Here is a 55,489-nt window from a genome sequence, read left to right on the forward strand (position 1 = left end):
GAAAGACAGGTTCGCAAGTGTTGAAGCAGTATTTGCAGCCGCAATAGACCGAGGTGAGATTGCCGCGGATGTTCCGGTTGACCAACTCATAGAACTAGCAGTCGCCGCACCTTATTTCCGCAAACTCATACGTCACGAGGCGCTGAACGAAGAATGGTTGGACAAACATGTCGATCTACTTTGCAGTATCGCGAAAACCAATTCGGGACAGTGACCATCGCCTGACTTTGAAATCAAAGCGACCTGCAACTGGCGCGAGCTTTGGACTGAACAGCAAGTTATGATCAATAGCCTGTCCAGCCAGTTCCTCATAGCTGCCGCTCCAAAAGGTCTCGGCAAACGTTCACTATGATCGTACGTTGAGGTTTGCAAAGTCTGCTTTCTGCGCATTCCTGTCGTTGGGGCATCGTGCAGCATCGGTCAATTTCGGCTCGAAGCTGCCATTCGCTGCGCGGTGGATCAATGACCGCTCTGCGGACTTTCCCGTCATTCATACGGCTTTGACTGGCGCTTCCGACCCAGAGCTGCCCTTGGATAAGGCCACGGCGATCGGCAGGAGTAATCCCAAAACTACAGAACCTAAACCTTTTTAGCGTTATGTTTGCAAAGTAGTGTGGCACTCATAATCATTCTTGAGCGGCCAGCCACAGATCGTAGACGAGTTTTGCTGCGGCAACATCCATAATTGCAATTCCAACGGAATCGTAGATTACCGTAGAGCCTTCGGGAACGCTCTTCAGGCCCGAATAGATCTCGCCTGCTTCAGCGAAAATTGCACAGTTGGCTCCCCTGATGTTTCCAGCCTGATCACGAGCTGCCTCTGACGACTCAACGATGACCGTATGATCCATGGCAGAGTCATCAAGTTCGCGCCCTTCGCTCGTGTTCCACCCGACTGCTGTCACGAACGCGCCAGGTTTCAGCCAGGCACCCTGCAGGATTGGTTGCTTTGCGGCTGTTGTACAGGCCACAATATCCGCGCCTTGAACTGCGGCTTCCGCATCCGGAAAAAAAGTAGCTCCAACACGGTCCGCAACTTTACGCCCTTTGGTTTCATCACGCGCCCACAACCGCAATTCTTTCCATTCGATCACCTCTGCCAAGGCGTCGACATGCGCTTCAGCCTGAACGCCATTACCCATAATCGTAACGACATCTACCGATTTAGGAGCCAGTTTTCGAACGGCAGCAGCCGAACCTGCAGCTGTGCGCATTTCAGTAATCAACCGACCATCAAGCAGAGCGAGCGGAGAACCGGTTTCCTTGTCCAGGACAAGGATAACGCCTTGGTGAGTGGGAATGTCCGTCCCGGCATTTGAATGGTAGAGGGTAACGATTTTGACCGCCATTGCGGTTCCTATGGCAGGCATTGCCGCGATGATAGCGTCGTGCCCCGGAACAGGAACAATCTGGCGAACAGGCTGTGCAACTTTGCCAGCCGAAAATTCATTCAGTGCTGTTTCCATTGCGTTAATCAACGGTTGCCATTCCAGCAGGCTTGCAACTTGTTTTTCGCCTATGATTGGGAGCGTTTCTAATTCTTGAGTTGCCATTCAGGAACCTTTCTGATTACGCCTTCGCCTAAGCGGTTTTCAGCAATCAACGCATAGGTACAGCACGGTAAGATTTCCGTCCACTATGCCGAACCAAGCGGCAAAAAAACCGACGACCGCATTGGGCTCAAGGCAGACGTTCCTCTAAACTCGTTGAACGTCTGCTGAGCGGACAAACCTGCCGTTCATTGAGTTAATTCTCCAAATTTAGAAAAATTCAGGTGATTGGGGCAAAGATCACTGTTTTCTTCAGTAAGAAGTGTAACCGATGGTCACTCGACCAAAAGAAAAGACCGGTTATGGATCTGTAATACCAATCTCGCTCAATGCTTCACCCGCAGCACTGCTAGGCTGGCTGATACCTAAAAAAGTGCTCAGAGTGACGGCCACGTCCACCGTGGAAACAGGACGGCTGACGCGAGTTGGCTTGATACCTGGACCAGCGAAAATGATTGGAACATGCGTGTCATAGCGCCAAGGTGATCCGTGCATTACGGCAATTGGACCTTCCTCGAAGAGAAATGAATAAGGTGTCTGGACAACATAAATGTCGCCAGAACGTGTTGGGTGATAGTTTCGCCGAATCTGCTCCTCAAGGGTATGACCTCGTTGTTCAGCAAACGGTTCAGTTGGCATAGCAAGCTCAATACCCGGTGCAGCCATCAGGTTTTCGACGATGTGTCGCTCGATAACACGCCGGTCGGCGCCGGAGGCTTCAATCGCGGCGTTGTCGAGATAAACGTAAGGACGAAAAAAGAACTGTATTGCGGACTCCACTCCAAATTCATCTGAGATGACCGAATTCACATCTATCATCAATGCTTCGGTGGAGTTTCGGAATGTCGAAAGCCCGGCTTCGGCCATCTCTTCTGGCGCTTCCGGCATGCCATGATCGGCAGAAAGCACATAAAGCACATTCGCACGTCCAACCTCTCGATCCATGAACTCAAAGAAATCAGCCAGTGTCTCATCCAAACAGCGCACCATTTCTTCATTTTCTAGGCTGGATGGTCCGAAGAAATGGTTGGTTGCGTCTACACCTGAAAAACTGATGCTTAGGTAGTCTGGCCATTTATCATCACCAAGCCCCTCCTCTTTGACTACAGTTTTTGCAAAGTCGGCCGTGATCCGATCCCCATGCGGCGACAACAGGACCTGCGTGTAATATAGCCCGTCGTCCGGGGTTCCATAGAAATGGGGGAAAGTGCGACCGAAAGTGCCAAGATTCGTTACGAAGGAGCGTTCCTTTCTTTCCATTAGGTACGGTGCGTCTGAACACTCTGGCCACCATTCACTTTCGATCTTCGCATCTGCGGGGCGCTTGGAATTCCAATCGAGAACCCAATCGGGATAAGCGTCATAGTAAAATTTACTTGTTTCAAATGCCCCCGTAGCCGCCGACAGCCATAAAGCTTTTCCAGAATGCCCTGCCATTGCAACCGCCGAACGGTCTTTACCAGATACGGAAAACACTTTTGATCGACCGGCATTGGCTTTCACCAGTTCGTCTCCGAACGTCGTCGCCAACAAGTTAACGGGAGAACGGCCCGATGTCACAGCAGCGGCTTGTGTCGGGTCGACTTGATCAACGTTTCCACCGAAGCCAGGAACCGGCAACATCGGGTAGTCCGGATCTTCAATATTGTATCCCAATCGCTCTTCAGCCCTGTTGAACCAGGCATTGCCAATCATTCCATGCTCAGAGGGATGGGCTCCTGTAGCGAGTGTCGCGTGGCCAACAATGGTTTCGGTGTTGGCGTGACGATGATGAGCGTCGGTGTACCAGACGCCGCTTTCCAAAAGCCTTTTGAAGCCGGCTTCGCCGAAGGCGGCCTCATAACGAGAAATCAAGTCTCCGCGCAGTCCATCAATTGTGATTTGCACAACGAGTCGGATGTCTTCCTTTGCACTAGCTGCCGTCGTGGAAATTGAAAAAAGGAGTGTTGAGATTAAGGCAAATGATCGCTGCATTTATGACCTCATAGAACTACCCAATCCTCTGAATACCAGCATCTGCGTCCACCGGCTACTGAGGGTCATTAAAAATGCTCTTTTGAATTTCCGCTTTGGGCTCGATGCAGAAGTTCGCCTAAGTTTTGCTAGCGACCGCAATACAGCACAAAGCGGACAACGATGAAGCTTCCATCTTCAAGAGTTCGTTTGGATCAACTGCACCGCCAAATATTACAAGTATTTTAGTGTCATGGCGTCAGTTTTGTTATAAAATAACACACCCCATGAGCCGCATAGCAGTAATCGTCATCAGCCATGAAATTTGCATCGCAAGAACACGAAAGCCTGTTTCACGAACGAGGCGAGCCCTACCGAATGGGTAGCCCCGGAGCGCGGACTTGCGGCGCGCGACTAAAAACAGGGGCCGCTTGCCCCAACCCCGCAATCAAGGAAAGCAAGCAGGGCCGGTGCCTTAGCCATTGCGGACCTCACGCCGCGAGGGCCTACCGTGTGCGCCAGAAACGCCGGTTTGAAACGGGCAGCGTGTCTGCCGAGGAATGGAACCGCGCCGAAGCCCGCCGCGCTGCCAATCGGCTAGGTGATCAGTGGAAGAAAAACCCGTGGTTGCCGGGTAGCACGATTGACCTGGGCGAACACGAATACGCATTTCGCGACGCGCTGGGCGATCTGGACGCAGCGACGTTGCCGCCAGCGGCGGTTGACTGGCTTCGGTGGCGGTACCGGCGGACACAAATTGACCGGCAGGACGGGGCGGCTTGGCACAAAGCGCTAGCGCAGGACATGCCCCGGCGAGTCGCAGACGCGGGGCCACGTCCGTCCGATGCTGGCGGACGTGACTCAAAACCGGATACGAAGCCCCGGACGTGGCATGTCGATGCCTCAGAGCGGGGCAGCGCGTCCAAGCGAACCCTGCCGGACAAACCCAAGGCCCCGAAGGCCCGGCGCGGGAAAGGCTTCGGACGTGCTGGCCGTCCCCGGACGCAACCCGCCAGTGAGGATGAACTTGCCGTGCTGGCTCAGGTCTATCGGGAAAACGCTGGTCTGTTGGAACCCATAATGGCGGGGATCACAGATCAAGCGAAACAATTGGCGGTGCTTCGGACGCTACGGGACTATCTGGCCCGACCTACGGACGCAGAGGTGTGCAAACGCTGGCTGGCGTTGGTTGCTGCGAGGGCGCAGATTTAGCAAGAGTGCCAGCGGCGCTGACTGCGCCGCTGTGCGTCGGCTGGGTGAAACTCAAATAGGCGAAGTCAACGCTGAGTTCCGCGGTCAGTGTGCAGCGTTCGGGGATCACCAGCTTTTTCAGTAGAACGCCGACCTGCGGATGGATTTCAGCTTCGCACCAAAGCAAGTCCAAGGCGCACTCGTTCACCCAGCGGGCGCTTATCATACCTTTTTTATCTGGCCAGCCGACAGCAGTGGGGTGGAAAGACGCGGGTTCGCCCTTGTCAAACTCCACAACTCCTACCGTAGCGCAGGTCAGGAAGCGGTCGGTTTCTTCTACATCTTGCACGGTCTCTCTCCAAAATAGCTGGTGCTTGTTACAGGGCATAGCATTCAGTGACCTGCTATCGCCGTCAATGACCAAATATAGCTAAGTGACTGTTTTGGTTTGACTAATTTGTCAGAAATTAACGAAACACCTTGTTTTTCAAGAGCAATTCGGACTCAAGAATATTGTGTTGCGCGGCAGTGTTGACCGCACCGCCTGACCGGCCTGTCAGGCAATGCTGGAACTATCGCCGGGTACTCGCCCTCGTCGCTTAGCGCGGCCCCTCCTGGCGTTTCTGATACCTCTGCGTATTGAAAAGCATAAGCATCCTCACACCAGGAAGAGTTTTTATCGTGATACATACTGCAGCACCCTTCTTTCTCGGCCCGAAAGCCGGTGAATGTTTGGGCAAACGCCCAGCCCGCCCTCATCGATAGCGATGAAAGGTCCGGACAAGAGGGTGCCGCTGTTGCACGGCCTTTATACTGCAACAGGAGAGATAAGTTCGGTGCACCTCTCCTTTCAAGGGCAGTAAGGAAAATTTATCCATTTTTATCAGCGTATTAGATATTGGCCACTTTTTTCAGAATCCGAAGAAAATTTTCACGTAACGTGGCGTCACTTATGGGACCCTGTTCCGGCGAAACCGACCTGAATTAAACGCCTTGAACCGCAGACCTCACAGAGTGACAGCAACGTGCAAGGCAATTTGGATGGGTTTTTGGCAGTGTCACTGTGCGGCTTATGGCAGGCACGCCACCGAACAGGACTGCCTCCCTTTCCCATGCCCTAAGCCCACACCATGAACTTTAACACTACCGCCAGAACGGCAGGGCGACCTGCCCTTTGAAGAGTACCGACTTGAAGATTTGGGAGTTGTTTTTCCTTGCTTGGAGCAATTCGAGCGAAGCCCCAAGCAAGGAAAAAACATCACCCAACGTTCCAGCTAACCGAGAGACTGCAGCCTCGCAGAACGACAACCCGCGCTAACCGAAAGAGAAAATTCGACGCCCTTGTAACCCGAGCAATAGTGCGAGGGTGCTGCATAGGAGAACAAGCATGTTCGACTTACACTATGATCCGATCAAGGATCTGAGAAATTCGTCCAGGATCATTCGGAAGCGCTGCAAAACGCAGCGGTGCTGCTCGGCGGCCAGCCTGCGCTTCGATGCGTTCATGCGCTATTAGAGGATCTGGCAGTTCAACCAAGCATGACGCGTCGCATGGAGAACAATTTCGCCAGACTGCAGGCAGTACTAACCCTGGAAAACGTTCACGACATAGATCGTATCGAAGCCACGCTTTTTGCTGTGATCGATCCAGCCTGACCTATCGTGGACGACATCTGCCTGTTGTCGGATCAACTCGACTATTTGCTGTGGCCAAGCCGGTCAGGCAAGCACAAAACATACCCAATAGTGCCCGTTTGAATATTCAAAGCCGGGGTGCCCCTGCCGATCCCGGCTTCTTAAGAGGCAACTTTGCCTCAACTTCCAATTATGCCAAAGCAGAGGAGAATACGCATGGCGCAAGATATCAACGAGCAGCTCGAGCAGACGGTACTGTTGTCTATCAAGCAGGGTCGATGGCTGGCAGAAGAGTGGGAAGATGCTGGCATTCATCCAGGCAAAAGGCTGCAGGTCTTTTTGCCGCAATTATTGCAGCGGCTGAAGAATGGCGAGGCGCTGGCCGTCAATGACGAAGACGCGCTGGATCTAATGGCCGAGGAAATCGTCGACGCAATGAACGAGCTCAAACCAGCGTACGGAGATCTGGCAAGGCGTCGATACGTCTGAGCACCTGATCTTCGATCAGCCACGGGAACAGCTAAGACAATTGGCTGAGCGCTGGAAATCATTCCAGGGGCTTCGCTGTCACATTCGGGATCTTCAGGCGGCCTTAAGGCAAATCAAGCTGGCCCATCGGCGTACCTAAGCCTTGCTCTAAGTTGCCCCGGGCAAACTTTGGGCCCAATATTTTTCTTGGGCCCAAAGTCAATTCTTCCCAGCCAATAGTGACGGCAGCTATTTTTACCCAAGAAAGGCTCGTTGATCAGCTGGTATACCACTCAGTCGAACTCGGCCGCCTGTTTTGGATCTTCGGACAACGATTGCACCTCGCCGAAATAACGCTTCGCACCCTCACCGATTGAATTCACCATTTCAATAACTTGTCGCTTGCCGTCCAATACAAAGGAGGGCAGCTTCCCACGAAAAACGAGGTATTGAAATAAGAGTTACTCTTCTTGCCGGCGTGGCTGCACTCTTTGCAGCTCACGCCGGAGCAGAAACAGTTTAGCAGGCGCTCATCAAAGAATATGATACGGCACGGCGCGCCGTTCGGTGCAATGTCTACGCACATGTCATAAGCATCCCCATGGCAAAGCTCAGGTTATAGAACGAGCGGCAGGCGCAACACTGGCGAGTGGGGCAGATTCTGGCTATTTGCCGCCAGTGCGATGAGATGGTGCCAAGGCAGTGAGAGCGGACGTTCAGAATGGCCTGAAACCGAGCATCCCACCGCACGAGCGCATAGCAGCTCCGAGCCCAACTCGGAAGTGCCATTTTTTGCGTACGCATGTAGCGCCGGTTTTGCTGCAATCGCGCGAAAGATCACGCCGCTCGGTAGAAGACAATCGAGCATTCAGTCCAAGCGCAGCAAAATTTGGATGCGCAATGGACGGGCTAAAGGCAAACTGGAATCTTACCGCTTCTTCTCTGATGGCAGTTCGTTGCCAGCTAGATCCGAGTAGGAGCGTTCTCCACGCGTGATTTGGCGGCTCAAGATGTTCTTTGCGGCTTTCACTTTGCCCTCACGCAAATGCGCAGTGATTGCATCATGTTCTTTCAAAGATTTGGCAGTGCGATCCGGGCGCTTTGATAAATACGTGCGTATTGTGCGGACGATGTCACTGACTTTCTGATATCCGTCCCGCAGGTAGCTGTTGCCACAATGTCTGAAAAATGCGTCGTGAAAAGCTGCGTCCAACTCGAGATAGCGTTCGAAATCATCGGCCTTCCGTGCTTCAGTCATCTCAGTCACTAAATCCGCAAGTTCATCAAGCAAAGCAGAAGGGTTTTCTTCAAGCGCCTGATCCATCGCCGCTGTTTCGAGGATCAGCCGATACTTACAGAGTTGCACGACATCCTCGTGAGACAGAGTGAAAACAAATGCTCCGCGCCGCGGAACGATCTGCACAAGACCCTGTAGGTTTAACGCTGCAAGAGCTTCGCGAATCGGCGTCTTACTGATGCCCATGGTCGTTGAAAGTTTGGCTTCCTGCAGCGACTCGCCCAGTCGAAAGACACCCTGCACGATGTTTCTCCGGATTTCCGCCTCCGCAATTTTGCTCAATGAATCCGGTCTCTTAATTTGCATTTTCCCAGCCATACTCATGGTATCCGACCACTCTACTGTTTCAGTGTTTCAGGTCCAGCATTGATTTATATATTGTATCTGATATGTCAGATGAAAGATCGTAAAATACTAAACCGTTGATGGGAGGATACCTTGTTCAACAAATCCACATTCGCGCTTGCCGTCGCCATGTCGACCGGACTTGCCTTCGCGGCCTCGGCCGAAACAGTTATCAAAATTGGTCACGGCGCCGCCGAAGCATTCCACATGCATCGGGCACTCCTGAAATTCGAAGAACTGGTTGAGACTGGTTCGAATGGCGAGATCGATGTCCAGATCTTTCCATCCTCGCAGATGGGCCCGGACCGCGAGATGATCGAAGGTGTTCAAACCGGTGTTCTTGAAATGGCTATTCCCCCGTCTTCGTTCTTCGCAGGTTGGGATCCGGCTTTTGCGGTGATCGAGCTTCCCTACATGTATGCCTCCAAAGACATCGCCTTTGATGTTCTTGATGGTGAGGCCGGTGACAGAATGCTTGGACGGGTCGAAAATCAAGGACTGGTCGGTCTTGGTTGGCTTGAGTTGGGTATGCGTAACGTGACCAACAATGTCCGCCCAGTTGAAACACCCGAAGACCTCGAAGGCGTAAAACTGCGCACTATGAAAGTGCCAGCACATGTGGCGACATTCGAAACACTCGGGGCCAACCCAACGCCGATGAACTTTGGCGAGGTCTATTCTGCCCTCCAGCAAGGCGTGATCGACGGGCAAGAAAACCCGCTGGCGATCATTACCTCACAGCGTTTCTACGAGGTGCAGAAATACCTTTCGACCACGGGCCATGTCTTTGCGGTCTACATGCCGGTCATCTCCAAACCATTCTTTGACTCGCTGCCTGCTGAGCATCAGCAACTAATCCGGGAGTCAATGGCCGCCGCTCGTGATTATCAGGCCGAACTGGCCGCCAGCGAAAATGCAGAGCAGCTGGAACAGATCCGCGCTGCTGGTGTCGAGGTTCTGGAACTGACTGCAGAGCAGAGACAAGCCTTCGCCGACAAAACCGAAAGCGTTCGCCTGCAATATCGCGATGAAGTTGGCGCAGAAGCCTACGACGCTTGGGTCGCGGCGGTATCCGCAGCAAGCGGAAGCTGACCCACGATATACTCTATCAATCCGGGCACCCGTGCCATGCGGGAACGGGTGCCCCGTTCGTTCAAGGGGAGGTGAACGATGTCGGCTATCAAATGGATCGATATGAATGCCGAAAAAGTCTTAGCCAGCGCGCTCTTGGCCGCGATTGTCGTGTTGATCTTTGGCAATGTATTCATGCGCTACATCATGAATGCCTCTCTTTCATGGGGTGAAGAGCTAACGCTTTGGCTGTTCGTCTGGTTCGTCTGGCTTGGTGTCAGCTATGCCTTCCACACAGGCGATCATGTGCGCATCACGGTCCTGCGTGATGTCCTGAGCGAGCGGGCGAGGCTTTTTGCGGATGTTGTGATCGCGCTTCTGGTCCTTGGGTTTCTGATCGTTCTTACAATTGAATGCATCAAGCTGATCCGGCAACCCTTTGTCGCCAGCCAGACCTCGGTTGTTCTGGGGCTGCCAATCCCGATCCTCTATGCCTCAGCGCCGGTTGGTGCGGGCCTGTCCGCGATCCGCGTCACTCAACATCTGATCCGAACCCTGCGTCTGATCGCAGGAACCAAAGTGTGAGGAACCCGACATGCTTGCGACAACGCTTTTCCTGACACTTTTCGCCCTTCTGCTTTTCAGCGTACCGATTGGCATCTGTCTGGGTCTTGCGACCATGATCGTGATGGTCTTCGTGGATGGCACGCCGCCGATGGTTCTTCTGGCGCGCTCGGTGGTCACAGGCGCGGATTCGTTTCCGCTGATTGCTGTTCCCTTGTTCATCCTCGCAGGAGACCTGATGCAGCACGGCGGGATGTCCAGTCGACTGGTTGGGTTCGCCAATGCACTGATCGGTCATATCCGGGGCGGGTTGGCTTATGTGAACGTGCTTGCCTGCGTGTTCTTTGCCGCAATATCCGGCTCATCACCTGCGACCGTTGCCGCCATCGGATCAAATATGATCCCCGAGATGGAAAAGGTTGGCTATACGCGCAAATTCAGCGGTGCATTGACGGCGTCTTCGGGGATGATCGGCGTGATGATCCCGCCAAGTATCCCCTTCATCATCTACGGTGTTACTGCCGAGGTTTCGATTGGAAAGCTGTTCCTGGCGGGTGTTGTTCCTGGTATCCTTTTTGCCCTCATGTTCATGTTGGTCGCCCGCGTCCTGCTGCGAAAGGACACGGTTGTTCAGCAATCGACAACCACGTTCTCAGGCCCGGGCGTCTGGCAGAGTTTCCGGTCTTCGATCTGGGCGCTTTTGGTGCCTGTAATCATCCTCGGCGGCATCTACAGCGGTATCTTCACCCCGACCGAAGCCGGTGCGGTGGCCGTGGTTTACGCCGCCTTCATCGGCATCTTCGTCTATGGCGACATCACCCTGAAAGACCTGCCAGAGGTTTTGGCGGGCAGTGCAAAGACCAGCGGCACAATTCTGATATTGGTAATCATGGCGACTGCCTTTGGCAGACTGATCACGCTTGCAAGAATCCCGACAGAACTCGCCACAACGATCACCAGCCTGTCCGACAATCCGATCATCATTCTGTTGTTGATCAATCTGCTTTTGCTGGTGATCGGCATGTTCATGGAGACGATTTCGTCGATCATCATCATGACGCCGATCCTGCTGCCGGTTGCAACCGCGCTGGGTGTCGATCCTATCGTCTTTGGCGTCATTCTGACGGTCAATCTGGCCATCGGATTCTGCACGCCACCTTTGGGCGTAAACCTGTTCGTGGCCAGCAGCATTTCGAAGGTCTCCATCGAAAGCCTCAGCCGGGCGATCCTGCCATTCTTTGTCGGCATGCTGATCCTGTTGATGTTCATCACCTATGTGCCCGCAATTTCCTTGGCTTTGCCATCCCTTTGGTGACTGGCTGAAGAGCTTCAAACGTTTGACAACGAACAGAGGACCCGGATGGATCTGGACCTATCCCACCCTTCGATAGAAGACCTTCGGAAAACCGCACAAAAGCGCATCCCGAAGTTTGCCTTCGAGTATCTCGACAGCGCAACAGGCAGAGAGCTGGGGAAAAGCGTGAATCGTGATGCGCTTGATGCTATCGGGTTCATGCCCAGCGTGCTGTGTGGACGAACCAAAGCGGACCTCCAAACGACACTGCTGGGGCAGAAGTACGATCTTCCGTTTGGAATTGCGCCTGTCGGTATGTCTGGATTGTTGTGGGCCGGTGCGGAACGGATACTGGCGCAGGCAGCCGTCGCGCACAACATCCCGTTTTCTCTGTCCAGTGTCGCGGTCGCCTCACCGGAGGATGTCGCCCCTTACATCGGCCAAAACGGATGGTTTCAGCACTACCCAGTGAACTCTGCAGAATTGCGCCGGGCAATGCTGCCACGGATCAAGGCCGCTGGTTTTCACACACTAATTATGACTGTCGATGTCCCGGAAGAAAGCAGGCGCGAACGTCAGAGACGTGCAAACCTGACCGTCCCGCCGAAGGCCGACTTGCGCACGCTTGCTGAAATGGCCGCGCGGCCAGCTTGGTGCCTTGCCCATTTGCTTGAAGGTATCATGCCGCGCATGCGGTTCTTTGATGACTATGTGCCTCAACGCGGTCGCGAGAGCTTTACGCACGCGGGCGCTCTGATCCGGGGCATTCCCGATTGGCAATATCTGCGAGAATTGCGCGACGAATGGGACGGTCATCTTGTCGTCAAAGGCGTTTTACGACCGGAGGATGCAAGCCAAATGGTGGCCGAGGGCATAGATTGCATTTGGGTTTCAAATCATTCCGGCCGCCAATTCGAAGCTGGACCTGCCGTCATCGACCAGTTGCCAAAAATCCGTGAGGCGGTCGGGCCAGATGTCCCACTCATATACGATTCTGGTGTGGCCTGGGGCCTGGATATCATGCGCGCTTTGGCCAAAGGGGCCGATTTCGTCATGATCGGGCGGGCATTTCAGTATGCGATCGCGGCTTTTGGTGCACCGGGCATAGATCACCTCGTGCACATTTTGCGAGCTGACATGACAGCCAATATGAGTCAGTTGGGCGTCGAAAATCCTGACCAACTTACCCGGTTCCTTCTGAACAGCGACTGAACAATCCCCTGGAACCGGAGAGCGTTAGGAATGCGTGTCGCCTTTGTTCCCACGCAGACCCTTGACGATCAAATCAGCCGTTGACCGCGAACACGCCATTGGCAGATCGTATACTGTGGCAAGACGGGTCAACGCCTTTACATCCACATCGTGCGGCATGGGTGAGAGCGGATCGACGAAGAATATCAAAGCGTCGAGCTCCTCTTCGCAGATCATTGCACCGATCTGCTGGTCACCACCAAGCGGACCGCTTTTCAAACAGGTCACATTCAACTCAGGAAAGGCTTCTTTGATACGACCGCCGGTCGTACCTGTTGATACGATGCTAACACCTGATAGTCGGGTCTGCTGAAGGCCAACCCAGGCCACGATCTCATCTTTTCTGGCATCATGCGCAACAAGCGCGAAACGGGGGCGATCACCGGATGAATTGTTCAACGTAACCCTCCCCAAGACCGACTTCGGCGAAGTGCTTTCGACACAGATCGATCTTGGTGAACACATCCTCGTAGCCTTGCACCTTGCCCCACGGATCGACGTAGCACATCACACCGTTGACCTGGAAATAGGTGATCATCTCTTCGACATCATCCGGAACAACCAGCGTGTGTGTTTCACCCGGTGGTTCATAGACATAGCCGCCCTCTTCGGCGACCCAGTCATGTTCCAAGTAGTGCCAGCGTCCTTTCAGAACAAAGCCGTGGACAGGTTGCGGGTGACGATGGCGCGAAAGGACACCAGCCTTTCGGACCTTCAGCAGGTTCATCCAATAGCCTTGTGACCGATTGAGGCAGAGGGGTCGGAACCACACGTTTTCGGCCTGAGGCACCCAGAGCCTTTCGTCCTCGGAGACCGCGTTCGGTATCACAATCTCTTCCTGTGCATCTTTTGGGAACGGCAACTGATACGGCATTCGGGCAGTGTCGTCGTTTTTCATTGGCCTCTCCTCACATTGCCAGATAGCCACCGTCGACCGGATAAACCGACCCGGTGACAAAGCTGGCATCTTCACTCAGAAGCCAGCGTACAAGCGCGCCAACCTCTTCAGGTTTACCCCATCGTTTCATAGGCGTACGCGCCATGATACCTTCGGTTCGATCTGGGTCGTCCCGAAGACCTTGGGTCAATTCCGTCTCGATCCAGCCCGGTGCAATGGCATTTACTCTGACGCCGTCTTCGGCCCAGCGACCTGCCAATGCCTTGGTGAGTTGTGCAACCCCACCTTTTGAGGCGGAATAGGCCGGCACCAGTGGGCCGCCAAACGTGCTGAGCATGGACGCGGTGTTAACGATTGCCCCACCCTGCTTGACCAAAAGCGGTTGCGCGGCGAGGCAGCAGCGCATCGTCCCGGTCAGGTTTACATCAAGAACCCTGGCAAAGACGTCGATATCATATTCTTCACCCCTGAGCAGAATCCCCGCGCAGTTCACTAAAGCGTCGAGGCGCCTGAGGTTGCCGAACACAGCATCGACCGAAGTCTGATCTGTCACATCGAGAAGCTGTGTTGTTATCCCGGCCTGAGGAGCAAAGGCATCCAGCTCGGAGTCCGACACGGATGCGGCGACAACGGACCAACCAGCATCGGCAAGCGACCGCGCCACACCCGCGCCGATACCTCGGGTGCCTCCGGTGACAATGGCTTGTTTCATCTTTGATCTTTCAGTGCTTGGGTGAAAGCACGCGCACGTGCGCCAATATCATCCAATGCACGGCCCGGCTTGTACAGGGCCGATCCCAATCCGAACCCGTTTGTCCCGGCTGCCTGGTAGGCGGCCATTGTTTCAGGTGTGATCCCCCCCACCGCAGCAATGACAGCCTCTTGGGGCAAAATCGCACGCATGGCGGCGATAGCGGTCGGCGGCACCATCTCAGCCGGAAAGAACTTTAGAACAGAGGCACCAAGATCCAAGGCGGCAAAGGCCTCGGACGGGGTCACCACGCCCGGACACCAATATAGACCCCGCGCAACCGCGGCACGCCCCACATCCGGGTTCATGTTCGGTGAGACTATGATCCGCCCGCCTGCATCAGCAACCGCATCGACTTGCTCAGCGGTCAGGACTGTGCCTGCCCCTAAGACGGCTTGGGCGCCATAATGCTTGGCAATTCGAGCGATCGACTCCAGCGGATCTGGAGAGTTCAGCGGAACTTCGACGATACGAAAGGCGGCCTCAATCAGCTCACCCGCAACTGGTAACGCGTTTTCTGGTTCCAGCCCGCGCAAGATTGCAATCAGTGGGTTTTCGGCCAGCGCCGCGGTGAGGTCGATCATCCCAAAAGCCCCGCTGCGCGGGCAATAAGAAAATGCCCTTTGGCGACGATATCATCCGGCGCTCGGCGGGTTTCCAGCCCCGCGGCCCGCAGGGCAATATCATAGCGGTCTGACAGGTCGCTGCGTCCCACAAGGGTGACGGTACCGATGTTTTCGACAGCGCGGGTCGCAGCCGCAACCTCCGCACCTATCAGAAGGCCGGACAAGTAATCAGCCGTAGCGACCTTGGGGATTTTGCCCATGAGTGGAAGGGTCCGAACGTGAAACAAATTGTGCAAAAGATTGGAACCCCCTTCGAGGCCCGCAGCTACGCCGGTTTCAAAGGCAGCTACGTCGAAGTCGTGATCCTCCATCAACGTGCCAAGGATCGTGTGCCCCTTGAGAGCAGCGAAGATCTCGCCCGTCATATAGGTTGAGAAATCCACGATCTGCCCATCCGCAACCTGGACCCATTTGCTGTGCGTGCCCGGCATTACGAAAATACCGTCGTTCAGGCCAAGCGCGGACGCGCCAATAATCTGCGTTTCCTCGCCACGCATCACGTCCGGGCCGCCCGCGTGCTCGATGGATGCCCCCGTCACAAAGTGAATCCGGGCTCCGCTATCGGCATCATGTGGCACCAAAGCCCGCGCAAGACCACAAGCGCCAAGCGGCATTTCGGCATAGGGCGTTTCAACCCATCCGTTCCGGCTGGTTATCATGCCAGATGCAAGGATCGGCAGATCAATCTGAGCAACCCAATGACCAATGAGTCGATCAAGGACCGCCTCGAAGGTCTTTCCAGAAACCTGCATGATGCCTTCGGGTGAAGTGACACCGTCAATGACCTCTCCCTCCGCACCAATAAGAAAAGCACGGAGAGAAGACGTTCCCCAATCGACACCGATAAGGGCTGGTTCAGATACGACCGAATTCATTTAAAAGATCCTCGACGGTTTTTCCCTTGGCGACCCACTTGCGGGTTTCTTCTTCGCGGTCAGCCTGTTCCTGGGCAAGGCGCACGGTTTCTTCGGCCAGTTCCTGTGGAACCACGACCACACCCATCAAATCGGCCACGATGAAGTCCCCCGGATTTACGACCACGCCACCACAGGCAATCGGCACGTTGATCGAAAGCTCGTCCTTGCGCCCAGAAAACATCGTGTGCGTTCCGCGCGGGGTGATCGCCCGTGTCCAGATGGGCCAGTTGATGTCTTCCAATTCGTCCGTATCGCGTCCCGTACCATCTACGATCATGCCGCGAATGCCCCGATTCTGCGCCAGCCCGCCCATGAGCCCGCCGCAGACCGACGTATTGACGTCGCCGCCCGCATCCACAACGATCACGTCGCCGGGTTGGCCCATCTCCAAGGCTTTCAGAGGGTCAACGAGGTCGCCTTTGGAAAGCTGCACAGTGACGGCCTGGCCCGCAACCTTGGCGCGAAATGCGGGTTTGATAGCGCTGTCCATCACACCGGTGCGGTACTGAACATCGGCAAAGATTGCTGCTGCTGAATAGGCCTCAAGCACCTTGTCGAATTTCTTGAGCAGATTCGGGTTTCGTTCAAAGTCATTGAAGACCCTGAGGTCACTACTAACGTCTGGCATTCTTTTCTCCTGTTATGCGGGTGTTGCGGCCAATGCCTCGGCATTGACGGTGTAGTCTGGCTTTTGCCCTGTGAGCACCTTGGCCACCTGCGTTGCTGCGGTGACCCGGGCGGCACGTATGGATTCTTCGGAGTAGTAGGCAGCGTGTGGTGTCACGAGCACGTTGGGCAGCGTGAAGAGCGGGTTGTCATCCGGGCTCCAATTGGCACGCTTGGCCGGTTCTTCTTCGGGGTCATCGAGGCCGGCGGCGGCCAGGTGGCCATTGGTCAGAGCGCGATAGAGGGCCTTGTTGTCCACGGTTGGACCACGTCCCGTGTTCACCAGGATTGCGCCCGGTTTCATCAAAGCGAATTCCGCATCCGACAAGAAATGATGGGTATCAGGCGTCATAGGCGCCTGCATCAGGACATAGTCGGAGCGTGCCAGAAGATCAGCCTTGGAAACCAACTCCACCCCCAGCGACGCAGCGACATTTGCTGGCAGAAAGGGGTCATAGGCAATGACATTGACGCCGAAGGCCCGCGCCCGTGCCACTATGGCCTGGCCGATCTTGCCCAGCGACACGACACCCATTGTGCGTCCGCGCAAGCGAAAAACCGGTTGCCCACTTTGCCATTGCCAGATCCCCGCATGCGTTGCGCGGTCATAGTCTGGCAGTTTGCGGGCAAGTGTCAGCCATAGGGAGATCGCATGATCTGCGACCTCTTCGGTGCAGTAGTTTTGCACATTGGTCACCAGAATGCCTCGTTCGGTGGCCGTGCCGACATCGACAATATCGACACCAACACCATAGCGCGCGATCACCTCACAGCGTTCCATCAGCGTGATAGTTTGCTGGCCGATTTTGGCATATTGGTTCATCATCGCAGCGCAGTGCGGCGCGACCTCAAAAAGGTCCTCTTCGGATTTGGCCTGAAGCGCGATGACTTCGGCACCGGCCGCTTCGAGAATCTCGGTTTCCACATCGACATTGCCAAAGTCGTAGTCGGTTATCACGACTATCGGCCGATCCGTCCGTGGAACGAATGTCGGCTGATCAGACATAGGCGCCCGCCGAATATGTCAACTCGTACGAGTGGCTGTAGAGTTCGAAAATGTTGCCAAACGGGTCTTCCATGTAGACCATGCGATATGGCTTTTCGCCCGGATAATACTTACGCACTTGTTCCATGCGCTGGCGACCGCCCAGTTCCTCGATGATCCTAATCCGCCCCTCCAGGTCCGCATCCTGCACACAGAAGTGAAACAGACCCCGGCGCCAATACTCAAACGGGCGTTCTTCTTCGATCGTCTTGGGAAATTCGAATAGCTCGATACCAACGCCGTCGCCCATCGATAGGTGTGCAATACGGAATTTGCCCCAACCTTCGCCAAAGACGTCGTCGCACATCTGGCCGATGGCGCTTTCGTCATGGAGGATTTCTGTGGGCTCCATCAGCACGTATAGATCAAACGCCTTGGAATAAAATTCCACGGCCTTTTCCAGATCCGGAACCGTGATGCCGATGTGAGAGAATGTAAGTGCGACCATGATAGGCTCCTGTGTTTGAGTGTCAGAGAATGTTGCGAATGATGCCGCCTTCGATCCGATGCGCAGAACCATTGGAGGCGGTACTGGCCGAGATCGTAACGATCATGCGGGCGACTTCGTCCGGTTGAACGAACCGCTGGATCAGCGAGGTGGGCTCGTCCGATTTGAAGTAGTTGCCCACGATTGTGTCAAGCGGTTCGCTCTTTTGATCGGCGAGGCCATCGAAATAGGCCTCGACCCCTTCGGTCCATGTTGGACCAGGCAGGACCGAATTGACCCGCACATTCGTGCCCTTGGTCAGCTCTGCCATGCCACGGGTGAGGCCTAACATGGCAGTTTTCGTGACGGAGTAGTGCACCATCTGGGGCAAGGGTTTGACCGCTGCTTCGCTCGCCATGTTGATGATCGAACCAGTGCCGCGTTTTAGCATAGCAGGCAGAAAAACACGGCTCATCCGAACTGCAGACAGGACGTTGATGTTAAAATAGTGCATCCAGTCATCGTCGGTCAGGTCTTCAAATGGTTTGACCGAAAAGATGCCGACATTGTTGACGAGGACATCAACATCACCCTGCATTTGCGCGAACTCTGCCAGCTCGCTTGCGTCAGTCGTGTTCGTCAGATCCGCCGCCATCCCTGTGACATCGCCCATGGTGGTAAGGTCATCCACGCAGGCACTCACTTCGGTCTCCGTCAGACCGTGAACAATGACACGTGCTCCTTCCTGCAAATAGACTTTCGCAGTCGCCTTCCCGATACCAGAGCCAGAGCCGGTGACGAGTACAAGCTTGTCTTTCAGCCCAAGGTCCATGTCATGCTCCCTTTTTCACACTGGATGTCTGAGCGGGCGACGCGCGCCCAAAAATGCGCGCCATCAGGGCAGAAACCTCAGCCCGCCACATGTCGATGCCAACGGCCAGAAGGATGATCAGTCCCAGCACGATATTCTGAACAGATGACGGTGCTGCATTCAGGTTCAGGCCGTTCTGGACAATCACGATGGTCATGGCTCCCATCAGAGTGGCGAGGATGTTGCCGCGCCCTCCAGCGAGACTGGCACCTCCGACCACTGCTGCGGCTATCGCCTGCAATTCAAGCGTTTGCCCATAATTAGGGGAGCCAGAGTTCAAGCGTGCTGACATCAGGATCGCGCCCACGGCGGTCATGAACCCTGCAATAACAAACGTTGTTGTCTGCACCTTGCGCACGTTGATGCCGGTCAGAACGGCGGCGGCCGGGTTGCCGCCAACGGCATAGATTTCGCGGCCCAGCTTTGTAAAATTCATCGCAAATGCCGCAAGTGCATAGAAGAAAACGAGATAGAAGAAGGGCAGCGGAATGCCAAACAACTTACCGTAAAAGATTGGCTCAAGCGCGGGATCGAGCGAAAAGATCGGTGAGCCATTGTTGAACGTCAGCGCGAGACCACGGAATGCGATCAGCGCTGCCAGTGTGGTAATAAACGACGGTATGCGTCCGTAAGCTGTAATCAAGCCAATGAAGAGCCCCAGCAATCCACCGGCGAAAAGGATAAGCGGGAGTGCCAGCACAAGCGGAATGCCAAGGAACTTCAGCATTTGAGCAAGGATCATAGTCAGCAAAGCCACCATGGAACCGGAACTCAAATCGATGCCGGCGGCGAAAATCACGATCGTAGAACCGATGGCAATGAGCGCCACGATGCTGACCTGCAAGGAAAGGTTCGAAAGATTGCCCGGATTCAGAAACCGCTCTGTTGTGAGCGCGACAATTAGGGCAACGATCACCATGGCCGCGAAAGGTCCGATCAATTGAGTGTCAAAGATCCGCTTCATGCGAAAACCTCCTCAGGCTTGAGATGTGGGGTGTCGGCGGAGGCCCGAACCAGGTCATCATGGGTCAGTTCCGAAGCATCCACGGTGCGCGTGATCGTGCCGTGCTGCACGATGGCGATCCGATCGCTCATCGCCAAAAGCTCATCGTGGTCCGAACTGATCAGGATGATGGATTTACCCGCGCGGGTCAGCTTGTTTATCAACTTGTAGACCGCGATCTTGGCGCCGATATCGATCCCTTGTGTGGGTTCATCAAGGATCAGGATCTCCGAATCCGAGAACAGCCAACGCGCGATCACAATCTTCTGCTGGTTCCCTCCGGAAAGGAAGTTGACTGTCTTTTCCTCAGCCTGAGTTGAAATCTCCAGATCGCGGATCAGGTCGTGCGTAGCGTGTTCCTCAGCCTTAAGGTCCAAGACACCAAACCGGCTCAGCCCGCCAAGCGACGCTGCGGTAATGTTACCGCTGGCCCGGAAATTGAAGAACAAGCCATCATATTTTCGGTTCTCCGGAACCAAGGCCAAACCAGCGCGGATCGCGTCGATTTCCCGGCCGAACCGGACTGGATTGCCCTTTAATGTGACCTGACCGGCAACAATCTCATCTGTTCCAAACAGGGCCCTTGCGATTTCCGTGCGCCCGCTTCCCAACACGCCGCCCAGGCCCAGCACTTCACCTTTGTGGAGCGCAAAGGATGCATCCGTCACTCCGGCATTGGTTGCAAGCCCGCTCGCTTCGAGAACAACTTCGTGGGTTGCATTCTGCTCTTTTGGGTAGTGCTCACCTATGTCTTCCCCGACCATGGCGCTGACAATTTCAGAGACGTTAATTTCCGTCTCGCCACTGGCTCGCACGACGCGCCCATTGCGCAGGATCGTTACTTCGTCGACGATCCGCTCCACCTCATCCAAGCGATGGGAAACATAAAGAATAGCTGTTCCACGGCCGCGCATGTTGCGCAACAACTGGTGCAGGCGTTCGATTTCGTCCTCGCCCAGAGCAGCCGTGGGCTCGTCGAGAATGATCATACGGGCGTCCATCGCAATAGCCTTGGCAATCTCGACAAGCTGCTGCTCACCCACTGAAAGCGTGCCGGTGATGGCATTGGGTGAAACATCGACGTCCATCTCTGCCAAAACACGGGCGGCTTCGTCGTGCACCTTACCCCAGTCTATTACCCCCAATCTCGACCGGGGCATGTTGCCCAAGAAAATGTTCTCGCCAACAGACAGTGTTGGAACGATCGAGAACTCCTGAAACACCGTTGCTATGCCCAAATCGCGTGCAACCTGTGGGTCTCCGACTGTCACCGGTTGCCCGTTGTGAAGAATCCGGCCGCTGTCAGGTTGCTGCACGCCGGACAGCGTCTTAATCATCGTGGACTTGCCGCAGCCATTCTCGCCAAGCAGCCCATGGATCGAGCCGGGCATAAGCTTGATACAGACTTTGTCATTCGCCAAAACGCCGGGGTAGGCCTTGGTGATATCGACAAACTCCCAAAGGGGCATTTCTGTTGTCATCTTGGGGGCCTCAACTTGAACGGGATACTTAGCTTAATTGCGCCCCCGGCAGCACACGAAGATGCCACCGAGGAGCAGGGAGAACGCTCAGTATTCTTTAGACGGCTGCGGGAAGAGCTTTTCAGGCTCCTTTAGCACTGCGACAGCACCGTCTTTATCTTCGATGGAGGTTGGCGTTTCGATCCATCCTCCGGGATAAGTGCCGTTCAATGCATCAATCGTCGCCTGCATGGCTGCTCTGCCCATAAGGAACGGCGACGTATTAACGGTCGCAGTAATGTTGCCCGCTGCGATTTCCTCCAGACCCGAGGTATCTCCATCGTTGCCGAGCAGAACTATGTCGGAGCGCCCGAGCGCCTTGGCGGCAAACGATGCCCCGATGATCATGTAGTCATTTGCAGCAAAGATCATGTCGAGGTCGGGATGCGACTGTAGGATATCCATACCAGCGGTATTGCCACCCTCGACATTCCACTTGCCGTCGATGGACACGACCACTTCGAAGTTTTCGTTGCCGTCGATACCGTCGAGAAAACCGCCAACACGCTCGGTCGAGTGGTACCCGGGCTGACCTTCAATGATGCCAACCTTCAGAGGTTTGTCGCCGTAATTCTCGATGGCCCAATTGGCGATATTGTGTGTGCCGTTTCGCTGAGAGTATCCGACCACACCGTGGATCGGCGTCGGAAAGTTCGGGATATCCGAGTTGATCATCAAAACGGCCATACCCTTGTCGACCGCCTGCTTGAGAAGAGGCGCGGCAGCAAATTCATCGTGAGTGCCAAAAATGATCGCATCCACATCCTGGGTCAGCACGTCCTGGATCATGCCCATTTGGCCGTTGATGTCAGCACCCGATTGTGGGGCCAACATGAAGACTTCAACGCCCGCTTCAGCCGCAACCGCTTTGATACCCTCGCCAATTGCGATGTAGTAGTTGAACTCGGTTGCGGGCGGCATGTAGGCGACGCGGAATTTTTCGTTTTTCGGGGCAATCGCATCAATTGGAGCCTGCGCACCGTCTTGCAGCGGGACCGGGGTCGGATAGTCTTCCGCATGGACGACAGAGGCGAGCACAGCGAAACCAGCTGCTATCGTCGTATTCATAAGTGTTTTCAACATTTTATTCTCCTCCAGAAATTCGTTGGTTATCCGTTGAATGGCGTGTCCAGCACGCCGCAAACGCCGGGTTTGACGGCGAACAAGCCGCCCGACTCCGGTTCTTTTGATAGAGCGTCCTCATCACTCATCAGGCGCGAGGTCGTAATGAAAAGCGTGTCGAGTTTCGGGCCACCGAAGGCACAGCAGGTGGGCTTCCAGACAGGAATTTCTATGACCCGGTCAATCGCGCCGTTCGGGGCTACGCGAACAACGCGGCGACCTTCCCACTCGGCGTTCCAGACACCACCTTCGGCATCGACACAGGACCCGTCGGGCAGCCCCGGTTCGTCCTTGAATGAAGCGTGAATGCGTCGGTCAGAAACCGAACCAGTGGCGGTGTCGTAATCAAAGGCTACGATTTCCCGGTCTGGTGTATCCGCAAAAAACATCGTTCCGCCATCTGGGGCAAAACAGGCAGAGTTTGCACAAGACACCTTTTCAATGATTGTCCGCACGGACAGGTCTGTGTCGATGCACAAGACTGACGAATCGTGGGCTCCGGACACCTCGTTCATCCCACCGACGATCAGCCTTCCCTGCCGATCTGTCCGTCCGTCGTTCAGTCGCGTCTCTGCGTTATTGGGTTCGAAGCGGGCAACAAGCGTTTCCATGTTCGTGTCCAGATCAAGCAGAACGACCCGATCAGCAAAGGCAACGACCCACCCCCCTGTGGCGCGCGGAGCAAAACAGCATACACGCTCTGTCATAGAGTGTTTGACGCTCTTCAAAGTCGACGGATCGTAAGACCAAAGCGCGCAGCCTTCGATATCAGTCCACCAGACAAGTTCATCGGCAGGGTTCCAGAAGATCCCTTCCCCATGCTCATTCCTGCAATCAAGAACTAACTCTGCACGCATTCCAAACTGGCTCCTCTCCAGTTAATCTGATATCTGATATTCCAGCTTGCCTTATCTGGTGTATCAGATATCTTTTGTCATGCAACACATTTTTTTGGAGACTCCATTTATGACCTTGGAACGACCCAAATCTCTCCGAGAACTTGCCTTGGAGCATTTGAGAAACAGTATCATCGACGGCTCGTTAAAGATGGGTCAGATTCTGTCTGAGCGTAAGATATCGGAGGAGCTTGGTGTCTCCAAATCGCCGGTTCGCGAAGCATTAGCCCAACTGCGCGATGAAGGACTCGTCAGTATCGAACCACAAAAAGGCGCGCGTGTGTTCTCACTTTCCGAGTCTGAAGTAACGCAAATCTGTGACTTTAGGCAGGCCATCGAGACAGCCGCATTTGAATTGGCTCTATCAAGGGACCCTAAGGGGTTGGCCGATGGCATGGCGTGGGTTGTGAAAGACATGGCGCGCGCGCGATCCCGCCGCGATGAAAGAGAGTACCTGGCTCTGGATACCGCTTTTCACCAATTGATCTTTGAGCACGCCGGGAACGACTATCTGACCGCGAGCTATACGCGCTACATTGGTAAGATCGCCGCATTGCGGACCCATTTATCCAAGCTACCGCAGCACACAGAGCTTTCATTCGAAGAACATCAGAAAATCGCGGTCGCGGTGCGTCAAGGTGATATGGCGAAGATTAAATTGCTTCTGGTGGAGCACATTGATCGAACTCGGCAGGCCTATGAAAGTGCTTCGATCGTACTTAAGGGCGCGAAGGCCTCCTAATCAACGCTAACTCGTTTCAAGGGGCAGTCCTGCGAAGGGCTGCCCTTCTTCATGCCGTCCTTAGCTTCTCCATAAAGTAATTGACATCTGATATCTCAGATGTCAATCAAACGTTGGGAGGAACACAATGACGTCAGTTTCGATTCTTGATCCGAGGAACACACCACCCCTGATCCGATTGGATGCGGTTAGCAAAAGCTTCGGTGCAAACGTTGTTCTTAATCATTTGGAATTCGAACTGCGCCCAGGTGAAGTGCATGCGCTTTGCGGTGAAAACGGAGCAGGCAAATCCACGTGCTTGGGTCTGCTCTACGGGCTTCATCAACCGTCAGCGGGAAGAATTCTGTGTGACGGCAATGAACGCCGAATTGAGAATCCGTCGCACGCGCAATCGCTTGGCATCAGTTGCGTGTTTCAAGAACTCAGTCTGGCCGGGGCTCTTTCTGTCGCTGAAAACATCTATGCCGGACGAGCTCCGACCCGTTTGGGTGTCGTCGACTGGCCGGAACTGCGCCGCCGTGCCGAAGCGCTTTTGGCAGAGTTCGGACTGGATATCGACGTTTCGATCCCCATCGACAACCTGCCAATCAGCTCCCGCCAGATTGTAGAAATTGCCAAGGCGCTATCCCTGAATTCACGCGTTCTTTTGCTGGATGAGCCGACATCAGCGCTGGCTCCTAACGAAGTGGACGCGCTGTTCGACGTACTTCGCAGGCTTACAAAAAAAGGTATCGGCATTGTCTATGTCAGTCACCACATGGACGAGATATTCCGAATTTCCGATCGAATTACCGTTTTACGGGATGGACGCCAGATCAGCACTTTGCCAGTGGCTGAAACCTCTCAAGAACAAGTAGTTGCAGAGATGATTGGGGGCGCACATCCAGGTGATGTCAACAGATCAGCCCATGTCAAAGGGAACGATGTCCTTACCGTCAAAGGCCTGACGCACTCAGGTGAATTCGAAGACATCTCATTTTCGATTAAGGCCGGCGAAATAGTCGGCATGGCCGGGCTAATGGGAGCGCGCCGAAGCGAGATTGTCCGCTCAATCGTTGGATTGATGCCGGGAGCCGAGGGGGTTGTCGAGCTGCGCGGGGCGCCCGTGAAGCTCACTTCCCTGCGCCACGCAATGCACCTTGGCATAGGCTTTGTACCGGAAGAACGAAAGACCGAAGGTCTGTTTCTCGAGCAATCGCTCAGCGACAACCTGATCGCCGCAAGTCTTTCTGAACACGCGAGCCTGGGCATCATGCGAAAGACTTCGATAAGGGAAGCCAGCAACGCTGCCATTGATGCGTTTAGCGTCAAGGCCAGTGGGATCGCTGAAGACGTCGGTGCTCTTTCGGGGGGAAACCAGCAAAAGATCATGCTGGCCAAATGGCTCAAACGCACACCTGACCTTCTGATCGTGGAAGAACCCACAAAAGGCGTGGACGTCGGTGCGAAGTTTCAGATCCACACAGAGTTGCTCCGCCAGGCAGCCAAGGGAATGGCAATTCTGGTGGTGTCGTCCGATTTTCCGGAATTGGTTTCGCTGTCCTCCCGCATTCTTGTCGTTCACGAGGGTCGCCTCATGGGCGACATCGCTGCCGAAGACACCAGTGAAAGCGTACTTCTGCAAATGGCCGCCGGGAATGCCTACCGCTCGGCTGCACAGCCATCCCAACACAAAGGAGTTGCGTCGTGACCATGGTCGCTCAAGCCAACATTTCCGAGAAACGGTCACTTATGCGCCGCGTCCTGCAGGCATTCGTTGACATCCGCGAGCTGACGCTGATCGTTTTGATCGCCGCGATCATCATCGTGATGGCCAACGTTAATCCCTATTTCTTCAGCCTCTCGAATTTCCGAGCCGTGGCCGTGGGCATGGCACCGACAGCAATCATCGTTATCGGCATGGCCATTCTGCTGGCTTCTGGCGGTTTTGATCTGTCGGTTGGTTCGGTCATGGCACTGTCTTCCACGGTTGTTGCCATGTTGCTGCTGACCGGCATGCCGATCCCGCTTGCGGTGATCTGCGGCCTGATCCTTGGCTGCGTCGTCGGGGTTGTGAACGGTTTGCTTGTCACGGGACTCGGGATCAACCCATTGATCGCCACACTTGGGACAATGTCGATCGCGCGCGGCATCGCGCTGGTTCTGACCGAGGGTTTCTCAGTCTCCAGTCTACCCGCATCATTCGGCTGGATTGGCAAGACCGACATTGGCGGCTTTCCTGTGATCGTGTTGCTGACCCTCGTTTTGGTGATCCTTTTTGACCTGGCAGTGCGCCACACCCGGTTTTTCAGGCAGGTCTACTTCATCGGTGCAAATGAAAAAGCCGCGATGCTTTCAGGCATCCACGTAACACGCGTTCGCATCATTCTTTATGCGCTCACAGGCGTTTTGGCGGCCTTGGCCGGCGTGCTGTTGGCCTCGCGTTTGATGAGCGGCACGCCGACAGCAGGTAATGGAATCGAACTGCAGGTGCTGGCTGCGGCCGTTATCGGTGGTGCGTCGTTGCGCGGAGGCGAAGGCACAATTCTCGGCGCATTCCTCGGCGTCGTGTTCGTTGCCTTGATCAACAACACGATGACAATGCAAGCCGTTTCGATCTACTGGCAAATGATTGTCATCGGTGGCGTGCTCGTCTCAGCCGTCGCATTGGACATGCTGATCCGCAGTAAACGGGGCTGACCTAAATCAAAAAGAAACCGAAAACTACTAATCATCCAAAAGGGAGATCACGATGACTGAGATGACTGTAAATCGGCGCAGGCTGCTGACTGCGGGCACTACCGCAGGATTGGCCGCCGCCTTCGGACTACCAATCCTGTCGAAGGAAGCCATGGCACAAGCAGCTGGTAAAGAATATGTTTTTCTCTCCATCGTAACTCAGGTGCCGTTCTGGGTGGATTACCGCAACGCAATGGAAGACCTCGAAGAACTGATGGGTATCAAGGCCACGTTCACCGGTCCGCTGGATTTCGACACAGCAGCACAGGCGCGTCAGCTTGATGAACTGATCGCCCGCCGTCCCGCTGGCATCCTGATCTTCCCAGGCGATCCGGCGACTCTGGCGCCCGGCGTGGAACGCGCAGTAGAAGCCGGCATCCCCATCACTTGCTGTATTGGTGACATTCCCGACAGCCCCAGATCAACGTTCCTGGGCATCAACGGCGTTCAGGCTGGCCGCGTCGGCGGCGAGATGCTGGCCGAAGCCATTGGTGGAAAGGGAAAAGTCATCCTTGGTACATTCCCAGCGCCGTCGACCCTGGAGCGTGTTGAAGGGTACAAACAGATCTTTGCAGAGAAATATCCTGACATTGAGGTGGTTGACGTCGTCAACGATAAAGCCGATCCGTCATACGCTCCGACGGCCTACCTTCAGGCTATCCAAGCCAACCCTGACATTGTTGGCATTGGTGGTACGGACGGCGACAGCGGCAAAGGCGCGGCCATCGCAGTGACTGAAGCTGGTCGCAAGGACATCAAGATCGTCGCGATGGACCGCAACGATGACATGCTGCCCTATATCGAAGACGGCACGATCCACGGTGCGGTAGCTCAAAAATCCTACCTCGAGATCTTCCTCGCCTTCCACATGATGCACTGGCAGAACACGGACGCACTGAAGGTCTTGCCGGATTGGAAAGCCGCCGGGATCAATCCACTGCCAGAACGCGTCGAAACTGGGGTGATGCCGATAACGGCGCAAAACGTCGCCCAATTCAAGCACGTCTAAACGTTTTCCCGGCGCAAAAGTTTTGCGCCGGGTCACCGCTCGGGAACCTCTCATGTCTGATCGATGGTCCGTTCTGCATTTAACAAGAGGCGAATTGGAGCTTGTTATCCTGCCCGGAATTGGTGGCCGTTTGTGGGGTGTTGATTTCCAAGAGCGATCGCTGCTTTTTCAGAACCCGGACTTGGTACACTTGCCGGTTGATGAAATTGATCTGGCTGACTTGCCAACACGCTCCCCGCAGTTTGGTTTCCCCCTCTGGGGCGGAGAAAAAACCTGGATAGCTCCTGACACGGCCTGGAAGGATAGTGCCCCGTTTTCGGCACTCGACAGTGACCCTTTTCTGGTCGCCTCACGAGATGAGGATCATGTCGAATTGACAAGCCAGATCTGTCCTGTCTCGCACCTGTCCGTGGCGCGACGCATCACCCTGAAGTCAGCCGCTGCGTGGAGCATTGAGCATAGTGTGACCAATCACGGTCACGTTTCCAGGGCGACAGGCATTTGGTCAGTCATGATGATCAATACGCCCGCCACGATCGGGATTACGATGGGCGATCCCGAAATCTATCCCGTTTTTGGGCACTCCGGCTCAATGGTTGAACTGGCGGCAAACTGCGTCATTGCAGATTGCGCCAAACAACAAGAATTCAAGGTTGGACTTCCTAACCCAGATGGGCAAACGCTTATCAAGATCGGCAAAGCTGGCCCCTGGATACTCTGTACAACACACCCGCCAGCACCGAGCGACAGCTTTATGCATCAGTATCCCGTCGAGGTATTCAATTCGGGCGACTATTCCTACTGTGAGGCCGAATGGCACTCGCCAAAATCTAATCTGGCGCCGGATGAGACGCTCAGGTTTCGTCAGGACTTTGAAATTTGGCCAAACAGCAATCCACCAATTCTTGGCTCGAATAGGGAGTTACTATCATGCATGTCCTGATTACAGGTGCAGGTGGGCATCTGGGTCGAAAACTCTTCGACGTGTTGGAGGCGGATCCTGACTACAAAGTGTCAGGGATCGACATTCGCCCGGTTGATCACCCTGATATTCATACCGCGGATCTGTCTGGTGACCCAATCTGGATCAAACTTCTGGAAGGCGTGGATGTGATCGTCCATCTGGCCGGAGACCGTGAGCCTGCTGCAAGCTGGTCATCGGCGATCAAGCACAACATGGACGCGACGCTGTCGCTCTACCATAATGCAGTGGCGGTGGGCGTTAAACGTGTGGTTCTCGCCAGTTCGAACTGGGTCCAAGGAGACAAGCGTTTCTCCACTGATGCGTTGAACAGCGACACACCTCCAGGGCCGGTGAACGCCTACGGCATGTCGAAGCTGTTTTGCGAACGGACTGGCGCTTACTTTGCGCAGCATCATGGGCTTTCGGTCATCTGCCTACGAATCGGCTGGACCCAATGGACCCATGACAACAAGCCTGGACCGCATATGGCGATGGGCCGTTGGGGGCAGGAGATGTGGTTGAGCGATCGGGATTTTCTAAACGGCATGCGTGCAGCGATAGACGCCACGGACGTCGCGTTTGCGACCTTAAATCTCATGTCAGACAATCCTGGCATGCGTTGGGATATCGCCGAAACAAAACGGAAAATCGGGTACGATCCGCAAGATGGAAGCCCCGCGAAAATAACATCCGCCATCGCAATGAGAACCTCAATCAAAAGGCTTTTCTCATTTCGCATCGTTGAGTTTTTCGAGAAACGGCTTCCGCACTGGTGAAAGTCCTGGTTGCTCCAGTAGACGGGCCCAATATGTTGATGAAATCCGAGGGCGCTCGCAGACCGAAAATGTGCGCAGCCTGCCAAGGCTCCGATGTCGGAAGTTTCCACCTTGCCAGGCAGCGCAAATGTTCCGTGTCACCTGAGGCATTACTGCTTTGCGGACAGAGAGACATTTCTACTTAGTTGCAACACATAACAGGTCATTCAAATGGTTTTCGTGCCAATAAGCCTTGCTCTAAGTTGCCCCAGTGAAAACTTTGGGCCCAATATCTTTGATCGGGCCCAAGACCAATTCTTCCCAGCCAATGGCGGCGGCAGCTATTTCTTCCCCCAAAAAGGCTCGTCGATCAGCTGGTACACCACTCAGTCGAACTCAGCTGTAAGTGTTGGATCTTCGGACCACGATTGCACCTCGCCGAAGAAACGGTTCGAACTTTCACCGTTTGGCTCCACCAAATCTCTCATTTGATACGCTCCCCATAGCTCTTCCTTTTTGGCAGGAGGATTTTCCTTCGTGGCCGAACCGTTCCATTTTGCAGGTCGTTGAAGACGAAAAAGAACTCGCACCGGGCCACCAACGCAACTGAAAATCTTGCTTCAGTGTCAGTTCAGGAAGGGCGCATTTCTTTTGTCATGCAGTTCCCCTTGATGATCTAAGCCGCTAAGATAGTGGTCGAGGCAGCAGGCAGGTTATCGTGATGCGCAGTACAGTCTTTTTACCCTTAACGGCTCTTATCCTTGGCGCCATTGTCGAAGCTGAAACTGCGGCGGCGGCTTCTCTTGGACGGTACGTGGTTTTTGGCGTTGAAGATGGAGACATGCTGAAACTGCGTGCAGGACCTGGAATAGGTTTCAATGTGATCGTGGGCCTTCCAAATGGAACCGCTTTACGAGTTCACAGTTGCGAGCAGACCGGAGGAACCCGTTGGTGCCGTGTGTCCTTGCAGCGCGCGCGTGGTCTAAAGGGTTACGTCTCCTGGGCATATTTGCAAAAAATCTGATTTAAAATTAGTTAGCGCCTCCGTTTTGGCTATATCCATAAAATGCCGATTGGAAACTTTCATTTAGTTCTATTGCACTCTTCCTATAGAGCACGTCAAATAGTACCAAGAACTTGGATGCTGAAGTTTCTCGTCACCGTGACGCATCGTGCGCCTAATTTTCCACGTGGTGGCGTCGGCGCTCTCTTTGCATTGATAAGTTTAATGGCTCCTCAGACAATTTGCGCGACATCTCAATGCTCCAGTAAGCGGACCTACACGCGAAAGAGGTAAAAAGTCCGAGTTGCAGACTAAGCAGCCATTGATCGCAAGATCGGCCTTACCAATGAACGTAGACTTCGAACAACAATCACAAGGGCTTAGTTTTTCAACAGCGACATGCTCGTCGTTAGAATGAGAAGGTAACACCAAACAGTGGTCCTGTTTGCATGACGTCATAAGCGAATGTCCCATCGGAACGTTCAGTTTCATAGTCGATTTCGTAGTGCCGCCATCCGAAACGAATGGAGGCATTGTCCCAAGCTTGATAGGCGAAGCCCAGCGAAACACGCCAGTGGGAATTGACATTTTCGCCACCAAGGCCTGCGTCAGCCGCAGCAACCAAGAACCAACGGTCCGAGAGCTCCCACGTGCCACGAGCGCCAACAACCACCTCGGTCCATGTTTCAGTCCCGCCAAGGGTAACGCTAGGCCCCATAGTGGAAACGGCAGCCTCCTGCTTCAGTTCGTTGTAGCGAACCCCAGCTTGCAGATCGACGGAATTCCGGTGATCGTTCTTGCCATAAACCCCATTTGCAACTTTGTAACCGCCCAAAAATCCGATCCACGATTGCTTAATATCGAGGTCAACGTCAATGTTCCCAGCCGGAAGCGGGATGGATTGTTCGGTCCCTAGCTTTGCGTAGTTTGCGTCGACTATGAAACCCCAATTCCCCGTCCAACCTTCGTATTGTGCCGAGATGCCGAAGTCTAAGAGTTCCAGCGCGTCTTGAAAATCCAAATCAAGATCAACGCTGGTATTCGCAATAGTCGACGTCCCGGTCAGCGATTGTGGAAGAAAACCGTACACAGTCACGCCATGTCGCCAGTCTTCAGAAAATGAGAGGGCTACGGGTTCGGCTTTTGTGACCGTGGGTAGCACTATGCCGAAAGCAGCAGCGATAAGAGCCAGGGCATTGGGAGAGAAAAAGAAAGCAAGTTTCATCGCGTTCGGTCCTTCAATCGCGCAAGTTCTAGATAAACCTGACCGGACTGTGCCGGTCAGGACACTTGATTGGGGCCGCTTAATCCGACTTTCTAGTGAGACCTTGAGCAAATAGGATGTTGTCCACGAGTTCCTTTGTTTCAGGTCGAAGGTTTTCAATTCCGCCATACAGTGGCCCATGCCCGGGAGGCATGTCAGGATAAAGCTCTTTCATGGCAAGATGGCGTTGGGCCATCAGACTGAAATTGGCGCCAAAACCTACGCCAATACGAATGGAATCCTGCGGCCGATCCTCACGCGGGTTCTTGTATAGGTCGTACATGGCAGCAAGGATGGGGTTGCCGCCAGGAGGTGGCAAATGCATTTTGTATTGCTGCTTGACCAGAGATCTCAGCACAAACCCTTCGTAGACAAATACATAATCTCGACGCCCATGCGTTTCCCCGAGAAGCCAAAGCGCGGTTTGATCAACGCCGTCGATAATCCGGTCGCGCGGGATGCTCGCCTCGCCGTCGCCCAGTCGCGCAAAGGTGCTGAAAAGATCAGAAACGTGAGTGATATCTTTAACACGTGTCCCTTCCTCAATCATCCCGGGCCAGCGGACAAAAGCACTAACACGAACGCCACCCTCCAGATGCTCGGTCTTGCCGCCACGATAGATCCGGTCGGACTGGCCGCTCTTGTCGACGAACTCCATGAACGGGCCATTGTCTCCCATGATCACGATGATCGTATTGTCTGCTATTCCCAGTTCTTCGACCCGAGACAGGATTTCACCGATGTAACCATCGACTTTCACGATAGCTTCTGCGACCGGCCCACCGTTCAGAGTTTGCGCTTGTTCGATATCAGTCCTGGTAAAGCTGATCGGGAACAGCGGCCAGTACTGCAAAAAGAACGGCTTGCCACCTTTGGCGAGCTTTTCCATTTGATCTAGAGTGCTCTGCTTGTAGCGCTGCCCCATGGCGACATAATCGTCCTGCGAGAACTTCTGCCCCGGCTCCATGTGGACCTCTCGTATCGCTCCACCTTTTTCACCGACGGTTCCATAGACCATTGCATAAGGGTCGATCCGGAATGTGTCATCCAGCATCAGATCGGTAGAACGAAGCCTCAGATCGACACCATCAACATGTCCTTCGTTCAAAGCCGTCGAATTCATCAAGGCAAGTTGCGCCTGTTGGTGAATCGGATGTTCGGCATAATCGAAACCTTGGTTAATCGCATAGCTTTGTTCGATGTCACCCATGTGCCACTTGCCGATATGGGCCGTTGCGTAGCCATTTTCGCTCAGCACTTCGGCCAAGGTCACTTCGCGGTCTGCCAAACCCTCGCCCTCAGGCACCGCTTTGGCCTCATCGAAACCGGTCCGGACCGGGTGTCGCCCGGTCAACATGGCGACGCGGGTGGGAGTGCAAGACGGTTCGGTATACATCCGCATCATGGACATACCTTGGTCTGCGAAGTCCGTTATGTTTGGTGTCGAGTATCCACGTACCACATCCAGATCTGGCATTCCGACTTCGCCAAATCCTACGTCATCCAGCAGGATGTACAGTATGTTTGGGGGCTTGCCGCCGTTCTTTTCTCGAAACTCCGCCAGCTTGACGTCGATGTCTTTGTCTTCAGCTGCCCAGCGATCTCCGTGCTGACGTTCCAAAATTCGATACTCGGCGTCTCGAATGATCGAGCCTTCTTGAGCCCGAGCTATGGATGTCGACAAGACAAGTGCGACCCCGCAAACCGGTACTAGGAATTGATTTAGACTTGGCATTTTGGCTCCTCATATGTTGTATGGTGAAACGGTGTTCCTGGCGCCCGAAAATCACCCGGGCGGTCCAAAATCTCTTGTCTGTTGTTCCGATTGTCCCGCTTTGCTCAGTCGGGTTCGAGCTTTGCCAAAATTTCCTTCTTCAACCCTGCAAGGCTACTATTGAAGGCATCGTTCCAAACATCCTCTAGAGAGGATTCGCATTGCCGGCTCGTCATCAAAAGTTCGAAGTCTCTGCAAATCTCGTCAAGCTCAGCGTCCGTTTTGCGGCGCTTCTGAATTTTTTCTGCAAGTCCCCCAAAATGCTTCTCGAATACTCGCATGTACCTATCGAACCCATTAGCTCCCGCTAAGATCACATTACCTATCGCTGAAGCTAGTGGGAGTTTCACACGGTGAGAAAGGGGTGAAAATCCTTTCAATTTGAACGGTTATCAGTAGTCTGCTGGCATGGGTCCCAGGGAAACTACAGCCAACAAGCACCCGCATTGGTCGGGGCATCTGGAGTTGGAAGAAGTTCGTGAAGAGCTCAATCGTGTGCAGTCCAGCGAGCTTTTCTCAGGCGCGAGTCGGCTCTCTGAATTGCTGGAATACATCGTAGAACAGAACCTTCTTGATCCCACACAAAAGCCGCTCGCCAAAACAATCGCCGAGGATGTCTACGGCAGACCTCCGGATCAAAATGGTGACAGCCATAACATCGTTCGAGTTGACGCTGGGCGTCTCAGGCGCCGGCTTGCACAGTATTTTGCCGGCCCGGGACGAGACGACCCAATCCATATTCATATCGATTCCGGCGGGTATGTACCTCATTTCGAACTCAAGTATTCTTCGGACGCTCAAACTGAGGACGTTGCGACAGACTTAGAACTCCATAGCAGATGGAAGAGCAGGCCGTTTCAGATTGCCGTAAGCATCTTCGTGGCGCTTGGTGTCGGTTTAGGCTTGGGGATCACAATCAGTTCTATGGGCGGAAGCACGACCGACGTTTCTGAACAATACGAGACCTCAAATGATCCCACGCTAGAGGCAGAAAGGCGCGCACATCTGGCGAAGTCGCCGTCTAGCCTTCAAGCAGTGATACTGTCAGATCAGGCGCGGAATTTGATTTTTCCCATGATTGAGCGGGCACAGCTTGAACTAGCTTTGGCTATGTTCCGCCATGCAATCGAGAAGGACGAATCCTACTTTGGCGGATATGCAGGTGCATCCCAGTGTTTGGCTGCTTTTGCGATTTTTGCACCAGACGGTCCTCAGCGTTCTGCGCTGCTCAAGGAGGCCCGCCATTTGGCCAACCAAGCCGAAGTTCTATCACCTGCCAACTCATGGACGCAATCAGCACTGTCCTGGGTTGACCTTGCTGAAGGAGATACAAAGCGAGCCATAGAGCACGCAGACATTGCCTTGGATCTCGCCCCTAAGGACGGCAACGTCCTGGATTTCTATGCAATGGTCATGCTGGCGACTGGCGACTTTGACGCGGCACTCGCAGCGTCGACGAGCGACCGTCCGCGGACATCGGGCTTAGGACGATTTGCGAACAAGAGTATCTATGGCGCGGCTAGCTTTCACGCAGGAAAATACGAGCAAGCCATCGACGCTCTCAACGCCGCTACCCGCGCTGGAGACCCGATTTCGGCTCCTACTTTGATTTACCTCGCAGCAGCGAATGCGGCACTTGGAAATCAAGCAGACGCCTTGGCCTTGGAGGCAGACTTAAAGCGAAACTGGCCGACAATTGACACTGTTGCCCTTTTGGATCGCCTTTATGTGAATCCAGAGCAGGTTCGCGCCCTAACTGATCATCTAAGAACCATACAATAATTGTCAGCTTTGGGCTCAGGACGGTCATTCGCAGCATACAGCGAAAATATCCGCTACGAAGCACGAGATTACTGTAATACATTGGAGAATTTTTCGAGCCCGTATCTATAGTTCCAGACAGGCTGAGTCCCCCCCGTGGGGTACCGCAGATGGTCAGGTCGACATTTCATTCACTGCACAACCGGTCTTAAGCTTACCGCAGAACCCGGCAGTTACCAGTTCGCCAAAAGTCAGCAACCTCGCTGGAGCGGTTGCTAATACCACGAACACGTCGGCGGGGACGGGTCTTAGTAGTGAGATCAACAATTGGTGCAGCTGTCAACACTTTCACCAAATCAGGTCTGGCTAGGTTTAATCGTGTGCAGGCGGAACCCTATTCCTCCAGCCTGACCATTGGGCTTGAGCAATTGGATCTGATAACCAACGCGGTTCTGAGCCCTGCTGTCTGCCGCAAAATCAAGCGGTTGGTTTCAACAATCAAAACCGACCCGTTGCATCAGGTGGCATCGACACGGTCTAGAGCCCTAATGGCGCAATCGATTGCCCGGATCGGCGCTGGCGGATCGACTCGGCGTATGTGAGCGGGGACGTTGATGGAAGTAACGGCCTCGGGACATTCGACTACTCGCTTGGCACCATTTTGGTCGGTGCGGATGCCTTCAGTTCGGAAAGAGGGGTCGTTGGCGTGTACACAGGATTCGGGAAGTCCTCCATGGATGAGCGCGATCAAGTCGATCAGAACTTTTCGACCGATAACTATCACGCGGGCGTCTATTGAAAGAGAGAGTGTCGTTTTGTGTTTGCGCCGAAGTTTGTTACTTATCTGAGCAAGATATAACTCCTCGTCTTTGCGGAGCAATGAAAGGTGCTTTTCACCAAAAATCGGATCTGCTACACACGCCTTGTGGCCACGGCCCCGTAGCTCAACTGGATAGAGCAGCTGACTTCTAATCAGCAGGTTGAGGATTCGAGTTCTTCCGGGGTCGCCACACCTCCAATTAGTCGGGCACTATCGTCAGGAGACGTTTCTCATCTGATCGCCCAGGTCATTCTTAACTCGATCTCCTCTTCGACGAACGCACCAAGTATACAACCCCTGCGGAACCCCAAACACAAAATTTCCATACCGCATACGACCTTCAGGTCTGGCAAGTCGCCCTACTGCGCTCCTACGGTTTTGACTTGAAGGAGGTGACCGACCAGCCGGTTCGTTTGCTAAACTCAAAAACCTTCTCAGGCGCGAGCCATTCCTGAAGGTGTGAGTGCCAGCAAGCCAAGCACTCATAATGCCTTTCAAGCAAGTTGACGGAATATTGTCACCCGACGAAGAACTCACCCGGTCGATCAGAGGCATGACACCAGGAGCGCCATGCGACCAATTCTGCCGAACGTTCAGCGGACCACATATCGTGCACTCCTTTGTGCCCAGTTTGAACCAAATCGCGCGCGCCCGTTGTTCAAAAAGTAGAGTTCCTCGCGCGATGGCATTGCGAACATCCGCGGATTCGGGAATTGTGGTGCCGGACTCTTTAAGAATGTAGTATGGCGTGGCTTCGGTATGAAAAATGGCCAAGTGGTACGCCAGTTTAATGGAGCGCGCGCATACCAAGGCACTCGCTCCACACAACCGACTTAGAGGACTACCTAGGAAACAACGAATCCACCGAGATTTAAACTTTCCTGAGGTCTATGCGGGCTCGTAACGAGCGCTGAGTTAAAGCTTATCTTACATAGGTTAAGATAAGAACCCTCAACCTGCTGATTAGAAGTTAGCTGCTCTATCCAGTTGAGCTACGGGACCGCTGGGCCCTTCTTGCTGTTTTTACTTCCGGGGTTCAAGAGCCAAGCGCATAAAGGCGCTGTTCGGGTCGCTTTCATATCCAAAAATCGGACCGCAATAGGAATACCCAAGCCGTTCATACAGCTTACGGGCCGCCGCATATTCCGGCAAATGTTCTGCACCTGTTTCCAGAACCAAAGCCGCCACCCCTTGGATGTCCGCCTCATCTGTTAGGTGGTTCATCATCAGACGCGCCAGACCGCGTCCACGCACCTTCGAGATGATGTGAACGGACTTCACCTCGGCCGTTCCGTCCGGCAACGCCTTTAACGCTCCGCAGCCGACGGGTTGTCCGTCCTCAAACATGGCCCAGAACCTGATGCCCTCAGCAGCCAAGGCCTGGGCATCCATTGTATGGTTGCTTTCCGCAGGTCCTGCAGCTTCGCCATGGGCGAAATGCGCCTCGATCAATGGACGCAGCGCGTCCGAGGTAGGATCTGCCTCATGGATTTCGATCATTTAGTGAGTCCAGGGCGCGCGCCGATCGGTGGCGAAATTCTCACCATAGCCGCGCGAACGCAGGTTGGGTTTGCGTTTGTGCGGTTCGCTAACCTGGACTTCGATGCCATTGTCTTTGGCATAATCCAGCGCCTCTTCCTTAGTGTCGAACTTCAGGCGCACTTGAGTTTGCGTATCGTCGGAAGACGTCCAGCCCATCAGCGGATCAACCTCACGCGACGACGCGGGTGCGTATTCCAGAACCCATTTGCGGGTCTTGGCCATCCCCGAAGTCATTGCGTTCCTGGCAGGCTTGTAAATCCGTGCGCGCATGTCGCCCCTCCGTCCTCACTTGGCTGAGATTGTTTATGCGTCAGAGTACAGGCTGGGACAAGATGGGAATTGACGCGGCTGGTCACGCCCTGATGTCAGAAACTGTCATCAGGGCCTTTTATAGATCGTGCAACGCATCAAGAGGACACCAACATGATCCACCATAGAAAAAGCCTAGAAATCGACGCCCGGCCCGAATCCCTTTGGGCCATTCTAAGCCGTTTCATGCATATCGACGAATTCGCACCACAAGTCGCCTCGGTGGATGCGCTGACGACTGGGCAAGACGGCGTCGGGTCGAAACGGCGTTGCCACTTTGAAAACGGCACCTCGCTGGTCGAGGAAGTGACCGATTGGCAAGTCAACAAAGGCTATCGCGTACGCTTGTCCGAGATGCCGGCGATGCCTTTGACCCAAGCACATGCGGCCATCACCATCAAACCCCTCGCGAATGGCCATTCGCGGGTCGTCTGGAGCATGGATTACCAGATGAAATATGGCCCGCTGGGCTGGCTGATGGGTCAAACGCTGATGAAGGCGATGATGGGCCGGGTTCTGGAGAGCAATCTGAAAGCGCTGGCCGACAAGGTGCAATCGGTTCAAATCCCCGACGCACAGTATGCCTATTACTGAAACTGAGTTTCTGAACCGGATCAGGCCTTGCAGTTGGACAAAATAAGAACAAATGTAAGGGCCTGACCCGGAGCCTGCCTATGCCCTATGCCCATTCCGACAAGACACAGCTGACCGCTGATGACGTTCGCGCGCGCCTGAAACTCGAAGGCGGCAAGCAGTTCGTCATGCATACCGAGTTTGCGCCTGCTGGTGATCAGCCAACTGCGATCAAGGAACTGACCAGCGGTATCTTTGACGGCGAAAGAGAACAGGTTCTGCTGGGCGCGACGGGGACCGGTAAGACGTTCACTATGGCCAAAGTGATCGAAGAAACCCAACGCCCTGCGATCATCCTTGCGCCCAACAAGACGCTGGCGGCCCAGCTTTATGGCGAATTCAAAGGCTTCTTCCCGGAAAACTCGGTCGAATACTTCGTCTCCTACTACGACTATTACCAGCCCGAGGCCTATGTCGCGCGGTCGGATACCTATATCGAGAAAGAATCCCAGATCAACGAACAGATCGACCGGATGCGCCACTCGGCCACCCGCGCGCTGCTGGAACGCGATGACGTGATCATCGTGGCCTCGGTCTCGTGCATCTACGGTATCGGCTCTGTCGAAACTTACGGGGCGATGACGCAGGATCTGAAGGTCGGCAACGAATACGACCAGCGTCAGATCATGGCCGATCTGGTCGCCCAGCAATACCGCCGCAATGATCAGGCGTTTCAGCGCGGTTCGTTCCGGGTTCGGGGCGATTCACTGGAAATCTGGCCTGCTCACCTTGAGGACCGGGCGTGGAAGTTTTCGTTCTTTGGTGAGGAGTTGGAGACTATTACCGAATTCGACCCGCTGACCGGCGAACGCGCCGCGTCGATGGATCAGGTGCGGGTCTATGCTAATTCACACTACGTAACACCGAAACCAACGATGCAGCAGGCGATCATCGGCATCAAAAAGGAACTGCGCATCCGGCTGGATCAACTGGTCGGCGAGGGCAAATTGCTGGAAGCGCAGCGCTTGGAACAGCGTACCAATTTCGATCTGGAAATGCTTGAGGCGACGGGCGTGTGCAACGGGATCGAAAACTATTCCCGCTATCTGACCGGCCGCGCACCGGGGGAACCACCCCCGACCCTGTTCGAATTCATCCCCGACAACGCCATCGTCTTCGCCGATGAATCCCATGTCAGCGTGCCGCAGATCGGCGGCATGTACCGGGGCGACTATCGGCGCAAATTCACGCTGGCCGAACACGGGTTCCGCCTGCCGTCCTGCATGGACAACCGCCCCCTGAAGTTCGAGGAATGGGACGCCATGCGCCCGCAATCCGTCTTTGTCTCGGCGACGCCTGCGAAGTGGGAGATCGAACAGACCGGCGGTGTCTTCACCGAACAGGTGATCCGCCCCACCGGGCTCTTGGACCCCGAGGTCGAAATCCGCCCTGTCGGCATGCAGGTCGACGATCTGCTGGACGAGGTGCGCAAGGTCGCCGCCGATGGCTATCGCACGCTGGTCACCACCCTGACCAAACGCATGGCCGAGGATCTGACCGAATACATGCACGAACAGGGCATCAAGGTCCGCTACATGCACTCGGATATCGACACGCTGGAACGTATCGAAATCCTGCGCGACCTGCGTCTGGGGGCGTTCGACGTGCTGATCGGCATCAACCTGCTGCGCGAGGGGCTCGATATCCCCGAATGCGGGCTGGTCGCCATTCTGGACGCGGACAAGGAAGGCTTCCTGCGATCCGAAACCTCACTGGTTCAAACCATCGGTCGCGCCGCGCGGAACGCCGATGGCCGTGTGATCATGTATGCCGACAAGGTCACCGGCAGTATGGAGCGCGCCCTGAACGAAACCAACCGCCGCCGCGCAAGACAGATCGCTTATAACGAGGAACACGGCATCACGCCTGCGACGGTGAAAAAGAATGTCGAGGACGTTCTGGCCGGTCTCTATCAGGGCGACGTCGATATGAACCGCGTCACCGCCACCATCGACAAACCGATGCACGGCGCGAACCTCGAGGCCCATCTGGACGGTCTGCGCGACAAGATGCGCAACGCTGCCGAGAACCTGGAATTCGAAGAGGCCGCCAACATCCGGGATGAGATCAAACGTCTGGAAGCGGTCGATCTGGCCATCGCCGACGACCCCATGGCGCGCCAATGGGCGGTCGAGAAAGCCTCGGAAGACGCAGTGAAATCACGTGGACGGTCAACGGCCGGCAGGCCGGGGCAGCGGGGTGGGAATGTGAAGCGGAGGAAAAGGTAGTCTGCTTCACATAACCAGATCTAGAAAAGCTGGCTCTAAAACGAACGAATTGTGAGCGGTTTATTCGCAACTTTTAACTGAAAGTTTTTTGATCTCATGGGTGCTGTTGTCACCATCTGCCTGTTTTTTCTGTGCGCGCTCAGTATTGGTTTATCAACAATTTGGGTATGGCTCAGTGTTTTGATCGGGAAGCGAGAACCGACATTCGTACGATCCATTTTTTTGCTCGCATCCGCGTTTTCAATTACCGCAATACTGTGCTTTGGCGACCCGATAGGCGATCCTTTTTCGCACCTGCTGACGTTGTTTTTGTGGCCATTGGTCTGGTTTTTTGCGCTTCCACCTATCCTTGCCGCAAACCTTAACTACTTTTTTGTAATCGCCCTAGCAGTCTTGACGGGAACACTCGTTCTGGCACTCATGACCACAAGAATTACGCGAGTTTTAGTCATTTTTGCAGGCTCTGTCTTGGCCGTATTGGTTCCAGCAGCAGTTGAGAATTCAATTGTGATGGCTCAGATGACTTCTAAAGCCGAAGCATCGGGCTTAGTGATCGTTGATCAGTCTTCCTTTTTTAGGTCTGTCAGCGAAGGTTTTTCTGATTTTAAGAACCCTCATGGCTACGCTTGTGATGCGGACGACTGGCCTAGCCTATGGAGTTACAAACAACGAGATTGGGTTCCATTGCCGACCAACACGCGTTTCGGTGGTAACAATCCAGAACTAATCAAGATGTATTGCCAACAAAGCCGGCGCTCCCCGGTAGATAGTTCTTAAGGCAAGCTTGGACCGAGTTTCCGATTTATCCGTCGCGCCAGCCTACACTCCACCCTTGCAGCCCAGCGCTCCCTCCTCCACGTTTGAAATCACAAATTGTGATTCCAAACGGCTGCCATGACGAACCCCAACACCCTGCCCAGCACGCATGAAGTCCAGAGCGCCATTCACCGGGTGCGTGGCACCCGTGTGGTGCTGGCCGAGGATCTGGCGCAGTTCTACGGAAAATCCGTCAGCGCCTTCAATCAGGCCGTCTCGCGCAACAAGGACTTGTTCGAAGGCTACCGCTTTCAGCTGTCCGATGCCGAGGTCGCCCATTTGCAATCACAGAGTGTGATCTCAAAACCCAAAGGACGTGGTGGGCGGCGGGTCAATCCGTGGGTCTATACGGATTACGGCGTGGCCATCGCCTCGGCCCTGTTCAAGGACCCGCGCGCCATCAAGATCACGCGAATGATCACCGAGGCCTTTGTCGACGGTGCAAACGCATTGGCCGAAACCCCACGCAGCGTGCCGGAAATCTTGCCGCCCGAGGATGCCCCCGCCCCGCTGTTGCCCAATGGGGACCAGCTGCGCGATCTGGCCGAAAACATCCTCGATTCCGGTCAGCAGAGCTTGGTCGATTACATCGCCAACCCCACTACCAAGCGGCAACAGGCGGTGGCGATGATCATGAAAACTCTGGCTGAGACCGCCGGCGAAGAGGTGCGCACCCAGCAGGAACGCCTGCGCCTGCGCATTGCCGAACGTCTGGCCACCGGTGACTACACGGATGACGGCGACCGAAAACAACTGCTGGAATTGCTGCAGGCGATGAAGGGCTAAACACCCAATTCCGCCCGCAATTTCTTGGTCAGCTTGGCCACGACCAACTCGTAGGACGTCACTATATGCTCGCGCAGCGACGCATCGCTCATGCCGCGTTCGTCATAGACCTGCAGCCATTTCATGCCCCGTGACGCCAGATAAGGCGCTGGGCGGATGCCGGGTTCGCTGCCCAGCACCTCAAAAGCCAGATCGGTTGCTTTGAAAGTGAAAGCATCCTTGCCGTCGTTCCAGCCACAGAGCGCAAAAACCTTGCCGCCTACTTTCCATACATCCGCATTGCCCCATTGCACCACATGGCTGGTGGCTTTGAGGTTGGCACAAAAGCTGTTGAATTCATCGCGGGTCATCAGCCCAATTTTGGCGATTGGGTGTGGTTTGGCAAGCGCTGGGCGAGGTTTTATCCCTTGTCCCAGTGAACCACCACATCAAACCCCGCAGGGGATGGTGGGCCTTCCAGAAATTCGGCGAAATGGCCCCAAAGCTTGGCCACTTTGGATGCGTTTGCGTTTGATGTTTCCTCGCTTTGGACAACTGCAACGACAAAACCGGTGCCGTCTTCATTCATGACATTGGTAAAGCTGTGCATGCCTTCCATGCCCATAATCTGGTCTTTCAATTCATTCATTTTGGCCTCGGCAGCATCCCGCATGCCAGGCTTCATTTTGAACTGCGTAATACGTGCAAACATGATTTTTCTCCCTTTCAGGGCGAAATCCCCCACTGACGGCCGAATTGGCGCGTCACGTGTACTATAGCATAGATTTTAATGTTTCGGGTCGAGGTGATCAGGGCCGGACGAACTTGGCCGTACCCACTTGCCGCTGAGGCGCCGCCGCAGCTGGTTGAGGGTCCGCAGCCGGTTGGGGGGGGGCGAACTGAGGAGCCGTCGCCAGGCAGGCAACACCATCTCCATCCGTATCGTTGCGCGCGTGATATCCCGGCTCACCGTCCCAGTACGGCCCTGGCACCAAGGCTTCGGCGGCCTGGCAGCCAGCCAAGGCCACCAGATGCAACAGGGCATCGGGACCTTCGAATTCGGATATCCGCAAAAAGACACCCACCGCAATCGCCGCGGTGGTGGCGGGCAACATGAGGATCATGACGATGATACGAAAAGGCGAGAGCGCCCGTCTGCGCAGCGCATCCGCGCGCCGATGTCGCGCTGCGGCTCTTGAGTTTTTCTTATTCGAGCCCTGCTCGGAATCATTGAGCGCCATACCGGACACTTAAATCGGCTTTGCGGCAAAATCGAGACCTGTACGACCCCTCGCGCACGGGTCGTAATGCGGATAATGTTGCGTCCGGATGAATCCCCAAGGCTAAAACACCGATGACCAAAACCGACCCGTATCGCCCGGTTGATGACACAGCCTGCCAAATGGCTCGCGACCTGATCGAAAACGCGACGTTCGGCGCGCTGGCTGTGTTGCACGCCGATACGACGTTACCTTCTGTGTCGCGCGTAGCTCTTGCAACGGATGATTGGGGCCGGCCGGTCTCGTTGATCTCAACCCTGGCCGACCACACCCGGGCACTGACCACCAATCCGGCCTGTGCCCTTTTGATTGGTGAACCCGGTAATACAGGCGATCCGTTGACGCACCCAAGGCTGACGCTGCATGCCAACGCGCAGTTCGTCGCCAGAGGGACAGAGAAACACGCCGCGCTGCGCGCGCAGTATCTGAGCCTGAGGCCCAAGGCCAAGCTCTATGCGGACTTCACCGATTTCGGATTTGTCACGTTCACCATTTCCGATGCGATTTTGAACGGCGGCTTTGGCAACGCATGGCGCCTTGCCCCAACCGATATCTGGACCGATCAGCGCACCACATGAACGGCGCACGCCGCATGGCGCACCACATGGTTGGTCGTAGAGCCCAGCAACAAATCCTGCATCCCCGGGCGGTGAGACGCCATGATAATCAGGTCGGGCTTTTGTTCGGCCGCCCAATCAAGAATTGTCCGGCCCGAATGGCCCTCGACCAGAACACCTTTGGCGTTGGGCAGTTTTTCCGCAAGCGCGTCCAGTTCCATCTGCAGCGCCTTGCGAGCTTCGGCCAGATACTCGGGCGGCATGTAAGAAATGGCGTAGCTCGGAATATGCTCGACCACGTGCAGCAACGTGACCTGTGCATCCGATGTCGCCAGTATTTCGGCCAGCTTCAACGGCCCCGAGATATCCCTTTCGGCATCAAAGGAAATGGGGACAAGAATATTGTGATACATGACGCGCACCTCCGTTTTCACGCCTGAAGCCTGCACTATCTCAGGCCGTTAGGCATTGATTCAGATCAGGCTCCACCAAAGGTCCCGGCCACCTCATACATCACGGGCTCAAAACTTTTGCACAGCTCGTTAATCTGCCGATTGCGGTTGCGCATTTCCGTGGTGCGCAGCATGGCCAGAAAGTCCTCGCGGCGTTCCCATTGCGAATAGTTGGCGATCCGCGTCTGCGCGTCATTCACGTGCAGTCCCGCGGCGACAAATCCGGGCTGTTTCGAGATGAATTCCGCATAAGCATCCGTCAGAGCTTCCAGCAGGTCCTGGCAAGTGCCGGGCGTCATTTCAAAGGTCGTGATAACTGTCTGGACGCTGGTATCTTTGGCAATCTTCGGCATCTGGATTCTCCTCTATCTGTTTCAAACCTAACATAGGTTTTAAAAAGGTCTTGTGTTTCCTTTGCCATTCAGCGGCATGAAGTTCCTGCAGATTTGGGCCAAATCGTAACGATCCGTTAACCATGCTGACAGAAGCTGCGCGCATGCGCCGGGTTTCGATCATTCTGATTTTGCTCTTAGCAGCCTCGCCAGCCTGGTCTGGTGCTTGGTTGCGAGATAAGGGCGCAGCTTTTGTATCGACTGCCGTAACGGCGTTTAAAGAACCGGATTACGGATACGACTACAAAGGGTCATTTTATGCTGAGTACGGGTTGCGAGAGAAGCTAACGCTTGGCCTGGACGTTGAAGAGCACCGCGACATTTATGGGCATGCTCTGGTGTTTGCCCGCTTGCCTGTCGCCGAATTCGAAAAGGCAGGGCGCTTTGCTGCCGAGATTGCAATCGGAGCCCATCATCGCCAGATGCGAGCTTGGGCCTTGTACAAAGCCACGCTTTCGTACGGCAAGGGGTTTCAAACCGGCTGGGGCAATGGCTGGATCGCCATTGATGCTGCGCTGGAGTTTCGAACGCATGATGCAGTATATCGCAAGTTGGACCTTACTGCAGGCCTGTTATCCCCGCGGCTTATTAACCCCCTGCTGCAGATCGAAACCGCGTACCAAGGCGACCAACCCCTGCACTGGAGGATCAAGCCTTCGATCATGATCCGCACCAAGGACAGCCCCACCACGTGGGTTCTAGGCTTGGAGCGCAATGATGCCCGCAAAAATTCGGGCATCAGGCTGGCAATCTGGAATACGTTCTAGAACGCCTGTGGCACGCGCCGCTTAGTATTCCATGCGCATGATGGCCGACACCGATCCGCTGACAGGCAAAGGCCAACGTAGTTGGATAGTATCTTGAATTGCGCCCTGCTCTAGCTCGACATAGGGCATGGCGTGAACGATCTGCCCGCCCGCATTTCTGAGCGGCCCCAGCACCGTAACCGCATCGCACCCGCGTGCCTTGCCGCCAAAGGGCAGCCGGCCGTCAGAAGGAATGGTCCAAACCGAGGATGCCGATTGTTGCGAGCGTCGGATCCGCAACGGGTTCTCCACCTTTGCGTTGATGCCATTGAACGTGTTGTCTTCGAAAATCACGTTCAGATGCGCCGAATGGTTCAGATCGGCAAAACTGGTATCGACCCGGTCGGCCCGGTCGATGCGACCACTGCTTGAACGGAATTTGTTCCCGGTCACGACCACGCCGTTCAGGTAATGCCCGGCCCCATGAGGGCGAATGACGATCTGACTGAACCACGGCGCGACTTCGCTGGCATAAAAGATGTTGTCCGAAATGGTCATCGAACTGAAGGAATACCCGCTCGTGTAGACCGGGTTTGCATCCCGTTCATTGGTCCATTCGACAAAGCAGTTATCGACATAATTCTCGGAAATGGTCGAGCTGTTATAGGTCCCGGTCATGATCAACCCGGCGCTGCGGATACCTTGCGGGATGTTGTCACCCTGGAAAAAGTGGTTGCCTAAGATCAGGTTGTTGGATCCGGCCAGCACAGCAAAATGCAGAAACCGCACGGCGCGATTGTGCCGTAGTTTGATATCGTTTGCATTGGCATTCAACGCAATGGATTTGCGGTCGGACACGTTGAAGGATTCTTCGGTCGACAGGAACTGGCAATTGTCGATCAGCATCCCCTGACATCCGGTCCCGTGCGAGGTGATGCCTCGATCCTTCGGCCGGCTTATAAAGCAATTCGTCACCGCAAAAGTACTGCCAGACGGCGCCAGCCGGATCGCGCTGCTGCGACCGTTGCACTGAAATTCGATCTCTTCCATGCCAAATCTGCGCAACGTACTGAAACCGCTGAAATCCAACAGGTATTTGAACGACTGGAACGTGAAGTTTTGCGTCCCCGCCGCATCAAAAAGCGGGTCATTCAACCTGATCTCTCCGGCACCGACATCCTTGGAGCGCACATAGATTTCACGCCCAACACCATTGCCCTGCACCAGCGCGCCAACCGGAATGTTGGCGATGTTCTCCACATTGGTCAGCTTGGTCGAATCCGCCGGGTTGTAGGTTGCGACCGAGGTGAAGGTTTCGGTATCCCAGGCCGCGCTGCTTTTGACATCGAACTGCCCGTTACGGATGATGCGCCGGGTCGAAAAACCGCCCTGCCGGTTCGGAACGGCAGCGGCCATGTCAATTGGCGCTGTGACCGAGATTTTGCGCCCACCCAGGTCGAGCGATTCATGATCCGAATTGTTCAACAATGCCTGAAACGCCTTTTTGAACGCCAGCTCCTCGTCCCCGAATGCTGCGATATACGCTGGAAGGTCGAAGTTCTTTGTCAGCAATAACATCTTGTCGTCAGGCATGGTGATGGTGCCCTCAAAATCCATTTCGGACGACATCGACGTGTTCTGCGCCAGCAAATAGGTGCCCTTCGGAACATAAATCCGGCGACCGCCAGCCGCCTGATCCGCTGCTTCGAACGCTACGGAATCGTCGGTGACGCCGTCGCCGATTGCACCATAGTCACGCACGTCGACAGTGCTGATCATTTCGCGCAGGAAGATGCTGGTGACATCGGTGATCTCGATATCATCGACCCGAACGAGCGAACCATTGGCACCATCGATATTCAGGCCGAAATGCCCATAGAGCGCTGCAACGCCCCAGGGCATGTCGACGCCCGAGCGTTGACCATTGCCAACGATGGCCGTGATTTCATGCACGGTGCCGTAACCCGAAAGCTGCGTGACCGGTCCCTGATCGACCACACCGTTTACCTGCAGGTCACCTGCCCCGCCAGCCCAGGCCGCAATACGAACCTGCGGCAAGGGACCGCTGATGGCTTTGACACGTGCTTTGATTTTCAAATAGCATCCCGGGATCAGGGGCGTCTGTCCCATATAGCGAAGCTGTTGCGTGGCCTACACTTTCAGGATTTCCAGACAGCCGCCGAAATCCGGGTCTGCCGGAACGAATGCCCCATTCGGTGCCCCGTCATAGGTTGGCGAACCCGGTGTCCCGTCGCCTCTGGACCATACGCTCAGACCATTCGCGAAAGCAGGCGGCATGAAGACGATGCCGTCGGTGATTGCCTTGTTCATAGAAATCCCTTTCCCAATCGCCCGCAGCAGGTCGCCGCGCGCTCAAACCCAGTATCCGGGGCTGCCCGAACGCAAAAGTCTGAGTGCCGAATAGGGATTAACCGCCGCTCATATCACCGTGACGGTGGTGTTGCATCACGCGGCCGGATCTGAGTTGCCCAGAAGTTGCACACCATTGATCTTCCAGCCGTTTTCCTTCTGAACCATCTGATAATCCAAAACGTGCACTTGCCCATTGCCATCCGTGATCATGACCTTCTGCCACAATGCACCAGCAACCTCTCGCAGTTCCAGAAAGCGAACATCAGCAGGCCTCCAAACCATGGGATAGCCATTGCGTACCATGGCTCCGAAGTTCTCGGACGTTCCGAAAAAGCTCTGGATGTTGGGGCTTGCGAAGGTAAAGGCAGTGGCAAAATCATCTGCCTTGAATGCCTGTATCTGCGCCGCAATATTTGCCTCGATCTCGGCACTTTGGGCGAACGCGCCCGTGGCCAGTCCGGCACTGAGCGAAACAGCAAGTAGTAAACGACGCATGGGGCCACCTCCTGTTGAAAGAGTAGCCCCATGCGGTTTCAGGTCAAATCAGGCCAGATCCCCGGCCAAAGCCTTGTCGATCAGTGCGATGGTTTCGGGCACGCCGTAAAGGGCAATAAACCCGCCAAAGCGTGGACCCTGCGAGGCACCCAGCAGCACCTCATAAAGCGCAGTGAACCATCCGCGCATCGGGTCGAACCGCTCGCGTCCGATGGAATACACCACCGATTGCAGCGCTTCGTCATCAACCGGACCATCATAGGCCTCAAGCGCGGCTTTCAAAGCCTCCAGCGCTTCGCGTTCCTGATCGGTCGGCGCGCGGTGCTGGCGGGTGGGTTTGACGAAATCGTTGAAATAACGCACGGCAAAGCCCGCAGCCTGATCCAGGTCAGGGTGGGTGTCGGGCGTGGCCTCGGGCGCATAGCGACGGATAAAGCCCCACAGCGCCTCTTTGTCCTCGGCCCCGGACACAGACGCCAGGTTCAGCAGCATCGCGAATGGCACGATCAAGGTGGATTCCGGAACGTTCCCACCGTAAATATGCCAGACGGGATTGTTCAGCTGTGCCTTCAGATCCTGCCCCGGATAGGCCCGCAATTGCTGATGATACTCGTCATAGGCTTTCGGGATCACATCAAAATGCATCCGCTTGGCCGTCTTGGGCTTTTGATACATGAAGTAAGTCAGGCTTTCGGTCGGCGCATAGGTCAACCATTCGTCGATCGACACGCCATTGCCCGAAGATTTGGAAATCTTCTGACCGTTTTCGTCCAGGAACAGTTCATACGAGAAATGCTCGGGCGCGCAGCCACCCAGCGCACGACAGATCGCGTCATAGATCTTTTCGTTCGTGGCGTGTTCCTTGCCGTACATCTCGAAATCAACGCCCAGCGCAGCCCAACGCGCGCCGAAATCCGGCTTCCACTGCAGCTTGACGTTTCCGCCCGTGACAGGAACGGTCCATTCCTTGCCAGTCTCATCGTCAAAGGTCACGGTGTAGGTCTCAGCACAGACCTTTTTCATTGGCACATACATGACTCGCCCGCTTTCGGGGTGCAGCGGCAGGAAGATCGAATAGGTCTGCTTACGTTCGTCACGCAGGCTTTTGAGCATGATCGCCATGATCTCGTCATAACGCTCAACCGCACGCTTCAGGATCTCGTCAAACCGTCCTGACTCGTAGAATTCCTTGGCCGAGTAGAATTCATACTCGAACCCAAAGGTGTCCAGAAAACGGCGCAGCATTGCGTTGTTGTGCTCGCCAAAGCTGTCATGCGTGCCGAACGGATCAGGCACCGAGGTCAGCGGGCGCTGCAAATGCTGTTCCAAAATCTCGGCGTTGGGCACGTTGCTGGGCACCTTGCGCATGCCGTCAAGATCGTCCGAAAAACAGATCAGTTTGGTGGGAATATCCGACAGCGCCTCAAACGCGCGTTTAACCATCGTCGTTCGCGCAACTTCGCCAAACGTACCGATATGGGGCAGACCCGACGGACCGTAACCCGTCTCAAACAGCACGTATCCCTTTTCCGGAGCCCCTTTCTGATAGCGTTTGAGCAACCGGCGCGCCTCTTCAAAAGGCCAGGCCTTGGACGACAATGCGGTTTCACGCAGTTCAGACATCAGATTTGCTCCATCGGGAAAAACAGTGTCGGTCGCCCGATGCAACCGACCGACCCCTCCTATTGTGCCGGTGCAGCATGAGTCAATAAAGCGCGCTGTTTTTCCTGATGGATTGGCCTATTTAAGCGGTCAACTGATCCAGTTTGGCAGCCCAGATAAAGTCATTCTCACTCAGGCCACCAATTTCATGGGTCGTCAGTTTGACGTCCACATATCCCCAACCGAAGCTGACATCAGGATGATGCCCTTGCTGATCAGCCAACCATGCGCAGAGATTTGCTAGATAAGTTGCTTTGGCAAAACCCTTGAACTTGAAATGTCGGCTCAGCATCATTGCGTCTGCATCCAGTTGCCAGTCCGACGAAAGCTCGGCTATGTGGGTGTTGGCCTCATCGCGTGTCAAAGCCGGGACGCCGCCGGAACAGGGCACACAAGTACGGTCCGACAGACTGCAGGTTTCTCCTGATGTGGTCATGATCCGTTTACTCCGCTGCGGTTGCTTTTGGTGGGAACTTATTGGGCAACAATCCTAAGGATTGGGCCTTATGCACATCCGCCAACAGATCACGTTCGGCGGCCGCAAACAGCTCCTCAGGTGAGTTTAACACGAAATAGCCCATCTGGTGCATGTCGATCCGATAGGGGGTGCGCAGGATTGTCATAATGTCGAACGGGTCCCGATCGGGGATATCGCTCTCGACGGCATAGACCAGCTCGGTCGGCGAAGATGCAAGCCCTGAGCCCAACGCCTTGATTTGACCGTCCTGACGGCGCAGTCCAAATTCGATTGAGAACCAGTACAGCCGGATCAGCCAAGAGTAATCCTTGTCGCTGGCCTGTACCCCGGCCTTCCCAATGGCATGGCTGAAAGCCGCAAAGCGGGAATCGCTCAGCAGGGGCGTATGACCGAATATCTCATGAAAGATGTCAGGCTCTTCGATATAGTCGAAATCTTCGCGTGAGCGGATAAAGGATGCGGCGGGAAAGACCCTGTCTGCTAGCATGCCGAAAAAAGTCTTGAACCCGATCAGCGCAGGCACCGGTTGCACCCGCCAGCCGGTCATATCCAGAAGCCGTTCAGAGATATCGGCACAGGACGGCACGGTGGTTTTTGGCAGGTCCAGCCGCTGCAGCCCGTCCAGGTAGTCCCGCGCCATATAGCGCTGAACGTTTTCCTGTTGGGCCGCGTAGAGGTCGGCCCAAACAGCATCCTCTTCCGGCGTATACGCGATATGGCCGCGCGCATCGGCAACCTTGGCGGCGTATTTGGTCGACTTGGGCATCACTTTTCCTCCCTAATGAAAAGAATACGCCATCTGGTTGAAGAATTTGCTTTGGAATAACGGGTGAATTCCAGTATTTTGGCAAATACATATCATTGAGTCATGATTTATGAGACAAACCCTTCAACCCGCCGATATTGCCATTTTGCAAGAACTTCAGATGGATGGCCGTCAATCCATGCAGGACCTTGCGGATCGCACGGGGTTATCCGCTTCGCAGTGCTGGCGGCGTGTGCGTGACCTTGAGGCCGCTGGTATCATTTCCGGCTATACCGCGCAGGTACGCGCCAAGTCTGTTGGGTTGAACGCCATAGCCTACGTTCACGTGGCTTTGCGCGAGCATCAGGAGGACAGCATCAACGCGTTCCTGCGCCTGATTGAAACCGAACCTCAGATCGTCGAGTGCGCCTCAATCACCGGGGATCACGATTTCATACTGAAAGTCTATGCCAAGACGCCGGAAGAGCTTGAGCACTTCATTATGCAGCGGCTTTTGAAATCCGGGCTTGTGCGCGACACGCGCAGCAATTTTGTATTGCGACAAACCAAAACGCGCGGTCCTTTGCCCATTCTCTAGCCTCGCCGAAGCGAAACCCGTTGAACCTGCCCGCTTGCCCACCTATCGTGCTGACGCAGAAAGCCTAATCAGGACGACACCATGACCGAACAAGTACCCCATCCAATGTCCCCACAGGATTGCCTTGTTGCGATCATGGTTGCAATCTCTGCGTCTGATGAGACCATCCGCACCGCTGAGCTGGTCAAGATCGAAGGCGCGGTCAATATGCTGCCGGTTTTTGCCGAGTATGACATCGACCGAACCCGCCGCGTTTCGCAAACCGTGTTTGACCTGTTTGAACAAGAGGACGGGCTGGACGCCCTGTTCGGCCTGATCCGCGACAACCTGCCCGAACGGCTGAACGAAACCGCCTATGCACTGGCGTGTGATGTGGCCGCCGCAGACGGCTCGTTGGCGGAATCCGAGCTGCGCCTTCTTGAAGAAATTCGTTACGAGCTGAGCATTGATCGCCTGCATGCCGCCGCAATCGAACGCGGCGCGCGGGCACGTCACACCACCTGATCTTAGCTTCCGGCCATAGACCCCCAGCGCTCGATCAGTGCGCGTTGGAGTTTGCGCGAGCGATTGTTCCAGCTTCGCGCGCCTTGCGGTCGTTCGCGCTGCGCGCGCGGGATCGTGGCCCGGTGATCGACATCAGCGGTGAAAATGGCAAAGGCCAATTCGGAGCCGTCCGGCGTTGTGATGAAACCGCCAAGACCAGAAACGAAATTCAGCGTACCGGTCTTGGCATCGACCTTGATCGGGTGATCTTTGACCGGCCGCCCCTGACTGTCCGCAAGGGTGAATTTTTTCAGCAATGGTTTCAATGCGTCCGCTTGTTTCGCCGCGACCAGTGCTGTCACCAAAGCGCCCGGTGCCATTCGGGACGCATCGCTTAGACCCGAGTGGTCCACCATCGCGATCCCCGTCACGCCATATGTCTCGGTCGCCCAACGGTTCATTTCGGCCGCAGAGTCCGCCAATGTTTTCAAATTAGCGCCGCGCGCTTGCGAGGCCGCCATACCAACCATCTCAGCCGTCAGGTTGGTCGAATACTTCAACATGCCGCGCAAGATACTGTCCAGCGGATCACTGTGATGCACCACAAGCAGGGTTCCATGCGGGGCTTCGCGCATGACCTGTACGCGACCCAACTGGATCCCATTAGCGCGCGCCAGCGTCCTGAACACATCCCCCGCATAAAGCGCAGGCTTGCGCACCGGCAACCACCGCGCCCCACCAGTCCCAAGCGCCCCTTGCGCCACGGTCCAGCGGTCTTGCCGCGCGCTGGATTCATAGGTGTAGATAGGCGCTTTTCGTTTCTCAATCTGCATAGAGGCCACATCGACCGACGGTTTGTACCGCGCGCTGCGCGCATCCATGGACACGTCATAACGGGTACCATCACGTTTCCACTCAAAGTGCACCCGGTTGAAATTCAACGATATGCCGCTGATGGAAGGGCTATAGCCCAAATGATCCGGCTGCCCCGGGTCAATGCTGAACACATAGGGCAGCGCCCCCTCGTATACTTTGAACGCACCCTGAACTTCGGAAATCCCAGCCTCGCGCAAATTCGCTGCCATATTGGCCAACGCATCGGTGTCCAGCAGCGGGTCGCCACCTCCCACAAGGATCAAGTCACCTTTCAGGATACCATTTTCGATCGGTCCATCCGCCATCAGGGCGGTCTCGAACCGGTAGTCCGATCCCAAGACATCCAACGCATAAAGAGCTGTCAGCGCCTTTGCCACGCTTGCCGGCGGCAGCCCCTGATCGCCGCTGAACTCTTCCAGCTGCGTGCCCGTTGTTGCATCCGCCACCGCGAACACCACCTCACCACGCAGCCCGGCCGCTTGGACAAGCCGCTCGACCCCGGTCGGTACGTCGCCTCGCAATTGAGGGCGCAACGAGACCAAAGGCGCCTCGGCCAGCACAGCAGAGGGGATCAAAGCCGCCCCCAGCCCTGCTAAAAATACACGTCGAGAAAATCGATCAGTCATAAGTCGAATAAAATCTCACAGATTAAATACGCACAACCACAGATATAGATTATGCGCGCATGGGGCTATTCCGGCAACACCTCAGTGCCCCAACCACCGCGCTCCCGGATTTGGCTGGAACTTACATCGACCATCGGTACGTTCACGAAACACCACGCGGGCGCATCGGCGCGCCCCAGCAGACGCCGCGCCTGCCCATCTATGCGGTACTTGGCGTAAAGCCGCGCAGTAGGGGACATTCGCGCAGAAATCCGGTCGCCGGGGCGCGCAATCACTCCGACAGGCACGCTGTCCATGATCAACCGCCAATTCTTCCACTTATGGAACTGCGCCAGATTATCCGCGCCCATGATCCAGACAAACCGCACTTTGGGATAAAGACGCCGCAGTTCGGCCAACGTATCCGCTGTTGCGCGCGTCCTGGTGAGCGTCTCGATATCCGTCACCTCGACCCCAGGGTGTTGCATCAGCCCGCGCGCCGCCGCCATTCGCTGCGCAAGCGGCGCAGGCCCCCGCGCCTTCAAAGGGTTGCCCGGAGACACCAGCCACCACACCCGATCCAGTCCAAACGCCTTCATCGCCTCAAGCGTGACATGCACATGCCCCTGGTGCGGCGGGTCAAACGACCCACCGAACAGCCCGATGACCTGCCCGGGCCGCGCGTATGGAATACTAAAACGATCCATGCCTTGCTGATGTTCAGAACTGGACAACGTTGTCAATCAACCGGTTGAACCTCACCGCCCAACGTGACCCGCCCCGGCCGCACCACCTCGGCGCACCAACCACCATGCCCCCGTACGGCGGAATAGCCGCCTTTGCCCAGCGCCTCCTCCATCCGGCTGCACGGCGCGCAGATAACGGTAAAGCGTAGGGTCGCCTCGCCAATCTGAACTTCGCGCCCCTTAAGGGCGGCCAGATTGATTCCCGAGATAACAAGATTGCGCCGCAGGATATCGGGCGAAACAGGTCCCTGCCCGAGATACGACCCAATCGCCGCCAGATGCTCATGCTGGATCAGGGTCACCGCCCGCTTGCCTGCGCGGCCCCGGTCGCCATCAAGCCCATTGGTGGAGATCATGCCTTCCTCATCCGCGACCACCAGTCCAGCCCGCCGATCCGGTCTAAGGCCGATCCATTCCACGCGACCAGGCTGGGCCCAACTTGATATCAAATCGCTTAGCATATCGTTCTCGAAACCTCGCGCGATCTACAATTCAGAACTCAAGAATTACGCTGCAATTACTCGTTCACGCCATTGT

Annotated in this window: 61 protein-coding genes, 1 tRNA gene and 1 pseudogene (1 of these 63 cut by a window edge); 27 read left to right on the forward strand and 36 right to left on the reverse strand. The window is 55.1% G+C overall.

Features of this window, described 5'->3' with window-relative positions:
• The coding region (locus tag DK510_RS15115; RefSeq protein WP_200833250.1) for a TetR-like C-terminal domain-containing protein at positions 1-214 on the forward strand (214 nt) is incomplete at its 5' end.
• A 412-nt stretch (positions 215-626) separates the two neighbouring features.
• On the opposite strand, the gene DK510_RS15120 is transcribed toward DK510_RS15115, so the two are convergent.
• Positions 627-1,553, reverse strand: coding sequence for an ornithine cyclodeaminase family protein (locus DK510_RS15120; RefSeq protein WP_109312793.1), 927 nt, complete (start codon positions 1,551-1,553; stop codon positions 627-629).
• Positions 1,554-1,850: 297 nt separating this feature from the next.
• Positions 1,851-3,524: an alkaline phosphatase family protein gene (locus DK510_RS15125; RefSeq protein WP_109312794.1), complete on the reverse strand. Its 1,674-nt coding sequence runs from the start codon at positions 3,522-3,524 to the stop codon at positions 1,851-1,853.
• Between the two features lie 492 nt (positions 3,525-4,016).
• Here DK510_RS15125 and DK510_RS15130 point away from each other — a divergent pair, with 492 nt between their 5' ends.
• Positions 4,017-4,715, forward strand: a complete 699-nt coding sequence (locus DK510_RS15130; protein ID WP_109312795.1) for a hypothetical protein — start codon at positions 4,017-4,019, stop codon at positions 4,713-4,715.
• Here the strand turns inward: DK510_RS15130 and DK510_RS22840 are convergent.
• A complete protein-coding gene (locus tag DK510_RS22840; RefSeq protein WP_160116545.1) occupies positions 4,654-5,043 on the reverse strand; it encodes a hypothetical protein in 390 nt (129 codons plus the stop codon). The genes DK510_RS15130 and DK510_RS22840 overlap by 62 nt on opposite strands.
• Before the next feature lie 1,038 nt (positions 5,044-6,081).
• Between DK510_RS22840 and DK510_RS23530 the strand changes: the two genes are divergently transcribed.
• Positions 6,082-6,210 carry a hypothetical protein gene (locus tag DK510_RS23530; RefSeq protein WP_255414887.1) on the forward strand — a complete coding sequence of 43 codons (129 nt, stop codon included), beginning with the start codon at positions 6,082-6,084 and terminating at the stop codon, positions 6,208-6,210.
• Between the two features lie 335 nt (positions 6,211-6,545).
• Positions 6,546-6,818: a hypothetical protein gene (locus DK510_RS15140; RefSeq protein WP_109312797.1), complete on the forward strand. Its 273-nt coding sequence runs from the start codon at positions 6,546-6,548 to the stop codon at positions 6,816-6,818.
• 907 nt (positions 6,819-7,725) lie between these two features.
• On the opposite strand, the gene DK510_RS15145 is transcribed toward DK510_RS15140, so the two are convergent.
• Positions 7,726-8,412: a GntR family transcriptional regulator gene (locus tag DK510_RS15145; RefSeq protein WP_109312798.1), complete on the reverse strand. Its 687-nt coding sequence runs from the start codon at positions 8,410-8,412 to the stop codon at positions 7,726-7,728.
• A 120-nt stretch (positions 8,413-8,532) separates the two neighbouring features.
• Here DK510_RS15145 and DK510_RS15150 point away from each other — a divergent pair, with 120 nt between their 5' ends.
• The 4 genes from DK510_RS15150 to DK510_RS15165 all read left to right on the forward strand — a co-directional run bounded on the left by DK510_RS15150 (position 8,533) and on the right by DK510_RS15165 (position 12,580).
• The gene (locus DK510_RS15150; RefSeq protein WP_109312799.1) at positions 8,533-9,531 is read left to right on the forward strand and encodes a TRAP transporter substrate-binding protein; all 999 of its coding nucleotides are present in this window, start codon (positions 8,533-8,535) and stop codon (positions 9,529-9,531) included.
• 78 nt (positions 9,532-9,609) lie between these two features.
• Positions 9,610-10,095 carry a TRAP transporter small permease gene (locus DK510_RS15155; RefSeq protein ID WP_109312800.1) on the forward strand — a complete coding sequence of 162 codons (486 nt, stop codon included), beginning with the start codon at positions 9,610-9,612 and terminating at the stop codon, positions 10,093-10,095.
• Between the two features lie 10 nt (positions 10,096-10,105).
• Positions 10,106-11,389, forward strand: coding sequence for a TRAP transporter large permease (locus tag DK510_RS15160; RefSeq protein WP_109312801.1), 1,284 nt, complete (start codon positions 10,106-10,108; stop codon positions 11,387-11,389).
• Between the two features lie 45 nt (positions 11,390-11,434).
• Positions 11,435-12,580 carry an alpha-hydroxy acid oxidase gene (locus DK510_RS15165; protein WP_109312802.1) on the forward strand — a complete coding sequence of 382 codons (1,146 nt, stop codon included), beginning with the start codon at positions 11,435-11,437 and terminating at the stop codon, positions 12,578-12,580.
• A 24-nt stretch (positions 12,581-12,604) separates the two neighbouring features.
• On the opposite strand, the gene DK510_RS15170 is transcribed toward DK510_RS15165, so the two are convergent.
• The 13 genes from DK510_RS15170 to DK510_RS15230 all read right to left on the reverse strand — a co-directional run bounded on the left by DK510_RS15170 (position 12,605) and on the right by DK510_RS15230 (position 23,322).
• The gene (locus tag DK510_RS15170; protein ID WP_234999097.1) at positions 12,605-13,018 is read right to left on the reverse strand and encodes a methylglyoxal synthase; all 414 of its coding nucleotides are present in this window, start codon (positions 13,016-13,018) and stop codon (positions 12,605-12,607) included.
• A complete protein-coding gene (locus tag DK510_RS15175) occupies positions 12,999-13,517 on the reverse strand; it encodes a 2,4'-dihydroxyacetophenone dioxygenase family protein (protein WP_109312804.1) in 519 nt (172 codons plus the stop codon). The genes DK510_RS15170 and DK510_RS15175 overlap by 20 nt, the downstream gene beginning before the upstream one ends.
• 10 nt (positions 13,518-13,527) lie before the next feature.
• Complete coding sequence (locus tag DK510_RS15180) at positions 13,528-14,229, reverse strand: SDR family NAD(P)-dependent oxidoreductase (protein ID WP_109312805.1); 702 nt, start codon at positions 14,227-14,229, stop codon at positions 13,528-13,530.
• Entirely contained in the window at positions 14,226-14,852 is a 627-nt protein-coding gene (locus tag DK510_RS15185; RefSeq protein ID WP_109312806.1) for a 2-dehydro-3-deoxy-6-phosphogalactonate aldolase, read from the reverse strand. The genes DK510_RS15180 and DK510_RS15185 overlap by 4 nt, the downstream gene beginning before the upstream one ends.
• Complete coding sequence (locus DK510_RS15190; protein WP_109312807.1) at positions 14,849-15,769, reverse strand: 2-dehydro-3-deoxygalactonokinase; 921 nt, start codon at positions 15,767-15,769, stop codon at positions 14,849-14,851. Before DK510_RS15190 ends, DK510_RS15185 begins: the two co-directional genes overlap by 4 nt.
• Complete coding sequence (locus DK510_RS15195) at positions 15,750-16,439, reverse strand: RraA family protein (protein ID WP_109312808.1); 690 nt, start codon at positions 16,437-16,439, stop codon at positions 15,750-15,752. The genes DK510_RS15190 and DK510_RS15195 overlap by 20 nt, the downstream gene beginning before the upstream one ends.
• A gap of 12 nt (positions 16,440-16,451) precedes the next feature.
• Entirely contained in the window at positions 16,452-17,483 is a 1,032-nt protein-coding gene (locus tag DK510_RS15200) for a C-terminal binding protein (protein WP_109312809.1), read from the reverse strand.
• On the reverse strand, positions 17,476-17,970 hold the full coding sequence (locus DK510_RS15205; RefSeq protein ID WP_109312810.1) for a lactoylglutathione lyase family protein: 495 nt from the start codon (positions 17,968-17,970) through the stop codon (positions 17,476-17,478). The genes DK510_RS15200 and DK510_RS15205 overlap by 8 nt, the downstream gene beginning before the upstream one ends.
• 22 nt (positions 17,971-17,992) lie before the next feature.
• On the reverse strand, positions 17,993-18,781 hold the full coding sequence (locus DK510_RS15210; protein ID WP_109312811.1) for an SDR family NAD(P)-dependent oxidoreductase: 789 nt from the start codon (positions 18,779-18,781) through the stop codon (positions 17,993-17,995).
• A 1-nt stretch (position 18,782) separates the two neighbouring features.
• Complete coding sequence (locus DK510_RS15215; protein WP_109312812.1) at positions 18,783-19,784, reverse strand: ABC transporter permease; 1,002 nt, start codon at positions 19,782-19,784, stop codon at positions 18,783-18,785.
• Positions 19,781-21,304, reverse strand: coding sequence for a sugar ABC transporter ATP-binding protein (locus DK510_RS15220; protein WP_109312813.1), 1,524 nt, complete (start codon positions 21,302-21,304; stop codon positions 19,781-19,783). The genes DK510_RS15215 and DK510_RS15220 overlap by 4 nt, the downstream gene beginning before the upstream one ends.
• Positions 21,305-21,391: 87 nt before the next feature.
• Positions 21,392-22,426: a sugar ABC transporter substrate-binding protein gene (locus DK510_RS15225; RefSeq protein WP_109312814.1), complete on the reverse strand. Its 1,035-nt coding sequence runs from the start codon at positions 22,424-22,426 to the stop codon at positions 21,392-21,394.
• Between the two features lie 26 nt (positions 22,427-22,452).
• On the reverse strand, positions 22,453-23,322 hold the full coding sequence (locus tag DK510_RS15230; RefSeq protein WP_109312815.1) for an SMP-30/gluconolactonase/LRE family protein: 870 nt from the start codon (positions 23,320-23,322) through the stop codon (positions 22,453-22,455).
• A 109-nt stretch (positions 23,323-23,431) separates the two neighbouring features.
• Between DK510_RS15230 and DK510_RS15235 the strand changes: the two genes are divergently transcribed.
• The 7 genes from DK510_RS15235 to DK510_RS15265 all read left to right on the forward strand — a co-directional run bounded on the left by DK510_RS15235 (position 23,432) and on the right by DK510_RS15265 (position 30,573).
• Positions 23,432-24,103, forward strand: a complete 672-nt coding sequence (locus DK510_RS15235; protein WP_109312816.1) for a GntR family transcriptional regulator — start codon at positions 23,432-23,434, stop codon at positions 24,101-24,103.
• 127 nt (positions 24,104-24,230) lie between these two features.
• Positions 24,231-25,793 (forward strand): sugar ABC transporter ATP-binding protein, encoded by a 1,563-nt coding sequence (locus DK510_RS15240; protein WP_109312817.1) that lies wholly within the window; start codon positions 24,231-24,233, stop codon positions 25,791-25,793.
• A 2-nt stretch (positions 25,794-25,795) separates the two neighbouring features.
• Positions 25,796-26,782, forward strand: coding sequence for an ABC transporter permease (locus tag DK510_RS15245; protein ID WP_234999110.1), 987 nt, complete (start codon positions 25,796-25,798; stop codon positions 26,780-26,782).
• 52 nt (positions 26,783-26,834) lie between these two features.
• Positions 26,835-27,830, forward strand: coding sequence for a substrate-binding domain-containing protein (locus tag DK510_RS15250; protein ID WP_058275445.1), 996 nt, complete (start codon positions 26,835-26,837; stop codon positions 27,828-27,830).
• 52 nt (positions 27,831-27,882) lie between these two features.
• Positions 27,883-28,773, forward strand: coding sequence for a hypothetical protein (locus DK510_RS15255; RefSeq protein WP_109312819.1), 891 nt, complete (start codon positions 27,883-27,885; stop codon positions 28,771-28,773).
• The gene (locus DK510_RS15260) at positions 28,761-29,570 is read left to right on the forward strand and encodes an NAD(P)-dependent oxidoreductase (RefSeq protein WP_109312820.1); all 810 of its coding nucleotides are present in this window, start codon (positions 28,761-28,763) and stop codon (positions 29,568-29,570) included. The genes DK510_RS15255 and DK510_RS15260 overlap by 13 nt, the downstream gene beginning before the upstream one ends.
• A gap of 700 nt (positions 29,571-30,270) precedes the next feature.
• Positions 30,271-30,573 (forward strand): SH3 domain-containing protein, encoded by a 303-nt coding sequence (locus DK510_RS15265; RefSeq protein ID WP_109312821.1) that lies wholly within the window; start codon positions 30,271-30,273, stop codon positions 30,571-30,573.
• A 388-nt stretch (positions 30,574-30,961) separates the two neighbouring features.
• On the opposite strand, the gene DK510_RS15270 is transcribed toward DK510_RS15265, so the two are convergent.
• The 3 genes from DK510_RS15270 to DK510_RS15280 all read right to left on the reverse strand — a co-directional run bounded on the left by DK510_RS15270 (position 30,962) and on the right by DK510_RS15280 (position 33,871).
• Complete coding sequence (locus tag DK510_RS15270) at positions 30,962-31,777, reverse strand: hypothetical protein (RefSeq protein WP_109312822.1); 816 nt, start codon at positions 31,775-31,777, stop codon at positions 30,962-30,964.
• 79 nt (positions 31,778-31,856) lie between these two features.
• Positions 31,857-33,551: a sulfatase-like hydrolase/transferase gene (locus DK510_RS15275; RefSeq protein WP_109312823.1), complete on the reverse strand. Its 1,695-nt coding sequence runs from the start codon at positions 33,549-33,551 to the stop codon at positions 31,857-31,859.
• A 104-nt stretch (positions 33,552-33,655) separates the two neighbouring features.
• On the reverse strand, positions 33,656-33,871 hold the full coding sequence (locus tag DK510_RS15280; RefSeq protein WP_160116546.1) for a hypothetical protein: 216 nt from the start codon (positions 33,869-33,871) through the stop codon (positions 33,656-33,658).
• A 184-nt stretch (positions 33,872-34,055) separates the two neighbouring features.
• Between DK510_RS15280 and DK510_RS15285 the strand changes: the two genes are divergently transcribed.
• The 4 genes from DK510_RS15285 to DK510_RS15295 all read left to right on the forward strand — a co-directional run bounded on the left by DK510_RS15285 (position 34,056) and on the right by DK510_RS15295 (position 36,361).
• On the forward strand, positions 34,056-35,372 hold the full coding sequence (locus DK510_RS15285) for a tetratricopeptide repeat protein (RefSeq protein WP_160116547.1): 1,317 nt from the start codon (positions 34,056-34,058) through the stop codon (positions 35,370-35,372).
• 293 nt (positions 35,373-35,665) lie between these two features.
• The gene (locus tag DK510_RS23360; protein ID WP_234999098.1) at positions 35,666-35,953 is read left to right on the forward strand and encodes a hypothetical protein; all 288 of its coding nucleotides are present in this window, start codon (positions 35,666-35,668) and stop codon (positions 35,951-35,953) included.
• Complete coding sequence (locus DK510_RS23365) at positions 35,950-36,150, forward strand: autotransporter domain-containing protein (protein WP_234999099.1); 201 nt, start codon at positions 35,950-35,952, stop codon at positions 36,148-36,150. The genes DK510_RS23360 and DK510_RS23365 overlap by 4 nt, the downstream gene beginning before the upstream one ends.
• A 134-nt stretch (positions 36,151-36,284) precedes the next feature.
• Positions 36,285-36,361 (forward strand) — tRNA-Arg (locus tag DK510_RS15295).
• 833 nt (positions 36,362-37,194) lie between these two features.
• On the opposite strand, the gene DK510_RS15300 is transcribed toward DK510_RS15295, so the two are convergent.
• Both DK510_RS15300 and DK510_RS15305 read right to left on the reverse strand, forming a co-directional pair.
• The gene (locus DK510_RS15300; RefSeq protein WP_109312826.1) at positions 37,195-37,671 is read right to left on the reverse strand and encodes a GNAT family N-acetyltransferase; all 477 of its coding nucleotides are present in this window, start codon (positions 37,669-37,671) and stop codon (positions 37,195-37,197) included.
• Entirely contained in the window at positions 37,672-37,983 is a 312-nt protein-coding gene (locus DK510_RS15305) for an ETC complex I subunit (RefSeq protein ID WP_109312827.1), read from the reverse strand.
• A gap of 153 nt (positions 37,984-38,136) precedes the next feature.
• Here DK510_RS15305 and DK510_RS15310 point away from each other — a divergent pair, with 153 nt between their 5' ends.
• The 4 genes from DK510_RS15310 (at position 38,137) to DK510_RS15325 (ending at position 42,485) form a co-directional block, all read left to right on the forward strand.
• The gene (locus tag DK510_RS15310; protein WP_109312828.1) at positions 38,137-38,616 is read left to right on the forward strand and encodes an SRPBCC family protein; all 480 of its coding nucleotides are present in this window, start codon (positions 38,137-38,139) and stop codon (positions 38,614-38,616) included.
• A gap of 80 nt (positions 38,617-38,696) precedes the next feature.
• Positions 38,697-40,883 carry an excinuclease ABC subunit UvrB gene (gene uvrB, locus DK510_RS15315; RefSeq protein ID WP_109312829.1) on the forward strand — a complete coding sequence of 729 codons (2,187 nt, stop codon included), beginning with the start codon at positions 38,697-38,699 and terminating at the stop codon, positions 40,881-40,883.
• 96 nt (positions 40,884-40,979) lie between these two features.
• Entirely contained in the window at positions 40,980-41,660 is a 681-nt protein-coding gene (locus DK510_RS15320) for a hypothetical protein (protein WP_109312830.1), read from the forward strand.
• A gap of 117 nt (positions 41,661-41,777) precedes the next feature.
• The gene (locus tag DK510_RS15325) at positions 41,778-42,485 is read left to right on the forward strand and encodes an ORF6N domain-containing protein (protein WP_109312831.1); all 708 of its coding nucleotides are present in this window, start codon (positions 41,778-41,780) and stop codon (positions 42,483-42,485) included.
• On the opposite strand, the gene DK510_RS15330 is transcribed toward DK510_RS15325, so the two are convergent.
• The 3 genes from DK510_RS15330 to DK510_RS15340 all read right to left on the reverse strand — a co-directional run bounded on the left by DK510_RS15330 (position 42,482) and on the right by DK510_RS15340 (position 43,705).
• On the reverse strand, positions 42,482-42,835 hold the full coding sequence (locus DK510_RS15330) for an MmcQ/YjbR family DNA-binding protein (protein ID WP_058278708.1): 354 nt from the start codon (positions 42,833-42,835) through the stop codon (positions 42,482-42,484). The genes DK510_RS15325 and DK510_RS15330 overlap by 4 nt on opposite strands.
• 50 nt (positions 42,836-42,885) lie before the next feature.
• A complete protein-coding gene (locus DK510_RS15335) occupies positions 42,886-43,176 on the reverse strand; it encodes a hypothetical protein (RefSeq protein ID WP_058273445.1) in 291 nt (96 codons plus the stop codon).
• Positions 43,177-43,273: 97 nt separating this feature from the next.
• Positions 43,274-43,705 (reverse strand): excalibur calcium-binding domain-containing protein, encoded by a 432-nt coding sequence (locus DK510_RS15340; protein ID WP_234999100.1) that lies wholly within the window; start codon positions 43,703-43,705, stop codon positions 43,274-43,276.
• A 113-nt stretch (positions 43,706-43,818) separates the two neighbouring features.
• Here DK510_RS15340 and DK510_RS15345 point away from each other — a divergent pair, with 113 nt between their 5' ends.
• A complete protein-coding gene (locus DK510_RS15345; protein ID WP_109312832.1) occupies positions 43,819-44,322 on the forward strand; it encodes a HugZ family protein in 504 nt (167 codons plus the stop codon).
• On the opposite strand, the gene DK510_RS15350 is transcribed toward DK510_RS15345, so the two are convergent.
• Both DK510_RS15350 and DK510_RS15355 read right to left on the reverse strand, forming a co-directional pair.
• Positions 44,307-44,714 carry a universal stress protein gene (locus tag DK510_RS15350; protein WP_109312833.1) on the reverse strand — a complete coding sequence of 136 codons (408 nt, stop codon included), beginning with the start codon at positions 44,712-44,714 and terminating at the stop codon, positions 44,307-44,309. The two genes, DK510_RS15345 and DK510_RS15350, sit on opposite strands and share 16 nt — an antisense overlap.
• Before the next feature lie 65 nt (positions 44,715-44,779).
• Positions 44,780-45,106 carry an antibiotic biosynthesis monooxygenase gene (locus DK510_RS15355; RefSeq protein WP_058273448.1) on the reverse strand — a complete coding sequence of 109 codons (327 nt, stop codon included), beginning with the start codon at positions 45,104-45,106 and terminating at the stop codon, positions 44,780-44,782.
• A 122-nt stretch (positions 45,107-45,228) separates the two neighbouring features.
• Between DK510_RS15355 and DK510_RS15360 the strand changes: the two genes are divergently transcribed.
• Positions 45,229-45,912 (forward strand): hypothetical protein, encoded by a 684-nt coding sequence (locus tag DK510_RS15360; RefSeq protein ID WP_234999101.1) that lies wholly within the window; start codon positions 45,229-45,231, stop codon positions 45,910-45,912.
• Positions 45,913-45,933: 21 nt separating this feature from the next.
• Here DK510_RS15360 and DK510_RS15365 read toward each other — a convergent pair.
• From DK510_RS15365 to phhA, 5 genes and pseudogenes are all read right to left on the reverse strand, one after another.
• A pseudogene (locus DK510_RS15365) lies at positions 45,934-48,222 on the reverse strand (glycosyl hydrolase family 28-related protein).
• 135 nt (positions 48,223-48,357) lie between these two features.
• Positions 48,358-48,759, reverse strand: a complete 402-nt coding sequence (locus DK510_RS15370; RefSeq protein ID WP_109312834.1) for a DUF4864 domain-containing protein — start codon at positions 48,757-48,759, stop codon at positions 48,358-48,360.
• Positions 48,760-48,807: 48 nt separating this feature from the next.
• Positions 48,808-50,382 (reverse strand): lysine--tRNA ligase, encoded by a 1,575-nt coding sequence (locus DK510_RS15375; protein ID WP_109312997.1) that lies wholly within the window; start codon positions 50,380-50,382, stop codon positions 48,808-48,810.
• Between the two features lie 121 nt (positions 50,383-50,503).
• Positions 50,504-50,857, reverse strand: coding sequence for a 4a-hydroxytetrahydrobiopterin dehydratase (locus DK510_RS15380; protein WP_109312835.1), 354 nt, complete (start codon positions 50,855-50,857; stop codon positions 50,504-50,506).
• A 7-nt stretch (positions 50,858-50,864) separates the two neighbouring features.
• Positions 50,865-51,665 carry a phenylalanine 4-monooxygenase gene (gene phhA / locus DK510_RS15385; RefSeq protein WP_109312836.1) on the reverse strand — a complete coding sequence of 267 codons (801 nt, stop codon included), beginning with the start codon at positions 51,663-51,665 and terminating at the stop codon, positions 50,865-50,867.
• 109 nt (positions 51,666-51,774) lie between these two features.
• On the opposite strand from phhA, the gene DK510_RS15390 reads away from it, so the two are divergent.
• Both DK510_RS15390 and DK510_RS15395 read left to right on the forward strand, forming a co-directional pair.
• Positions 51,775-52,242 carry an Lrp/AsnC family transcriptional regulator gene (locus DK510_RS15390; RefSeq protein ID WP_108860155.1) on the forward strand — a complete coding sequence of 156 codons (468 nt, stop codon included), beginning with the start codon at positions 51,775-51,777 and terminating at the stop codon, positions 52,240-52,242.
• A gap of 81 nt (positions 52,243-52,323) precedes the next feature.
• Entirely contained in the window at positions 52,324-52,746 is a 423-nt protein-coding gene (locus tag DK510_RS15395; RefSeq protein ID WP_058273455.1) for a tellurite resistance TerB family protein, read from the forward strand.
• A gap of 2 nt (positions 52,747-52,748) precedes the next feature.
• On the opposite strand, the gene dacB is transcribed toward DK510_RS15395, so the two are convergent.
• From dacB to DK510_RS15415, 4 genes are all read right to left on the reverse strand, one after another.
• Complete coding sequence (gene dacB, locus DK510_RS15400) at positions 52,749-54,227, reverse strand: D-alanyl-D-alanine carboxypeptidase/D-alanyl-D-alanine-endopeptidase (RefSeq protein ID WP_109312837.1); 1,479 nt, start codon at positions 54,225-54,227, stop codon at positions 52,749-52,751.
• Positions 54,228-54,292: 65 nt separating this feature from the next.
• Positions 54,293-54,913, reverse strand: a complete 621-nt coding sequence (locus DK510_RS15405; RefSeq protein WP_109312838.1) for a nicotinate-nucleotide adenylyltransferase — start codon at positions 54,911-54,913, stop codon at positions 54,293-54,295.
• A gap of 32 nt (positions 54,914-54,945) precedes the next feature.
• Complete coding sequence (locus DK510_RS15410; RefSeq protein WP_109312839.1) at positions 54,946-55,413, reverse strand: MOSC domain-containing protein; 468 nt, start codon at positions 55,411-55,413, stop codon at positions 54,946-54,948.
• Between the two features lie 56 nt (positions 55,414-55,469).
• On the reverse strand, positions 55,470-55,489 hold the 3' portion of the coding sequence (locus tag DK510_RS15415) for a hypothetical protein (RefSeq protein WP_160116548.1). 541 nt of this gene lie beyond the right edge of the window; the window shows 20 of its 561 coding nt (coding positions 542-561); the start codon falls outside the window, past its right edge; it ends in the stop codon at positions 55,470-55,472.

The sequence above is a fragment of the Ruegeria sp. AU67 genome (genome assembly GCF_900312795.1).
In the GTDB taxonomy this organism is placed as follows: Bacteria; Pseudomonadota; Alphaproteobacteria; order Rhodobacterales; family Rhodobacteraceae; genus Ruegeria; species Ruegeria atlantica.

Excerpts from the sequence above, each read along its gene's own strand:
- DK510_RS15120 (WP_109312793.1), bottom strand. The coding sequence starts at position 1,553 with ATGGCAACTCAAGAATTAGAAACGCTCCCAATCATAGGCGAAAAACAA.
- DK510_RS15125 (WP_109312794.1), bottom strand. The coding sequence starts at position 3,524 with ATGCAGCGATCATTTGCCTTAATCTCAACACTCCTTTTTTCAATTTCC.
- DK510_RS23530 (WP_255414887.1), top strand. The coding sequence starts at position 6,082 with ATGTTCGACTTACACTATGATCCGATCAAGGATCTGAGAAATTCGTCC.
- DK510_RS15140 (WP_109312797.1), top strand. The coding sequence starts at position 6,546 with ATGGCGCAAGATATCAACGAGCAGCTCGAGCAGACGGTACTGTTGTCT.
- DK510_RS15145 (WP_109312798.1), bottom strand. The coding sequence starts at position 8,412 with ATGGCTGGGAAAATGCAAATTAAGAGACCGGATTCATTGAGCAAAATT.
- DK510_RS15155 (WP_109312800.1), top strand. The coding sequence starts at position 9,610 with ATGTCGGCTATCAAATGGATCGATATGAATGCCGAAAAAGTCTTAGCC.
- DK510_RS15160 (WP_109312801.1), top strand. The coding sequence starts at position 10,106 with ATGCTTGCGACAACGCTTTTCCTGACACTTTTCGCCCTTCTGCTTTTC.
- DK510_RS15165 (WP_109312802.1), top strand. The coding sequence starts at position 11,435 with ATGGATCTGGACCTATCCCACCCTTCGATAGAAGACCTTCGGAAAACC.
- DK510_RS15175 (WP_109312804.1), bottom strand. The coding sequence starts at position 13,517 with ATGAAAAACGACGACACTGCCCGAATGCCGTATCAGTTGCCGTTCCCA.
- DK510_RS15180 (WP_109312805.1), bottom strand. The coding sequence starts at position 14,229 with ATGAAACAAGCCATTGTCACCGGAGGCACCCGAGGTATCGGCGCGGGT.
- DK510_RS15185 (WP_109312806.1), bottom strand. The coding sequence starts at position 14,852 with ATGATCGACCTCACCGCGGCGCTGGCCGAAAACCCACTGATTGCAATC.
- DK510_RS15190 (WP_109312807.1), bottom strand. The coding sequence starts at position 15,769 with ATGAATTCGGTCGTATCTGAACCAGCCCTTATCGGTGTCGATTGGGGA.
- DK510_RS15195 (WP_109312808.1), bottom strand. The coding sequence starts at position 16,439 with ATGCCAGACGTTAGTAGTGACCTCAGGGTCTTCAATGACTTTGAACGA.
- DK510_RS15200 (WP_109312809.1), bottom strand. The coding sequence starts at position 17,483 with ATGTCTGATCAGCCGACATTCGTTCCACGGACGGATCGGCCGATAGTC.
- DK510_RS15205 (WP_109312810.1), bottom strand. The coding sequence starts at position 17,970 with ATGGTCGCACTTACATTCTCTCACATCGGCATCACGGTTCCGGATCTG.
- DK510_RS15210 (WP_109312811.1), bottom strand. The coding sequence starts at position 18,781 with ATGGACCTTGGGCTGAAAGACAAGCTTGTACTCGTCACCGGCTCTGGC.
- DK510_RS15215 (WP_109312812.1), bottom strand. The coding sequence starts at position 19,784 with ATGAAGCGGATCTTTGACACTCAATTGATCGGACCTTTCGCGGCCATG.
- DK510_RS15220 (WP_109312813.1), bottom strand. The coding sequence starts at position 21,304 with ATGACAACAGAAATGCCCCTTTGGGAGTTTGTCGATATCACCAAGGCC.
- DK510_RS15225 (WP_109312814.1), bottom strand. The coding sequence starts at position 22,426 with ATGTTGAAAACACTTATGAATACGACGATAGCAGCTGGTTTCGCTGTG.
- DK510_RS15230 (WP_109312815.1), bottom strand. The coding sequence starts at position 23,322 with ATGCGTGCAGAGTTAGTTCTTGATTGCAGGAATGAGCATGGGGAAGGG.
- DK510_RS15235 (WP_109312816.1), top strand. The coding sequence starts at position 23,432 with ATGACCTTGGAACGACCCAAATCTCTCCGAGAACTTGCCTTGGAGCAT.
- DK510_RS15240 (WP_109312817.1), top strand. The coding sequence starts at position 24,231 with ATGACGTCAGTTTCGATTCTTGATCCGAGGAACACACCACCCCTGATC.
- DK510_RS15245 (WP_234999110.1), top strand. The coding sequence starts at position 25,796 with ATGGTCGCTCAAGCCAACATTTCCGAGAAACGGTCACTTATGCGCCGC.
- DK510_RS15250 (WP_058275445.1), top strand. The coding sequence starts at position 26,835 with ATGACTGAGATGACTGTAAATCGGCGCAGGCTGCTGACTGCGGGCACT.
- DK510_RS15255 (WP_109312819.1), top strand. The coding sequence starts at position 27,883 with ATGTCTGATCGATGGTCCGTTCTGCATTTAACAAGAGGCGAATTGGAG.
- DK510_RS15260 (WP_109312820.1), top strand. The coding sequence starts at position 28,761 with ATGCATGTCCTGATTACAGGTGCAGGTGGGCATCTGGGTCGAAAACTC.
- DK510_RS15265 (WP_109312821.1), top strand. The coding sequence starts at position 30,271 with ATGCGCAGTACAGTCTTTTTACCCTTAACGGCTCTTATCCTTGGCGCC.
- DK510_RS15270 (WP_109312822.1), bottom strand. The coding sequence starts at position 31,777 with ATGAAACTTGCTTTCTTTTTCTCTCCCAATGCCCTGGCTCTTATCGCT.
- DK510_RS15275 (WP_109312823.1), bottom strand. The coding sequence starts at position 33,551 with ATGCCAAGTCTAAATCAATTCCTAGTACCGGTTTGCGGGGTCGCACTT.
- DK510_RS15280 (WP_160116546.1), bottom strand. The coding sequence starts at position 33,871 with ATGCGAGTATTCGAGAAGCATTTTGGGGGACTTGCAGAAAAAATTCAG.
- DK510_RS15300 (WP_109312826.1), bottom strand. The coding sequence starts at position 37,671 with ATGATCGAAATCCATGAGGCAGATCCTACCTCGGACGCGCTGCGTCCA.
- DK510_RS15305 (WP_109312827.1), bottom strand. The coding sequence starts at position 37,983 with ATGCGCGCACGGATTTACAAGCCTGCCAGGAACGCAATGACTTCGGGG.
- DK510_RS15310 (WP_109312828.1), top strand. The coding sequence starts at position 38,137 with ATGATCCACCATAGAAAAAGCCTAGAAATCGACGCCCGGCCCGAATCC.
- uvrB (WP_109312829.1), top strand. The coding sequence starts at position 38,697 with ATGCCCTATGCCCATTCCGACAAGACACAGCTGACCGCTGATGACGTT.
- DK510_RS15320 (WP_109312830.1), top strand. The coding sequence starts at position 40,980 with ATGGGTGCTGTTGTCACCATCTGCCTGTTTTTTCTGTGCGCGCTCAGT.
- DK510_RS15325 (WP_109312831.1), top strand. The coding sequence starts at position 41,778 with ATGACGAACCCCAACACCCTGCCCAGCACGCATGAAGTCCAGAGCGCC.
- DK510_RS15330 (WP_058278708.1), bottom strand. The coding sequence starts at position 42,835 with ATGACCCGCGATGAATTCAACAGCTTTTGTGCCAACCTCAAAGCCACC.
- DK510_RS15335 (WP_058273445.1), bottom strand. The coding sequence starts at position 43,176 with ATGTTTGCACGTATTACGCAGTTCAAAATGAAGCCTGGCATGCGGGAT.
- DK510_RS15340 (WP_234999100.1), bottom strand. The coding sequence starts at position 43,705 with ATGGCGCTCAATGATTCCGAGCAGGGCTCGAATAAGAAAAACTCAAGA.
- DK510_RS15345 (WP_109312832.1), top strand. The coding sequence starts at position 43,819 with ATGACCAAAACCGACCCGTATCGCCCGGTTGATGACACAGCCTGCCAA.
- DK510_RS15350 (WP_109312833.1), bottom strand. The coding sequence starts at position 44,714 with ATGTATCACAATATTCTTGTCCCCATTTCCTTTGATGCCGAAAGGGAT.
- DK510_RS15355 (WP_058273448.1), bottom strand. The coding sequence starts at position 45,106 with ATGCCGAAGATTGCCAAAGATACCAGCGTCCAGACAGTTATCACGACC.
- DK510_RS15360 (WP_234999101.1), top strand. The coding sequence starts at position 45,229 with ATGCTGACAGAAGCTGCGCGCATGCGCCGGGTTTCGATCATTCTGATT.
- DK510_RS15370 (WP_109312834.1), bottom strand. The coding sequence starts at position 48,759 with ATGCGTCGTTTACTACTTGCTGTTTCGCTCAGTGCCGGACTGGCCACG.
- DK510_RS15375 (WP_109312997.1), bottom strand. The coding sequence starts at position 50,382 with ATGTCTGAACTGCGTGAAACCGCATTGTCGTCCAAGGCCTGGCCTTTT.
- DK510_RS15380 (WP_109312835.1), bottom strand. The coding sequence starts at position 50,857 with ATGACCACATCAGGAGAAACCTGCAGTCTGTCGGACCGTACTTGTGTG.
- phhA (WP_109312836.1), bottom strand. The coding sequence starts at position 51,665 with ATGCCCAAGTCGACCAAATACGCCGCCAAGGTTGCCGATGCGCGCGGC.
- DK510_RS15390 (WP_108860155.1), top strand. The coding sequence starts at position 51,775 with ATGAGACAAACCCTTCAACCCGCCGATATTGCCATTTTGCAAGAACTT.
- DK510_RS15395 (WP_058273455.1), top strand. The coding sequence starts at position 52,324 with ATGACCGAACAAGTACCCCATCCAATGTCCCCACAGGATTGCCTTGTT.
- dacB (WP_109312837.1), bottom strand. The coding sequence starts at position 54,227 with ATGACTGATCGATTTTCTCGACGTGTATTTTTAGCAGGGCTGGGGGCG.
- DK510_RS15405 (WP_109312838.1), bottom strand. The coding sequence starts at position 54,913 with ATGGATCGTTTTAGTATTCCATACGCGCGGCCCGGGCAGGTCATCGGG.
- DK510_RS15410 (WP_109312839.1), bottom strand. The coding sequence starts at position 55,413 with ATGCTAAGCGATTTGATATCAAGTTGGGCCCAGCCTGGTCGCGTGGAA.